The organism is Curtobacterium sp. PhB136 (genome assembly GCF_004346855.1).
GTDB lineage: Bacteria > Actinomycetota > Actinomycetes > Actinomycetales > Microbacteriaceae > Curtobacterium.
The window spans coordinates 55,746-111,275 of sequence record NZ_SMGH01000004.1 but is presented as its reverse complement, the minus strand read 5'-3'; the positions used below and the strand labels follow the sequence as shown (position 1 = coordinate 111,275).

At 72.2% G+C, this 55,530-nt stretch carries 53 protein-coding genes and 1 pseudogene (2 of these 54 running past the window's edge); 35 read left to right on the top strand and 19 right to left on the bottom strand.

Going from position 1 to position 55,530, the window contains the following annotated elements; genetic code table 11:
* The 4 genes in view from EDF27_RS00605 to EDF27_RS00590 are tightly spaced (each overlapping or abutting the next) and all read left to right on the top strand, a layout consistent with a single transcriptional unit that may run on beyond the window.
* On the top strand, positions 1–48 hold the final stretch of the coding sequence (locus tag EDF27_RS00605) for a hypothetical protein (protein WP_123654532.1). The gene continues 447 nt to the left of window position 1, outside the view; 48 of the gene's 495 nt are visible here — the last part of the coding sequence; the start codon falls outside the window, past its left edge; its stop codon occupies positions 46–48.
* Entirely contained in the window at positions 45–1,094 is a 1,050-nt protein-coding gene (locus tag EDF27_RS00600; RefSeq protein ID WP_123654530.1) for a peptidoglycan-binding protein, read from the top strand. Before EDF27_RS00605 ends, EDF27_RS00600 begins: the two co-directional genes overlap by 4 nt.
* Entirely contained in the window at positions 1,091–1,828 is a 738-nt protein-coding gene (locus EDF27_RS00595) for an ABC transporter ATP-binding protein (RefSeq protein ID WP_123654529.1), read from the top strand. The genes EDF27_RS00600 and EDF27_RS00595 overlap by 4 nt, the downstream gene beginning before the upstream one ends.
* On the top strand, positions 1,825–3,012 hold the full coding sequence (locus tag EDF27_RS00590) for an ABC transporter permease (protein WP_132046756.1): 1,188 nt from the start codon (positions 1,825–1,827) through the stop codon (positions 3,010–3,012). The genes EDF27_RS00595 and EDF27_RS00590 overlap by 4 nt, the downstream gene beginning before the upstream one ends.
* Positions 3,013–3,101: 89 nt before the next feature.
* Here the strand turns inward: EDF27_RS00590 and EDF27_RS00585 are convergent, their stop codons facing one another.
* The gene (locus EDF27_RS00585; protein WP_132046754.1) at positions 3,102–4,025 is read right to left on the bottom strand and encodes an SGNH/GDSL hydrolase family protein; all 924 of its coding nucleotides are present in this window, start codon (positions 4,023–4,025) and stop codon (positions 3,102–3,104) included.
* A gap of 315 nt (positions 4,026–4,340) precedes the next feature.
* Between EDF27_RS00585 and EDF27_RS00580 the strand changes: the two genes are divergently transcribed.
* The 6 genes from EDF27_RS00580 (at position 4,341) to EDF27_RS00555 (ending at position 11,680) form a co-directional block, all read left to right on the top strand.
* On the top strand, positions 4,341–5,657 hold the full coding sequence (locus EDF27_RS00580) for a sugar ABC transporter substrate-binding protein (protein WP_132047745.1): 1,317 nt from the start codon (positions 4,341–4,343) through the stop codon (positions 5,655–5,657).
* Positions 5,658–5,660: 3 nt separating this feature from the next.
* Positions 5,661–6,698, top strand: a complete 1,038-nt coding sequence (locus EDF27_RS00575; protein ID WP_123701336.1) for a sugar ABC transporter permease — start codon at positions 5,661–5,663, stop codon at positions 6,696–6,698.
* Positions 6,695–7,573: a carbohydrate ABC transporter permease gene (locus EDF27_RS00570; RefSeq protein ID WP_207909541.1), complete on the top strand. Its 879-nt coding sequence runs from the start codon at positions 6,695–6,697 to the stop codon at positions 7,571–7,573. Before EDF27_RS00575 ends, EDF27_RS00570 begins: the two co-directional genes overlap by 4 nt.
* 176 nt (positions 7,574–7,749) lie before the next feature.
* Positions 7,750–8,538: a DeoR/GlpR family DNA-binding transcription regulator gene (locus EDF27_RS00565; RefSeq protein ID WP_123654519.1), complete on the top strand. Its 789-nt coding sequence runs from the start codon at positions 7,750–7,752 to the stop codon at positions 8,536–8,538.
* The gene (locus EDF27_RS00560; protein WP_123654517.1) at positions 8,535–9,575 is read left to right on the top strand and encodes a hexose kinase; all 1,041 of its coding nucleotides are present in this window, start codon (positions 8,535–8,537) and stop codon (positions 9,573–9,575) included. The genes EDF27_RS00565 and EDF27_RS00560 overlap by 4 nt, the downstream gene beginning before the upstream one ends.
* Entirely contained in the window at positions 9,572–11,680 is a 2,109-nt protein-coding gene (locus tag EDF27_RS00555) for a fructose-specific PTS transporter subunit EIIC (protein ID WP_123701338.1), read from the top strand. Before EDF27_RS00560 ends, EDF27_RS00555 begins: the two co-directional genes overlap by 4 nt.
* Positions 11,681–12,053: 373 nt before the next feature.
* Here EDF27_RS00555 and EDF27_RS00550 read toward each other — a convergent pair.
* Positions 12,054–12,986, bottom strand: a pseudogene (locus tag EDF27_RS00550) (UDP-N-acetylglucosamine 4,6-dehydratase family protein); the annotation flags it as partial.
* 138 nt (positions 12,987–13,124) lie between these two features.
* On the bottom strand, positions 13,125–14,819 hold the full coding sequence (locus tag EDF27_RS00545; RefSeq protein ID WP_132046752.1) for a beta-N-acetylhexosaminidase: 1,695 nt from the start codon (positions 14,817–14,819) through the stop codon (positions 13,125–13,127).
* 36 nt (positions 14,820–14,855) lie between these two features.
* Here EDF27_RS00545 and EDF27_RS00540 point away from each other — a divergent pair, with 36 nt between their 5' ends.
* On the top strand, positions 14,856–16,016 hold the full coding sequence (locus EDF27_RS00540) for an ROK family protein (RefSeq protein ID WP_165931288.1): 1,161 nt from the start codon (positions 14,856–14,858) through the stop codon (positions 16,014–16,016).
* 51 nt (positions 16,017–16,067) lie between these two features.
* Complete coding sequence (locus EDF27_RS00535; RefSeq protein ID WP_132046750.1) at positions 16,068–16,772, top strand: DedA family protein; 705 nt, start codon at positions 16,068–16,070, stop codon at positions 16,770–16,772.
* Here EDF27_RS00535 and EDF27_RS00530 read toward each other — a convergent pair.
* Entirely contained in the window at positions 16,759–16,962 is a 204-nt protein-coding gene (locus EDF27_RS00530) for a DUF2945 domain-containing protein (protein WP_123654508.1), read from the bottom strand. The genes EDF27_RS00535 and EDF27_RS00530 overlap by 14 nt on opposite strands.
* 189 nt (positions 16,963–17,151) lie before the next feature.
* Between EDF27_RS00530 and EDF27_RS00525 the strand changes: the two genes are divergently transcribed.
* Both EDF27_RS00525 and EDF27_RS00520 read left to right on the top strand, forming a co-directional pair.
* The gene (locus EDF27_RS00525) at positions 17,152–18,204 is read left to right on the top strand and encodes a serine/threonine-protein kinase (protein WP_165931287.1); all 1,053 of its coding nucleotides are present in this window, start codon (positions 17,152–17,154) and stop codon (positions 18,202–18,204) included.
* Positions 18,205–18,253: 49 nt separating this feature from the next.
* Positions 18,254–18,880 carry a phosphoribosylanthranilate isomerase gene (locus EDF27_RS00520; RefSeq protein WP_123654505.1) on the top strand — a complete coding sequence of 209 codons (627 nt, stop codon included), beginning with the start codon at positions 18,254–18,256 and terminating at the stop codon, positions 18,878–18,880.
* A 41-nt stretch (positions 18,881–18,921) separates the two neighbouring features.
* Here the strand turns inward: EDF27_RS00520 and EDF27_RS00515 are convergent, their stop codons facing one another.
* Genes EDF27_RS00515 through EDF27_RS00505 form a run of 3 tightly spaced genes read right to left on the bottom strand, consistent with a single transcriptional unit; the run spans position 18,922 to position 20,778 of the window.
* Entirely contained in the window at positions 18,922–19,692 is a 771-nt protein-coding gene (locus tag EDF27_RS00515; RefSeq protein ID WP_123654503.1) for an HAD-IIB family hydrolase, read from the bottom strand.
* 52 nt (positions 19,693–19,744) lie between these two features.
* Positions 19,745–20,167 carry a hotdog domain-containing protein gene (locus tag EDF27_RS00510; protein WP_123654501.1) on the bottom strand — a complete coding sequence of 141 codons (423 nt, stop codon included), beginning with the start codon at positions 20,165–20,167 and terminating at the stop codon, positions 19,745–19,747.
* 20 nt (positions 20,168–20,187) lie between these two features.
* Positions 20,188–20,778 carry a nitroreductase family protein gene (locus tag EDF27_RS00505; RefSeq protein ID WP_123654498.1) on the bottom strand — a complete coding sequence of 197 codons (591 nt, stop codon included), beginning with the start codon at positions 20,776–20,778 and terminating at the stop codon, positions 20,188–20,190.
* 114 nt (positions 20,779–20,892) lie between these two features.
* Between EDF27_RS00505 and EDF27_RS00500 the strand changes: the two genes are divergently transcribed.
* Positions 20,893–21,816, top strand: a complete 924-nt coding sequence (locus EDF27_RS00500) for an AEC family transporter (RefSeq protein ID WP_132046746.1) — start codon at positions 20,893–20,895, stop codon at positions 21,814–21,816.
* A gap of 103 nt (positions 21,817–21,919) precedes the next feature.
* Here the strand turns inward: EDF27_RS00500 and EDF27_RS00495 are convergent, their stop codons facing one another.
* Positions 21,920–22,756, bottom strand: a complete 837-nt coding sequence (locus EDF27_RS00495) for an exodeoxyribonuclease III (protein WP_123654494.1) — start codon at positions 22,754–22,756, stop codon at positions 21,920–21,922.
* 106 nt (positions 22,757–22,862) lie between these two features.
* Here EDF27_RS00495 and EDF27_RS00490 point away from each other — a divergent pair, with 106 nt between their 5' ends.
* The 6 genes from EDF27_RS00490 to EDF27_RS00465 all read left to right on the top strand — a co-directional run bounded on the left by EDF27_RS00490 (position 22,863) and on the right by EDF27_RS00465 (position 25,868).
* The gene (locus EDF27_RS00490) at positions 22,863–23,309 is read left to right on the top strand and encodes an Asp23/Gls24 family envelope stress response protein (RefSeq protein ID WP_123654492.1); all 447 of its coding nucleotides are present in this window, start codon (positions 22,863–22,865) and stop codon (positions 23,307–23,309) included.
* The gene (locus EDF27_RS00485; protein WP_123654490.1) at positions 23,306–23,497 is read left to right on the top strand and encodes a hypothetical protein; all 192 of its coding nucleotides are present in this window, start codon (positions 23,306–23,308) and stop codon (positions 23,495–23,497) included. The genes EDF27_RS00490 and EDF27_RS00485 overlap by 4 nt, the downstream gene beginning before the upstream one ends.
* 89 nt (positions 23,498–23,586) lie before the next feature.
* The gene (locus EDF27_RS00480; RefSeq protein ID WP_123654489.1) at positions 23,587–23,913 is read left to right on the top strand and encodes a hypothetical protein; all 327 of its coding nucleotides are present in this window, start codon (positions 23,587–23,589) and stop codon (positions 23,911–23,913) included.
* Positions 23,910–24,497: a hypothetical protein gene (locus EDF27_RS00475; protein ID WP_123654487.1), complete on the top strand. Its 588-nt coding sequence runs from the start codon at positions 23,910–23,912 to the stop codon at positions 24,495–24,497. The genes EDF27_RS00480 and EDF27_RS00475 overlap by 4 nt, the downstream gene beginning before the upstream one ends.
* Entirely contained in the window at positions 24,494–25,090 is a 597-nt protein-coding gene (locus tag EDF27_RS00470) for a hypothetical protein (protein WP_132046742.1), read from the top strand. The genes EDF27_RS00475 and EDF27_RS00470 overlap by 4 nt, the downstream gene beginning before the upstream one ends.
* Before the next feature lie 4 nt (positions 25,091–25,094).
* Positions 25,095–25,868: an aminoglycoside 3'-phosphotransferase gene (locus tag EDF27_RS00465; protein ID WP_347812790.1), complete on the top strand. Its 774-nt coding sequence runs from the start codon at positions 25,095–25,097 to the stop codon at positions 25,866–25,868.
* 16 nt (positions 25,869–25,884) lie between these two features.
* On the opposite strand, the gene EDF27_RS00460 is transcribed toward EDF27_RS00465, so the two are convergent.
* Positions 25,885–27,228 (bottom strand): M23 family metallopeptidase, encoded by a 1,344-nt coding sequence (locus EDF27_RS00460; protein ID WP_132046740.1) that lies wholly within the window; start codon positions 27,226–27,228, stop codon positions 25,885–25,887.
* A 65-nt stretch (positions 27,229–27,293) separates the two neighbouring features.
* On the bottom strand, positions 27,294–28,919 hold the full coding sequence (locus EDF27_RS00455) for a hypothetical protein (RefSeq protein ID WP_132046738.1): 1,626 nt from the start codon (positions 28,917–28,919) through the stop codon (positions 27,294–27,296).
* A 77-nt stretch (positions 28,920–28,996) separates the two neighbouring features.
* On the opposite strand from EDF27_RS00455, the gene pyrE reads away from it, so the two are divergent.
* Entirely contained in the window at positions 28,997–29,548 is a 552-nt protein-coding gene (gene pyrE, locus EDF27_RS00450; protein ID WP_123654483.1) for an orotate phosphoribosyltransferase, read from the top strand.
* On the top strand, positions 29,545–31,683 hold the full coding sequence (locus EDF27_RS00445; protein WP_132046736.1) for a septum formation family protein: 2,139 nt from the start codon (positions 29,545–29,547) through the stop codon (positions 31,681–31,683). Before pyrE ends, EDF27_RS00445 begins: the two co-directional genes overlap by 4 nt.
* A gap of 71 nt (positions 31,684–31,754) precedes the next feature.
* On the opposite strand, the gene EDF27_RS00440 is transcribed toward EDF27_RS00445, so the two are convergent.
* Positions 31,755–32,708 carry an aldo/keto reductase gene (locus tag EDF27_RS00440; protein ID WP_132046734.1) on the bottom strand — a complete coding sequence of 318 codons (954 nt, stop codon included), beginning with the start codon at positions 32,706–32,708 and terminating at the stop codon, positions 31,755–31,757.
* 68 nt (positions 32,709–32,776) lie between these two features.
* On the opposite strand from EDF27_RS00440, the gene EDF27_RS00435 reads away from it, so the two are divergent.
* Together EDF27_RS00435 and EDF27_RS00430 are read left to right on the top strand one after the other, a co-directional pair.
* Positions 32,777–33,421, top strand: a complete 645-nt coding sequence (locus EDF27_RS00435; protein ID WP_123701353.1) for a HEAT repeat domain-containing protein — start codon at positions 32,777–32,779, stop codon at positions 33,419–33,421.
* A gap of 285 nt (positions 33,422–33,706) precedes the next feature.
* Positions 33,707–34,999: a sodium:proton exchanger gene (locus EDF27_RS00430; RefSeq protein WP_243698159.1), complete on the top strand. Its 1,293-nt coding sequence runs from the start codon at positions 33,707–33,709 to the stop codon at positions 34,997–34,999.
* 408 nt (positions 35,000–35,407) lie between these two features.
* Here the strand turns inward: EDF27_RS00430 and EDF27_RS00425 are convergent, their stop codons facing one another.
* Positions 35,408–36,097: a metal-dependent transcriptional regulator gene (locus tag EDF27_RS00425; RefSeq protein ID WP_123654476.1), complete on the bottom strand. Its 690-nt coding sequence runs from the start codon at positions 36,095–36,097 to the stop codon at positions 35,408–35,410.
* Positions 36,098–36,177: 80 nt separating this feature from the next.
* Between EDF27_RS00425 and EDF27_RS00420 the strand changes: the two genes are divergently transcribed.
* The 3 genes from EDF27_RS00420 (at position 36,178) to EDF27_RS00410 (ending at position 40,052) form a co-directional block, all read left to right on the top strand.
* Positions 36,178–37,137 (top strand): CPBP family intramembrane glutamic endopeptidase, encoded by a 960-nt coding sequence (locus EDF27_RS00420; RefSeq protein WP_165931286.1) that lies wholly within the window; start codon positions 36,178–36,180, stop codon positions 37,135–37,137.
* 117 nt (positions 37,138–37,254) lie between these two features.
* Positions 37,255–39,051 carry a phosphatase PAP2 family protein gene (locus EDF27_RS00415; RefSeq protein ID WP_132046730.1) on the top strand — a complete coding sequence of 599 codons (1,797 nt, stop codon included), beginning with the start codon at positions 37,255–37,257 and terminating at the stop codon, positions 39,049–39,051.
* Between the two features lie 128 nt (positions 39,052–39,179).
* Complete coding sequence (locus EDF27_RS00410) at positions 39,180–40,052, top strand: L,D-transpeptidase (RefSeq protein ID WP_132046728.1); 873 nt, start codon at positions 39,180–39,182, stop codon at positions 40,050–40,052.
* 187 nt (positions 40,053–40,239) lie between these two features.
* On the opposite strand, the gene EDF27_RS00405 is transcribed toward EDF27_RS00410, so the two are convergent.
* The gene (locus EDF27_RS00405) at positions 40,240–41,028 is read right to left on the bottom strand and encodes a methyltransferase domain-containing protein (protein ID WP_132046726.1); all 789 of its coding nucleotides are present in this window, start codon (positions 41,026–41,028) and stop codon (positions 40,240–40,242) included.
* A 2-nt stretch (positions 41,029–41,030) separates the two neighbouring features.
* Positions 41,031–41,828 (bottom strand): HAD-IIA family hydrolase, encoded by a 798-nt coding sequence (locus EDF27_RS00400; protein ID WP_123654467.1) that lies wholly within the window; start codon positions 41,826–41,828, stop codon positions 41,031–41,033.
* Positions 41,829–42,004: 176 nt separating this feature from the next.
* Between EDF27_RS00400 and EDF27_RS00395 the strand changes: the two genes are divergently transcribed.
* The 3 genes from EDF27_RS00395 (at position 42,005) to EDF27_RS00385 (ending at position 43,792) form a co-directional block, all read left to right on the top strand.
* Positions 42,005–42,703, top strand: a complete 699-nt coding sequence (locus tag EDF27_RS00395; RefSeq protein ID WP_132046724.1) for a TetR/AcrR family transcriptional regulator C-terminal domain-containing protein — start codon at positions 42,005–42,007, stop codon at positions 42,701–42,703.
* Between the two features lie 50 nt (positions 42,704–42,753).
* Positions 42,754–43,050 carry a DUF4190 domain-containing protein gene (locus tag EDF27_RS00390; RefSeq protein WP_123701360.1) on the top strand — a complete coding sequence of 99 codons (297 nt, stop codon included), beginning with the start codon at positions 42,754–42,756 and terminating at the stop codon, positions 43,048–43,050.
* 67 nt (positions 43,051–43,117) lie between these two features.
* Positions 43,118–43,792, top strand: coding sequence for a TrmH family RNA methyltransferase (locus tag EDF27_RS00385; protein ID WP_207909540.1), 675 nt, complete (start codon positions 43,118–43,120; stop codon positions 43,790–43,792).
* Positions 43,793–43,848: 56 nt separating this feature from the next.
* Here the strand turns inward: EDF27_RS00385 and EDF27_RS00380 are convergent, their stop codons facing one another.
* The 5 genes from EDF27_RS00380 to EDF27_RS00360 all read right to left on the bottom strand — a co-directional run bounded on the left by EDF27_RS00380 (position 43,849) and on the right by EDF27_RS00360 (position 49,566).
* Entirely contained in the window at positions 43,849–44,838 is a 990-nt protein-coding gene (locus EDF27_RS00380) for a LacI family DNA-binding transcriptional regulator (protein ID WP_123701361.1), read from the bottom strand.
* 66 nt (positions 44,839–44,904) lie between these two features.
* On the bottom strand, positions 44,905–45,708 hold the full coding sequence (locus EDF27_RS00375; RefSeq protein ID WP_132046722.1) for an NAD(P)-dependent oxidoreductase: 804 nt from the start codon (positions 45,706–45,708) through the stop codon (positions 44,905–44,907).
* 257 nt (positions 45,709–45,965) lie between these two features.
* Positions 45,966–48,200 carry a YhgE/Pip domain-containing protein gene (locus EDF27_RS00370; protein ID WP_123701363.1) on the bottom strand — a complete coding sequence of 745 codons (2,235 nt, stop codon included), beginning with the start codon at positions 48,198–48,200 and terminating at the stop codon, positions 45,966–45,968.
* Complete coding sequence (locus tag EDF27_RS00365; RefSeq protein ID WP_132046720.1) at positions 48,197–48,925, bottom strand: hypothetical protein; 729 nt, start codon at positions 48,923–48,925, stop codon at positions 48,197–48,199. The genes EDF27_RS00370 and EDF27_RS00365 overlap by 4 nt, the downstream gene beginning before the upstream one ends.
* A complete protein-coding gene (locus EDF27_RS00360; protein WP_132046718.1) occupies positions 48,922–49,566 on the bottom strand; it encodes a TetR/AcrR family transcriptional regulator in 645 nt (214 codons plus the stop codon). Before EDF27_RS00360 ends, EDF27_RS00365 begins: the two co-directional genes overlap by 4 nt.
* A gap of 162 nt (positions 49,567–49,728) precedes the next feature.
* Here EDF27_RS00360 and EDF27_RS00355 point away from each other — a divergent pair, with 162 nt between their 5' ends.
* The 4 genes from EDF27_RS00355 to EDF27_RS00345 all read left to right on the top strand — a co-directional run.
* Entirely contained in the window at positions 49,729–53,322 is a 3,594-nt protein-coding gene (locus EDF27_RS00355; RefSeq protein ID WP_132046716.1) for a S8 family serine peptidase, read from the top strand.
* Between the two features lie 66 nt (positions 53,323–53,388).
* A complete protein-coding gene (locus EDF27_RS19475; RefSeq protein ID WP_165931285.1) occupies positions 53,389–53,553 on the top strand; it encodes a hypothetical protein in 165 nt (54 codons plus the stop codon).
* Positions 53,554–53,763: 210 nt separating this feature from the next.
* The gene (locus EDF27_RS00350; protein ID WP_123654455.1) at positions 53,764–55,062 is read left to right on the top strand and encodes an adenylosuccinate synthase; all 1,299 of its coding nucleotides are present in this window, start codon (positions 53,764–53,766) and stop codon (positions 55,060–55,062) included.
* 2 nt (positions 55,063–55,064) lie between these two features.
* Positions 55,065–55,530, top strand: the 5' portion of a protein-coding gene (locus tag EDF27_RS00345; RefSeq protein ID WP_123701367.1) for a low molecular weight phosphatase family protein. The gene runs 92 nt beyond the window's last position; only the first 466 of its 558 coding nucleotides appear in the window; the start codon lies at positions 55,065–55,067; its stop codon lies off the right edge, out of view.

Below are 55,530 nucleotides of genomic sequence, written 5' to 3'. Positions count from 1 at the left end.
TGCGGCACCGAGGCGTTCGGCGACGGTGGAGTGGCGGAACAGCGGTGAACACCAGGACGCGGAAGCGCGCCACCGTCGCCGGCGTCTGCCTCGTCGCGGTGATCGCGGCCGGGACGGGGACGTGGGCGATCGTCGATCTGCCGTCGAGTCCTCCTGCCGCCGCTGACGACGGGACGAAGGAGCGCCGCCCCACCACCCCGGTCGTCAAGGGCGACCTGACGGACTCGAAGGTCTTCGCCGGAACGCTCGGCTACGGTGCCCCGGTCGGTGTTCCGGGAGCGGCGGCCGGGACGCTCACCTGGCTGCCGAAGCCGGGCACCGTCATCCACCGCGACGAGACCCTCTACGCGGTCGACGAGCGCGCAGTGCGCAGCATGCACGGCACGGTCCCGCTCTGGCGGGAACTGCAGCGTGGGAGGAAGGGCACCGACGTGCGGCAGCTCAACGACAACCTGGCAGCACTCGGCTACGACGTCGCTCAGGACGACACGTTCGGTCCCCGGACGCAGCGCGCCGTGCGGCAGTGGCAGAAGGACCGTGGCCAGAAGGTGACCGGGGTGCTCACCGCGAACGACGTCGTGTTCGTCGACGGCGACGTCCGCGTCGCGTCCGTCACCGGGAAACTCGGTCAGCCGGCGGGCGGCGACGTGGTCACGGTCACGAGCACGAAGCGCATCGTGACCGCGACGGTCTCCCAGCGTGACGCCGAACGGCTCGCGGTCGGGACGAAGGTCGACGTGCGGATCAACGGGACCGGCGACCCGATGACCGGGGAGGTCACGGACGTCCAGCCGAGTGCCGGGGAGGACTCCGGCTCGAAGGTGGACGTCCAGGTGTCGTTCGAGCCGGGCGACCGGCAGCTCCCGGCGGCAGCGTCGGCGCAGATCGACGCGAAGGGAACCACCGAACGCGACGTGCTCTCGGTGCCGGTCTCGGCCCTGGTCGCCCGGGGCGACGGGCGGTACGCCGTCGACGTGGTCCGGAAGGACGGCACGAGCGATCGGGTCGCCGTCGACCCGGGGTTCATCGCCGACGGTCGGGTCGCGATCACCGGCGAGATCGCCGAAGGCGACCGCGTCGTGGTGCCGGGATGACCGGCGCAGCGGTCCTCGCGCTCCGGGAAGTCACCAAGACCTACGGGGACGTCGGCGCCCTCCGCGGCGTCTCACTCGACGTCGCCGCCGGCGAGCTCGTGGCGGTCGTCGGGCCCTCGGGATCCGGGAAGTCGACGATGCTCAACATCGTCGGCACCCTGGACCGCCCGACCTCGGGCACGGTGACGATCGCCGGCAACGACGTCGCGACGATGTCCGACGACGCGCTCTCGCTCCTCCGCGCGGACCACATCGGGTTCGTGTTCCAGCACTTCCACCTGCAGGCCGGCGCGACCGCGGCGGAGAACGTCGCCGACGGGCTCCTGTACACCGCGACCGGGCGGCAGGAGCGCCATCGACGTGCGGTCGATGCGCTCGGCACGGTCGGACTCGCACACCGTGTGGACCACCGCCCGAACCAGCTCTCCGGCGGTGAGAAGCAGCGGGTGGCGATCGCGAGGGCGCTCGTCGGGGATCCGACGATCCTCCTCGCGGACGAACCCACCGGAGCGCTCGACACGGCGTCCGGGACCGCGATCCTCGAGTTGCTCCGCGCGCTGAACGCTGCCGGCACGACGGTGCTGGTGATCACCCACGACCTCGAGCTCGCCGCCTCCCTCCCGCGCCAGGTCCGGATGCGCGACGGCCGGGTGGAACAGGACTCCGGACCGGACGCCGACGGCGCTCCGGCCGACGCGGCGGCCCTCGCGACCGCGATCCGGGGCGGACGATGAGCCGCCGGTCCGGAGTCAGCGGCGCGGACCTCCTCCGGCTCGGGGTCTTCGGCCTCCGGACCCGCCCTGGACGCGTCGTGCTCTCCGCCCTCGGCATCGCGATCGGCATCGCGGCGATGATCGCGGTGGTCGGCATCTCGTCCTCGAGCAAGGCCAAGCTCGACCAGGTCCTCGACGCGCTCGGCACCAACGTGCTCACCGCGACCCAGGCCCAGGGGTTCGGCGAGGTCCCGCCCCTTCCTCCGTCGGCACTCGAGTCCGCCCTGCGGCAGGACGAGGTGCAGTCGGCAGCGGCCGTCGGCACGGTCGAGGACACCGCCGTCTACCGGAACCCCTTCATCCCCGCTTCCGAGACGAAGGGCATCGGAGTCTCGGCCGCGTGGGGCGACGTCCCGGAGGTGCTCGGTGGAGCCGTGGCGTCCGGCAGGTGGATCGACTCGTCCGCGGACGCGCCGGCGCAGGTCGTCCTCGGTGCCGATGCCGCGGCGGCGCTCGGGATCGACCGGGTGCGCGACGACACCCGCGTGTGGATCGGCGGCCGGTGGGTGCAGGTCGTCGGCATCCTCGAGCGGCTCGAACTCGCGGACGACCTCGACAACCAGGTGTTCGTCCCGCGTTCCCTCGCGTCGGACCTCGGGTTCGACGGGTCGCCGACCGCGGTCTACACGCGGGTCGACCCTGAACGGGTCGCGCAGGCCCGCGACGTCCTCGCCGGAGCCATCCGGTCCGACGCGCCGCAGGACGTCGGAGTCACACGGCCGTCCGACGCGCTCGCCGCGAAGAACGCGACGGACGACTCGTTCACGGGGCTGCTGGTGGGCATCGGCGGTGTCGCGCTGCTGGTCGGCGGGATCGGGGTCGCGAACACGATGGTGATCACGGTGCTCGAGCGGCGCGCCGAGGTCGGTGTCCGGCGAGCGCTGGGTGCCCGACGACGCAACATCCGGGACCAGTTCCTCGTCGAGTCGCTGCTGCTCTCGTTCCTCGGCGGTGTCGCCGGGGTGGTGATCGGTGTCGGGGTGACGATGGTCTTCGCGATCGGCCAGGGGTGGCCGGTGACGATCCCCGCCTGGGCGGTCGCGGGCGGACTCGGCGCGACGGTCGTCATCGGTGGGGTGTCCGGGTTGTACCCGGCGGCGCGCGCAGCGCGCATCCCGCCGACCAGCGCGCTGGCTGCGGTCTAGGGACCACGGCTCTGGATCCGGACGGGAGGCCCGGTGCCGGTCTGCGGGACCGGCACCGGGCCTCCCGTCGGTGCGTCCGGTGCCGCGGTTCAGCCGGCCAGTACCGCGTCCGCGACCAGGTCCGCCATGCCTGCGTGGCCACGCAGGGTCGGGTGGACGAGGGTGTCGGTGTCGTCGGCGGAGCGCAGGCCCTCGATCCAGCGCGATGCCGGGTCCGCGCAGACGTCGTTGCCGGTGCTCGCCGCCGTGGGGTCGACGTGGGTGATGCCGTGCGCGATGCTCTGCGCGGCGATGCCGAGGTTCAGGCGGTCTTCGGCGAGCTTGAAGAACGGCAGGTCGGACCGGGTCACGAAGGAGAACTGCGTCGGTTCCTTCCACGTGCACGTCGACGGGTCCGCAGGCGCCAGCTGCGGGTACCCGACGGTGACGATGCGGGCGTTCGGTGCGGCGTCGTGGACGGCTTCGAGCATGGTGCCGTACTCGGTGAGGACCTGCTGCATCCGCTGTTCCAGCTCGTCCCCGAGTCGACCGCCGGCGACGTCCGCGCCGTACGAGGTCGTGCACGGGGTGCCGGGCTTCTCGGAGACGGCGATGCCGAGCGCGAGGCACTTCGTGAGGACCGGGCCGAAGCCGAACGAGTTCCCGCCGAGACCGATCGTCACGACCTCGGTCCGGTCCGACAGCGCTTCGATCTGCGGTGCAACGGGATCGGTGCCCGCGGGTGGGACCTGGCTCTCCCAGACGTTCTTCGTCTCGGCGCCGACGCACGAGACGTTGCGGAGGACGAGGTCCGGCCGGGCCGCGGCGTGCGCGACCACCGGGTACGCGCCGTTCGTGCGGAGGCACCCGTCGCGCGGCTCGAGCTGGTCGCCGGCGAAGTAGCCAGCGGTGTAGGAGTCACCGAGGACGGCCCATTCGCCGTCCGGTGCGTCCGCGGCGGCGGCCCCGGGCACGGCGCCCACGGCGATGAGCGCTGCGGTCGTGGTGGTGAGGGCGAGCAGGATCTTGCGCATCACGTCTCCTTCTCCCCGTCGCGTCGGTGCGACGAGTGGTTGTGAGCATGCAATACCCAGAACATCAGTATGTCAACGCGCTATGGACGAAGCGGGATGGCGGTCGTCAGGGGTCGGTGATGATGCCTGGTCATGACCAGTTCGTCAAGAGATGTTCCCGATCCGTTCGGCATCCGTGATCCCCCGGAAACACGCGGATCGAATGTCTCCACAGGGACCGATCCAACGGTTGACAAGGGGCGCTCGAAGGTCTTCTATTGCGAATACGCAACGTCCTTTCATAAAGGTCGGACCAAGGGAGTCAACGTGACACGCATGCGATTCGCCGCACTCGGTGCGCTCGGCCTGGCAGCCGCGCTCGCCCTCACCGGGTGCTCCGCCGGAAGCAACGCCGCTTCCGACAGCGGGACGAAGTCCATCGGCACACCCGATGGCAAGGGCAAGACCATCACCGTCTGGATGATGAACGGCGACCTCAGCGACAAGGTGCTCAGCGCCGCCGAGCAGCAGTTCACGAAGGCCACCGGCGCGAAGGTGAAGGTGCAGCTCCAGCAGTGGGACGGCATCACCACGAAGCTGACCACGGCACTCGCGCAGAAGGACGCCCCGGACGTGGTGGACCTCGGCAACACGCAGGTCCCCGTGTACGCGGCGACCGGCGGGCTGATGGACCTCACGCCGTACGAGAAGGAACTCAAGGGCGGTCAGACCTGGCTCTCCGGGCTCGAGGGACCGGCCACCGTCGACAGCAAGCTCTACGGTGCGCCGCTGTTCGCCGGCAACCGCGCCGTCGTCTACAACAAGAAGGTGTGGGCGGACGCCGGTGTCACCACGGCGCCGACCACCTACGAAGAACTCACCGCGGACCTCGACAAGGTCAAGGCGAAGAACACGGCGAGCGACTTCTCCGCGTTCTACATGCCCGGCCAGTACTGGTACGGCGGACTGCAGTGGGTGTGGGACGCCGGCGGCCAGATCGCGACGGAGAAGGGCGGCAAGTGGACCGGCACGCTCGACTCCGCGGACGCCGTGAAGGGCCTCACCGCCTGGAAGGACTTCCAGAACGCGTACTCGGCGAAGTCGACGCAGGACATCAACACCGACAAGCCGTCGCAGAGCGACGTCTTCGCCCAGGGGAACACCTCGGCGTTCCTCGGATCCGCGTGGGAGATCGGCTCGGTCACCACGGCCAAGCCGGAGCTCAAGGACCAGATCGGCACCTTCCCGATGCCGTCCGCATCGGGCAGCGGCACGCAGCCGGTGTTCCTCGGCGGCTCGGACCTCGGCATCCCGGCGAAGGCGGCGAACCAGGGCCTCGCGCTGTACTACCTGAAGATCCTGACCTCGAAGAAGTTCCAGCAGGACCAGGTGTTCGGCGTGGACGGCTGGGAGCCGAACTCGACCCAGCTGCTGAAGTCCGTCGCCGGTGACGTCGACGAGCTGCACAAGCCGTACTTCGAGGCCGCATCGACCAGCCGTCCGACCCCGGCGACCCCGGGCTGGGCGACCATCGAGGGCGACGCGAGCTTCCAGTCGATGTTCGCGGACGTCGCGACGGGCCGGAAGTCGCCGAAGGAGTCCGCCACGGACTTCTCGAAGCACCTCACCTCGGCGCTCAACGCGAGTCTGTAGTCGATGACGTCCACCGCTGACACGGCGACCGGTTCGGCTGCGGCCGGGCCGGTCGCCGGCGCGGGGCAGCCACCCGTGGCCGGCCGGGTCCCCGGACCCGGCCGCCCCGGGCGGTCCGGACGACCGCCCCGCCCGCGTCGACGTCCCGTCGGAGCATCGCGTGCACCGCTCGTGCTGCTCGCCCCGGCCGCCGTCATCCTGCTCGCGCTCGTCGTCTACCCGCTCGTCCGGCTCGTCGTCATCTCGTTCCAGGAGTACGGCCTCCGGGCGATCTTCACCGGGCAGGCCGGGTTCGCGGGGTTCACGAACTACACGAACGTCCTGACCGACGCCAGCTTCTGGCCGGTCATCCTGCGCACGATCGTCGTCACCGCGTCGATGGTGCTCGGCACCCTGGTGATCGGCATGGCCGTGTCGCAGCTGCTCACGCGGCTCGGCGTCGTGATGCGCACCGTCGTCAGTGTCGTGCTCGTGCTCGCCTGGGCGATGCCGAACGTCGCGTCCAGCCTGGTCTGGCAGTGGCTGTTCCAGCCGTTCTACGGCGTGCTGAACTGGCTGATCACCTCGGTGCGGGTGTTCGGCGACCACACGCAGGACAACTGGGCGTCGCACCCGGGGCAGGCGTACACGATCGTGCTGACGCTGGTGATCTGGCAGGCGGTGCCCTTCGTCGCACTGACGCTCTACGCGGCGCAGTCGCAGATCGCGCCCGAGTACTACGAGGCCGGGGCGCTCGACGGGGCCTCCACGTGGGCGATGTACCGGTCGATCACGCTGCCGGCCCTCGCCCCGACGCTCCTCCTCGTGACGATCCTCTCGGTGATCTGGGACTTCAACGTCTTCAACCAGATCTGGCTCCTCACCAGGGGCGGCCCCGAGGACGCCACCCTGACGCTCGGCATCTGGACCTTCGTCAAGTCGTTCGTCTCGAACGCCTACGGGCAGGGTGCGGCGATCGCGGTCATCTCGACGGCGATCCTCGGCGTGCTCACCAGCTACTACATCCGCCGGCTCATCCGGAGCGGGGAGGAAGACCTGTGACGACTCCGACTGTGCGGACCCCGGCACCGGCACCGGCTCCGGTGCGTGCTCGCAAGCGCAAGCCGCGCGTGCTCGCCAACACCCTGGCGGTGCTGTTCTGCCTGGTGTGGGTGTTCCCGATCTACTGGATGGTGAACACCGCGTTCAAGCCCGCGGACGAGGTCACCACGATGACCCCGATCTGGTTCCCGCTGCACCCGACGATCGAGAACTTCACCCGGGCGCTCACGCAGAACGACTTCCTGGTCTACCTGCGGAACTCCGCGATCGTCGTCGTGGCCGCCGTGGTGCTGTCGATCGTCGTCGGGTTCCTTGCGTCGGCCGCACTCTCGCGGTTCCGGTTCAGGGGCCGACGGGCGATCCTCGTCGCGATCCTGTTCGTGCAGATGATCCCGTCGGGTGCGCTGCTCATCCCGCTGTTCCTGTCGTTCCAGTCGCTCGGGCTGCTGAACAGCTACATCGGGTTGATCCTGGCGTACGTCGCGAGTGTCCTGCCGTTCTCCATCTGGGTGATGCGCGGGTTCTTCGTCGCGGTGCCGATCGAGATCGAGGACGCGGCGAAGACCGACGGGGCGGGGACCTTCCGCATCCTGTGGAGCGTGCTGTTCCCGCTCGTGATGCCGGGGGTGATCGCCACGAGCGTCTTCGCGTTCATCGCCGCGTGGAACGACTACCTCACCGCGTACGTGATGCTCAAGGACCAGGGGATGTACACGCTGCCGGTGTGGCTCGCCGGGTTCTCGACGAACAAGGGGACCGACTTCGGCGGGCTGATGGCGGCGAGTGTGCTGTTCAGTCTGCCGGTGGTCGTCTTCTTCCTGATCGTCCAGCGCCGCCTGGTGTCCGGCATGACCGCCGGCGCCGTCAAGGGCTAGCCCCCCCCGCCCACTCCCGCCGAGATCGCACTTGGTGTCGCCTGCCTTCGGGGAGGACCGACACGAAGTGCGATCTCGGCGTCTTCGGTTGTGTTGGTTCCGGGGCGAAACGGTTGCGATTGTGTGGGATCGCGGCGTATCGTTCTCGAAACCAACGGGAACGAAGGAGTTCGGGCATGTACGCAACGGAGCGCCACGACGCCATCGCCGCACAGCTGCACAGCGCCGGTCGGGTCTCCGTCGCCGACCTCGCCGAGCACTTCGACGTCACCACCGAGACCGTCCGCCGTGACCTCGACCAGCTCGAGTCCGCCGGGGTCCTCCGCCGGGTGCACGGGGGAGCGGTCCCCGTCGGTCGCTCCAGCGTCGTCGAGCTCAGCGTCGCCGAGCGCGAGGGACAGCACGGCACCGCCAAGTCCGCGATCGCCCGAGCCGCGATGCGCCTGGTGCCGCCGACCTTCACCGGGTCGATCGCCCTCGACGCCGGCACCACCTGCGCCGCCGTGGCCACCGAGCTCGCCGCGTGGGAGCCCGCGGAGCCGGGCGCGACGATCACCGTCGTCACGAACTCCGTCCCGATCGCCGCGACGCTGCAGCACAGCGCGCACGTCGAACTGCACCTGCTCGGCGGACGCGTCCGCGGGGTCACGAGCGCCGCGGTCGGCACCGCCACCGTCGAGCAGATCGGCGCGCTCCGCCCGGACATCGCCTTCATCGGGACGAACGGTCTCTCCGCCGGCTTCGGCCTGAGCACCCCGGACGAGTACGAGGCCGCGGTCAAGGGCGCGTACGTCCTCGCCGCTCGCCGCAGCGTGGTGCTCGCGGACGCCGCCAAGCACGGCGTCGAGGCCCTGATGCGCTTCGCCCGGCTCGACGAGGTCGACACGATCGTCACCGACCAGGAGCCACCGGCCGACCTCGCCGAGGCGCTCGCCGAAGCCGACGTCGAGGTGGTCGTCGCATGAGCGGGCGCATCGTCACCGTCACCCCGAACCCGTCCCTCGACCGCACCATCGAGCTCGCCGGCGAACTGCAGCGCGGCTCGGTCCAGCGCGCCACCCGGTCCACGGCGGAGCCCGGTGGCAAGGGCGTCAACGTCTCACGCGTCGTCGTCGCCAGCGGCGGGGACACCGTCGCGGTCCTGCCCGGGGACGAACTCGACCCGGTGCTGCTCGGCCTCGCGGCTCGTGGCATCCCGACCGCCGCGCTGCCGATCGGCGCCCCGCTCCGCTCGAACGTCACCGTGACCGAGCCGACCGGCACCACCACGAAGCTCAACGAACCGGGCCCGTCGCTCGCCGGACGCCTGGAGGACCTCGCCGCCCTCGTCGCCGACACCGCCGACGTCACGCCCACCGGGCCGCGCGCCCGATGGGTCGTCCTCGCCGGCTCCTTGCCGCCGGGCCTGCCGGACGATGCGCTCGCCGTCCTGGTCCGGGCCGTCCGTGCCCGTCACGGCGCGGACGTGCGGATCGCGGTCGACTCCTCTGGCGTGCCCTTCACGGCGCTGCTGCAGTCCGGAGCGCACCTCGATCTGGTGAAGCCGAACGCCGAGGAGCTCGCCGAGATCGTCGGCGGGGACCCGGACGAGTACGAGCGCGACCACGAACTCGCGGCGGCGGCGGCCGAACGGCTCCGTGACCGCGGCGTCGAGACCGTCCTGCTCACCCTCGGCAGCGCCGGCGCGATCCTGATCGGCCCCGAGGGGTCGTTCTTCGCCGCCGCACCGCGCATCACGGCCCGGTCGACGGTCGGCGCGGGGGACTCCTCCCTCGCCGGCTACCTGCTCGCCGAGGTCGCCGGACGCTCACCCGAGGAACGGCTCGCACAGGCCGTCGCCACCGGAGCCGCCGCGGCCGCACTGCCGGGCAGCGACGTCCCGGCCCTCGACCACACCGACCCGGACGCGGTCACCGTCGTCCGCCTCACCACCGACGAACCCGTCACCGCCACGACCCCCACACCTGAACCCACTGCGTCACTGCAAAGGAGCACACCATGACCGCTGAGCGCACCACGAGTCCGGGACTCATCAGCGTCCCCCTCGTCGGCCTCGACGAGGACCTCGGCGCCACGTCCGCCGACGTGATCCGCGTCCTCGCCGACCGCGTCGCCGCCAGCGGCCGCGCCGCATCGGGCGAGACCCTCGCCGCCGACGCCATCAAGCGCGAGGCGTCGGTCGGCACCGGCGTCCCCGGTGGCATCGCCATCCCGCACGCCCGCTCGGCATCCGTCACGGAGCCCACGCTGGCGATGTCGCGGCTGGCCCGGAAGGTGCCGTTCGGCGCCCCGGACGGCGACGCCGACCTCGTCTTCATGATCGCCGTGCCCGAAGGCGCGGACAAGGACCACCTCACGGTCCTCTCCACCCTCGCCCGTGCGCTCATCCGCGACGACTTCACCGCCGCGCTCCGTGCCGCGACCACCCAGCAGGAGATCGTCGACCTGGTCGACCGCGAGGTGACCGGCGAGGTCGCCGACGCCGGTGTGACGGGCGCACCCCGAGCCTCCACCGCGGTGCCCGGACCGGCGGACCCCGCCGCGGACGGCGGACGCAAGGTCATCGTCGGCGTGACCGCCTGCCCGACCGGCATCGCCCACACCTACATGGCGGCCGACGCGCTCGTCGCCGCCGCCCAGCGGGCCGGCGCCGAGATGCACGTCGAGACGCAGGGGTCCTCGCAGGTCGAACCCCTCGACCCCGCGCTCATCGCCCGCGCCGACGCCGTGGTCTTCGCGGTGGACGTCGACGTCCGCGACCGCTCCCGCTTCGCCGGCAAGCCGCTCGTGTCCGGCCCGGTCAAGCGCGGCGTCGACGAACCCGACGCGATGATCGCCGAGGCGCTCCGAGCCGCCGACGACCCGCACGCCGCCCGCGTCTCCGGCACCGTCGGCGACGCGTCCAGCAGCACCGCCAAGGACGAGCACTTCGGCCAGTCGCTCAAGCGCTGGCTGCTCACCGGCGTCAGCTACATGATCCCCTTCGTCGCCGGCGGTGGCCTGCTCATCGCGCTCGGCTTCCTGCTCGCCGGGTACGGCATCGCGCTCCCGCACGGTGACTCCGGCCAGAACAACGCCGTCTACACGCTGACCAACTACACGCTGCTGCACCTGCCGCCCCAGGGTCTGGCGTACTACCTCGGTGCCGCCGCGTTCCAGATCGGCGGCGTCTCCCTCGGCTTCCTGGTCGCGGCGCTCGCCGGGTACATCGCCTATGCGATGGCCGACCGTCCAGGTATCGCACCGGGCTTCGTCGCCGGGTCGATCGCCGTCTTCATGAACGCCGGGTTCCTCGGCGGTCTGGTCGGTGGCCTCATCGCCGGTGCCGCCGCGTACTGGATCGGTCGCATCCCGGTCTGGCGCTGGCTGCGGGGCCTGATGCCCGTCGTGATCATCCCGCTGTTCGCGTCGATCATCGCGTCCGGGCTGCTGCTGCTCGTCCTCGGCGGACCCATCGCCTGGGTGATGACCGAGCTCACCGCGTGGCTGAACTCGCTGTCCGGCGCGTCGGCAGTCCTCCTCGGCATCATCCTCGGCCTGATGATGGCGTTCGACCTCGGCGGACCCGTGAACAAGGTGGCGTACGCGTTCGCCGTCGCCGGGCTCGGAGCCGGGACCGCGACGAACGTGGTGCCGTTCGAGATCATGGCGGCCGTGATGGCTGCGGGCATGGTCCCGCCGCTGGCCCTGGCGCTCGCATCGACCCTGCTCTACCGCAAGGGGTTCACCAAGCCCGAGCGCGAGAACGGCAAGGCCGCGTGGCTGCTCGGCGCGTCCTTCATCTCCGAGGGGGCGATCCCCTTCGCCGCCGCCGACCCGCTCCGCGTGATCCCGGCATCGATGGTCGGGGCCGCGGTCACGGGTGCGATCTCGATGGCGGCCGGCGTGACCTCGCGGGCGCCGCACGGAGGGATCTTCGTGTTCTTCGCGATCGGGGACGTCGGGATGTTCATCGTCGCGATCCTGTCCGGCACCGTGGTCTCCGCGCTGGTGCTCGTCGGGCTGAAGAAGTGGGTGCGCCGCGCGCCGGCCGCCGATGCGGCTCGGGCGGAGGAGGCGGCACTCGCCGGCGACGCCGTCGACCAGCGCACGCCGGTGGCCGCATAGCGCGATCGCGGCTGGGGGCGCGTCGGGGCGCCGCTGCTTCGTCGAGACGCCGCCGTGTGCGCGAGACGCCGCCGGAATCGGCGGCGTCTCGCACCGCGTGCGGCGTCTCGCACCGCGTGCGGCGCCGCGAGTCGGACGCGACCATGCCACGGACGGGAGGCCCGGTGCCAGCTGGCACCGGGCCTCCCGTCCGTGGTCTGGCTTGGCCGGGCACCGCCGGGTCACCGAGACGCCGCCTTGTGCTCGAGACGCCGCCGGAGTCGGCGGCGTCTCGTGCACAGAGCGGCGTCTCGCGGACCGGGCCGCGTCTCGCTGACCGAGCGGCGTCTCGCGGACAGAGCGGTGTCTCGCGCGGCAGGCGGCCGGCGCCGTGTCAGGCAGCCAGCAGGACCGGCGCGACGTTCGCGCGCGGCGCGGCGTCGAGGGCCGAGGGTGCGAGCGGGGGCACGGAGGCGTGCGAGATCTTCGGGTGCACCGGCCGCCGCTCCGTCTCGCCGCGGCCGATGAGGTCCTCGTGCAGCTTCTCGCCCGGCCGGAGCCCCGAGAACACGATGTCGGAGGACCCGCCCAGCGCGGACACCATCCGGCGCGCGATGTCGAGGATCCGCACCGGCTGCCCCATGTCGAGCACCAGGACTTCGCCCGGTTGCGCGACCGCCGCCGCCTGGATCACGAGGTGGCACGCTTCGGGGATGGACATGAAGTACCGGGTGGCGTCGGGGTGCGTGACGGTCACCGGCCGGCCCGCGCGGATCAGGTCCGCGAAGAGCGGCACCATCGACCCGCGACTGCCGAGGACGTTGCCGAACCGGACGGACACGTACGCGCGGCCCGTCTCCGCCGCGGTCCAGGCGGTGAGACGTTCCGCCATCCGCTTGGTGGATCCGAGGACGCTCGTCGGGTTCGCCGCCTTGTCCGTGGAGATGTTCACGAGCGTCCCGACGCCCGCTCCGGCCGCGGCGGCGAGGACGTTGCGGGTGCCGAGGACGTTCGTCTTCCAGCCTTCGTCCGGGTACTGCTCGAGCATCGGGAGGTGCTTCAGCGCCGCGGCGTGGAACACCACGTCGGGGCGCCGATCGAGCATGATGTCCCGGATCGTCGTCGCGTCCCGGATGTCGGCGAGGACGACGTCCCTGGTGTCGAGGAGGCCGTGCCCCGCGACCGACACCTGCACGTGCTGCAGGGCGGTCTCGTCGCGGTCCAGCATGATGATCTCCGCCGGCTCGAAGCGCATGAGCTGCCGGCACAGCTCGCTGCCGATCGAGCCCCCGGCCCCGGTGACGAGCACCGACTGCCCGCGGACGAAGTCGACCGCGAGTTCGAGTTCGTCGTGCCGCGGCCGGTCCCCGAGGAGCGCTTCGATGTCGACGCCGTCGAGGCCGGGGCTGCTGGGGATGGGCATGCCTGCGACCCTACGACATTGATACATCAGATGTCGAGGGCGTCACTCCGCGATGTTGGCCGTCACCGCGTCGATGTAGGCCGCACGTTCCTCCCGCGAGTGCGGACGGCCCGGCACGCCCGGACGCTCCTGCCACGGGAACGGCCCGGTCTCGTGGCGGTACTCGATGCCCATGGCCTCGAGCCGCGCGAGGTGCTCGGCCAGTCGCCCGGAGAAGTCCGCCAGGTCGCGCGGGCCGGTGACGTCCGCGGACCAGAGGGCCTCGGACAGTGCCGCGACGCGCGGGAACAGCTGGTAGTCGAGCTTCCGGACGGAGTCGACGTGCTCGCACCACATGTTGCCCTGGCCGCCGATGACGTGCGCCCGCTCGGCGTCCGTCAGGCCGGCCGGGACCGGGTCGAACCGGAACACGTCGTCCACGGTGAGGACGATCGACACCGGGATCGGCTCGTTCGGCAGGTCGCTCTGCCGGTAGTCGAGGTACACCTGGTCGTCCGGGGAGGAGATCACGTCGTGCCCGCGCTTGGCCGCGGTGGTGGCGCCACGGAGCCCGCGCCAGGAGACGACGGTGGCGGACTCGGAGAGGGTCCCGCCCTCGAGGATCTCGTCCCAGCCGAACGCACGGCGGCCCTGTGACTCGATGTGCGCCGCGAGCTGGCCGATGATCCAGGCCTGGAGCTGTTCCTCGTCGGCGAGGCCGAGCTCGCGCATGCGCTCCTGCGTGCGGGCGTCGCCCTCCCACTGCACCTTCGGGCACTCGTCGCCGCCGACGCCGATGTACGCGGACGGGAAGAGGGTGATGACCTCGTCGAGGACGTCCTTGAAGAAGTCGATCGTGGCGTCCTCGGCGTTCAGGACGTCGTCGGCGATGCCCCACTCCGTCCAGACCTCCACGGGCTGGTCCGGGGTGACGCCGAGTTCCGGGTACGCGGCCAGCGCGGCGCGGACGTGCCCCGGGCTCTCGATCTCCGGCACGACCGTGACGAACCGGTCCGCGGCGTAGGCCACGATCTCCCGGATGTCGTCCTGCGTGTAGTAGCCGCCGTGCGGACGGCCGTCGAAGGCCTGCGGGCGGAGCACCCCGTCGGCGTCGGCGACGTGGGCGCCGACCTGGGACTCGCGTCGCCACGACCCGATCTCGGTGAGGCGCGGGTGCTTCCGGATCTCGATCCGCCAGCCCTGGTCGTCGGTGAGGTGGAAGTGCATCGTGTTGATGCGGTGCGCGGCGAGCTGGTCGATCACGCGGAGGACCTCGGCCTTGGTCCGGAAGTGCCGGACCACGTCGAGCATCACCCCGCGCCACGCGAACGCCGGGGCGTCCGCGATCTCCTGGACGGGCACGGTCCACGGACCCGCGTCGACACGGCCCTTCCGGTACACGTCCGCCGGTAGGAGCTGGAGGAGCGCCTGGACGCCGTAGAAGACCCCGGCGGCGCCCCCGCCGACGATCTCGATGCCGTCGGTCGTGACGGTGAGCCGGAACGACTCCTCGACGGACCCGGCGGGGCCGGCCAGCAGGTCGTCGACACCGACGCGCAGCGCGATGGTGTCGGGCCCTGCGGTCTCGGCGTCGCGCACGGGCAGTCCGGTCGATCCGCGCAGTGTCTGCTGCAGGTACAGTCGGACCGAATCGCTCGCGTCGTCTGCGGCGATGCGGGTCGTCGGGGTGATCTCGAACGAGCCGACACCGGGTGTCGACAGGCGCGGGCGGGGGATGAGCATGTCGGCGTCCACCATTCCTCAATGATCTTTCGTAATGTGGAGGCTATGGCTGTGAGCGAGACCCTGTCAACGATCCCGAGCGGGGTCGTGGGAAGCTCGCCCGGCACGCTCAGGCTGATCAACTCCCGCGCGATCCTCGACGAGCTGTTCCGCGGCGACGGCTCGTCCGCCACCGAGACCTTCACCGTCACCGAGCTGAGCCGACTCGTCGGGCTGTCCCGGCCCACCGTCGAGGCGTCGCTGGCGGACCTCGTCGCGGAGGGCTGGGTGCGGGAGGCGGACGCGATCGCGACGCCGAACAAGGCCGGTCGCCGGGCGAAGCGGTTCCGTGCGGACGCGGCCGCTGGATCCGTCCTCGGGGTGGACCTCGGGCTGCACGGCATCGTCGGCGTGCTCGCCGACCTCCGTGGCGAGCAGATCGCCCGCGTCGACGAGGTCTACCCGAACCTGGCATCGGCAGATCAGGCATGGGCGAGCGTGCAGGACGTCGTGACACGCCTCACCTCGACGCCCGGGGCCGGCGGGCTCCTCGCCGCGACCTTCGGCGTCCCGGCCGTGGTCGACCGGGACGGCTCGATCGACTACACGATCGCGGTGCCGCAGTGGGTCGAGGGCCGCATGCCCGGCCGCATCCAGGACCTCTTCCCGACGGCGACGACCTTCTTCGACAACGACGCCAAGCTCGCCGCCACCGCGGAGACGATGTGGGGATCGTTCCGTGGGGTCCGGGACGCGCTCTACCTCGTGATGGGCCGCCAGATCGGCGCCGCGTACCTGATCGACGGCGCGCTCGCCCGCGGAGCCCGCGGCGCGGCCGGCGAGGTGGGCGGCCTGGCATCGACGGGCTGGCCCGGCGCACCCGCCCGACTGGAGGCACGGATCCCGTCCGGCGCGGACCTCGAGTCCGTCATGGTGTCGGCCGGGCAGGGCGACGCGGCCGCCGCGGACGTGGTCCGGGCGCTCGCTGCCGACGTCGCGACCGGCGTCGCGCAGCTCGTGGCGACGATCGACCCGGAGGTCGTGGTGGTCGGGGGAGAGGTGACCCCGGCGGCCGAGGTGTTCTGCGCGGCGCTCGCCGAGGCGGTCGGACCCCAGCTGCGCCACCCGGTCGCGATCGTGCCGTCCACGCTCGGACGGGATGCCGTCGCGCGGGGAGCGCTGGCGCGGTCGCTGACCCACGTGCGCGCGACGCACATGGGCCTCGGCGGCTGATCCCCAGGCCGCTCTGCGCGACCTGTCAGGACGTTCAGGGACCATGGCGGCATGACGACTGCCCTCGCCGCCGCCACGTCCGTCGCGTCGTCCTCCTCATCCGACGCGGAGATGGGCGGGCTGTCGGGGATGGTCCTCCGGCTCATCGACGCACTCGGCGAGTGGGGCGTCGCGCTGATGCTCTTCGTCGAGACGGTGTTCCCACCGATCCCGTCCGAGGTGATCCTGCCGCTCGCGGGCTTCCTCGCCGGTGCGGGACGCATGAACCTCGTCCTCGTGCTGGTCCTCGCGACCCTCGGCTCGTACGTCGGGGCGCTCGTGCTCTACTGGCTCGGCCGGGTCATCGGCTCCGAGCGGACCGTTCGGTGGCTCGGCAAGCTGCCGCTCGTCGACGAGGACGACTTCCGGAAGGCGGCCGGCTGGTTCCACCGGCACGGACGCAGCGCGGTGCTCTTCGGGCGCCTCGTGCCGATCGTCCGGAGCCTGATCTCCCTGCCCGCCGGCGCCGACCGGATGAACCTCGTGTCGTTCTCGGTGTTCACGATCATCGGGTCCGGGGTGTGGAACAGCCTGCTCGTCCTCGGCGGAGCGGCCCTCGGCACCCAGTACGAGAAGATCGAGGGCTACACCGAGTGGATCGACCGCGGGATGTACGCGGCGATCGCCGGCGTCGTGATCGTCTTCGTGGTGCGGCGCGTCCGTCGCTCGCGGGCGGAGAAGGCCGACCGCCGGCGGTCCGGCGTCACGCCTTCGTGAGCGCCGACTCCTTGTGCGCGGCCCGCTTACCGGACTTCTCCGACTCGACGATCCAGTACGGGTCGTCGTCGGTCGGCTTGAACGTCTGACCGTCGAACTCGAAGTCGCTCGTGCGCTTCTGCACGAGCTTGCCGGTCGTCTTCCCCTGCGAGGTGTTCCAGTGCACCTCGTCGCCCTTCGTCAGCGCCATGAGTCATCCTCTCCGGGTGATGTGGGCAGAGCCTAAACCCCGATACATCCGCATGAACACAGGGATGTACCCCTGGTCACGAAGGCATAACACCCGCGCTTTCAGCCTCGCGAACGCGTACCGTACTGGATGAGCCACCACGCGAGCAACCATCGCCTCCTCCTGGCTCCCGACGGAACGACACGCACGATGACCCTGGTCGACAACCAACGGACCGAGACGGTGCTCTCCGGTCGGTACCGGCTGTCCCGGCTCATCGGCACCGGGGGGATGGGCTCGGTCTACGAAGCCCGCGACGAGCACACCTACCGGCTCGTCGCCGTGAAGCTCTTCGCGACACCGCAGGCCATGACGACGGCCGACCGGGTGCGCCAGGAACGCGAGATCCGGCTGCTCAGCATGCTCTCGCACCCCGGCCTGATCCCGCTCTACGACGCCGGCACGCACGAGTTCTCCGACGGACCGCACCGGTACATCGTGATGGAGCTCATCGCCGACACGACACTGCTCCGCCGCCTGGCCGAGGGGGCTCTCCACAACTACGAGGCCGCTGACCTCGGCGCGCAGCTCGCCGACGCGCTCGCGTACGTGCACTCCCGCGGGATCGTGCACCGGGACGTGAAGCCGGCGAACATCCTGATCAGCGACCACGGGTCCTCCGGGTTCGCCCGCACCGTGAAGCTGACGGACTTCGGGGTCGCGCACTTCGTCGACGGCTCCCGGCTCACCAACGACGGCACGATCATCGGCACCGCCGCCTACCTCAGCCCCGAGCAGGTCGCCGGGGAGCCGATCAGCTACGCGACCGACGTCTACTCCCTCGGTCTGGTCCTGCTCGAGGCGCTGACGGGCAAGCAGGAGTACTCCGGCACGCTCGTCGAAGCAGCGCTCGCCCGACTCCGCCGGAGCCCGGAGATCCCGGACGCCGTCGGCCCGGACTGGCGGGACCTGCTCCTCCGGATGACCGACCGCGACCCGGCACGACGACCCACCGCGGTGACCGTCGCCCGTGCGCTCCGCGGGGGATCCACCCAGGTCACCGGCCCGGTCCCGCTCGGCCCGCAGCGGGTCGCGCACAAGCGCGACCACCGCATGCACCGGGCGGCGCATCGGCACGCCAAGCGCGGCACGTTCGTGGCCGTCCGGCGGTGGCGGCGACGGAACATCCTCACCGGGTCGTTCGCCGCGGCAGGCGTGCTGCTCGCCTGTACCCTCAGCTACGTCGCCGGCACCCTGCACTGATCGCGCCGAGCGAACCCGACCGCCGGTCCCGTCGGGCAGGATGGAACGCATGAGCACCGACCAGCGCTGGATCAAGATCTGCGGACTCTCGACGCCGGAGACCGTCGACGCCGCCATCGACGCGGGCGCCGACGCGGTCGGGTTCGTCTTCGCCGCGGGGAGCCCCCGGACCGTGACGGCCGACCTCGCGAAGGAACTCGTCGAGCGGGTCCCGGACGGCATCGACGCGGTCGGGGTGTTCCGCGACCAGGAGATCGACGAGATCGTCGGCATCGCCTCCGCGGTGGGGCTCACCACGCTCCAGCTGCACGGCGGCGAGTCGGCGACCGACTTCGCCCGCGCCCGTGACGCCGGGTTCTTCACGATCCGTGCCGTCGCCGCCGAGGACTACCTCCGCGAGACCCCGGAGCAGCGCGGGTCCTACGACCACGACCTGCTGCTCCTCGACGCCGCCGTCCCCGGCAGCGGCCGACTGATCGACCCGTCCGTCATCGCCGACGGCATCGACGAAGCCTGGATCCTCGCGGGCGGGCTCACCCCGGCCAACGTCGTCGCTGCAGTCGAGAGCCTCGACCCGGACGGGGTCGACGTGTCGAGCGGTGTCGAGTCCGAGCGCGGCGTCAAGGACGCCGCGAAGATCCGGGCGTTCGTGGAAGCGGTCCGCAGCATCGGCTGACGGAGCCGCACCGGGCCTCCCGGCGGGGTGCGAACCGGCCGTCAGGCGGACGTGCGCCCGAGCGTCGGGATGAGCTCCGTGAGGAACGCGTCGGTGTCCTCCCAGCCCTCGACCGCGTGGCAGGGGACGCCGAGGGCCTTCACCGGGTAGTCGTTGCCCTCGGGGTCGAGCCGGTCGCCGACGAAGAGCATGTCGTCGAGCGCGATGCCGGTCAGCTCCGCGAGACGCTGCATGCCGTACGCCTTGTCGATGCCCTTGCGGGTGATGTCGACGCTCGTCGAGCCGCCGGAGCGCACCTCGAGGTCGGGGAGCTCTGCCTGGGCGCGACGACGGAGGTCGTCCTTCTTCGCACCCGTCGGGTCCCACGCCTTCTTGACGTCGACCGGCGCCGCCTGGCCGAGCGCGGAGAACGTGATCTGCGAGCCGCGGTCCTCGAGGATCGCGCCCCAGGTCTCCGACTCCCAGTAGCCGGCGTCCTTCGCCTGCGCCTCGACGACGGCGAGGGCGCGGGCCTTCTGGTCGTCGGTGAGGTCCTCGGCGTACTGCAGTGCCCAGTCGTCGCCCGCCCAGCGGTAGTAGCGCGTGCCGCAGGTCGGCAGCAGGTGCAGGTCGTCGAGGGTGAGCCCCTCGCGGTGCCGGAGCGGCGTGACGAGCTGCGTCTCGAACTGCTCGAAGTTGCCGCCGGAGATGACCGCGACCGGGACGACCTCGAGCAGGGCGGCGAAGGTCTCGAGCATGCGGGGGTCGAGCGAGGACTTCGACGGGGCGAGCGTGTCGTCCAGATCGAAGGCGACGAGGCGAGGTGCGGTCATGTCCCCGATTCTGTCAGGCGGCTGCTCGGAGACTCCAACCAGCCGCATGGCTTCACGCGATGTGTGCGGGAACCCGGTCGCGTGCGTACGTGATGTCGGTGTAGCCGTGCGGCGCGGGGTTGCCGTCGGCGTCGAGGTTCACGAACACGACCTCGTCGATCGTCAGGATGCTCCGGTGCGTGAAGAGGTTGCGCGCCTCGGCACGCATCGTCAGGGACGTGCGGCCGAAGCGCGTCGCGACGAGGCCGATCTCGACGATGTCGCCCTGCTTCGCGGAGGAGACGAACTCGATCTCCGACATGTACTTCGTGACGACCTTGCCGTTGCCGAGCTGGATGATCGCGTAGACGGCGGCTTCCTCGTCGATCCAGCGGAGGAGGCTGCCACCGAACAGGGTGCCGTTGGCGTTGAGGTCCTCGGGGCGCACCCACTTGCGGGTGTAGAAGTTCATCTCGGGTTCGTCGTGCTGCTCCATGTCACGACATTCTACGCGAGCTACTCCTTGACGAGCACGACCTCGTCGAGGGGGATGCGGGTGCGCGGTGCGACCTCGCGCTCGGCGGCCTTCTCGTCGAGCTGCGACGGGTCGGCGACCGTGCCGATGGCGGTCACCGTGAAGGGGACGAAACGCTCCGGTAGACCGAACGCGGCGGCGAGGCCGGCGGCGTCGATGCCCGCCATCTGGTGCACGTGGAGGCCCTCGGCGTGCGCCTGGACGGTCAGCGCGGCGATCGCCTGGCCGAGGTCGTACTCGGCGAAGCGGCGGACGTCGCCCTCCTCGGACTGCGTCTCGAGGACACCGACGACGAGTGCGCTCGCGCGGAAGGCCCAGCCGGCGTTGAAGCCGATGAGGTTCTCGTTGATCTTGCGGAAGGTCTCGGTGCCACGGCGGCCGGCGATGAAGCGGCGCGGCTGGAAGTTGTTCGCGGACGCGGCCCAGCGAGCCGCTTCGAGGACGGCGTCGAGCTGGTCGTCGGAGACCGTCGCGGTCTCGTCGTAGGAGCGCGGGCTCCAGCGCTCCTCGAGCAGGGGGACGAGGGGCTGGCTCGAGTCGGTCGAACGGGTGAGCGTCGTGGCGTTGGTCATGATGCCGTCAACGCTATTCGATGCGTACGCATTTCCGTCCTGAACGACGTCACATGTCGCCGACGTTGCGGCACGCCCGCCGCGCCGGCTCGCGCGTCTGTCAGGATGGACCCGATGGGTGGCGTACTGATCGGCTTCGCGATCATCGGCGCGATCATCGCGACCGGGTACGTCGTCGGCCGCGTCGGGCTCCTCGGGCCGCACGCCCAGTTCGTGATGAGCCGGCTCGCGTTCTTCGTGCTGATGCCGTGCCTGCTGTTCCACACCATCGCCACGGCCGACATCGCCTCGCTGGTGTCGCCGATGCTGTGGGTCTCCCTGCTCAGCGCCGTCCTGGTCGCCGTCGGCACCGCGCTCGTGTTCGGGCTCAAGCTGCGGCGCTCGATCACGGTGACGACCGTCGGGGCACTGGCCGCCAGCTACGTCAACGCCAACAACATCGGCCTGCCGGTCGCCGTGTACGTGCTCGGCCAGGCCACCGCGGTCGTGCCGGTCATCCTGCTGCAGCTCGTCGTGATGGCACCGATCGCGTTGACGATCCTCGACGCCGCGACGGCATCAGGGGGCGGATGGCGGCGCCGGGTGCTCGGACCGGTGACGAACCCGCTCATCATCGCGTCGCTGCTGGGGCTGCTGTTCTCCGCGCTGCACGTGGAGCTGCCGGATCCGGTGCTGCAACCGTTCGCACTGGTGGGGGCCGCGGCCGTCCCGGTCGTGCTGCTGTCCTTCGGGATGAGCCTGCACGGGGCGGCGCCGCTGAAGGACCCGGCGATCCGGACCGACGTCATCGTGGCGTCCTCGATCAAGCTCGTGGTGATGCCGACGGTGGCGTTCGTGCTGGCGCGGTTCGTGTTCGGGCTCGACGGGCAGCAGGTGTTCGTGCTGACGACGCTCGGGGCGTTGCCGGCGGCGCAGAACGTGTTCAACTACGCCCAGCGGTACGACGCGGCGGTGCCCGTGGCCCGCGACGTCGTGCTCATCTCGACGCTCGGCGCGGTGCCGGTGCTCGTCGCGATCGCGGCGCTGCTGCACCCGTAGCGATGAGCGGGGTGTCGTGACCCCACACCGGACGGGAGGCTCGGTGCGGGGCCGCCACGAGCCTCCCGTCCGGTGTCGCGACGGGTCCGCGCGCGCCCGCGGCTCAGAAGATCATCGGGCGGTCGTCGTCGAGCGAGGTCTCGAGGTCGAGGTCCACCGCCACCGGGACGTGGTCGCTCGGGGCGTCGCCCTTCCGCTCGTCGCGGTGGATCGTCGCCCCGGTCACCACGTCCGCGAAGGCCTGCGACCCCATCACGAAGTCGATGCGCATGCCCTCGCCCCGCGGGAACCGGAGCTGCTTGTAGTCCCAGTACGTGTACCCGGTCGGTACCAGCGGCCGGACGACGTCCTGCAGCCCGCGTTCCTCGAACGCCCGGAACGCGGCGCGCTCCGGCTCGCTGACGTGGGTGGCACCCTCGAAGACGCGCATGTCCCAGACGTCCTCGTCGAGGGGCGCGACGTTCCAGTCGCCCATCAACGCGAGCTTCAACGACGGGTCCTCCGCGAGCCACTCGGTGGTGCGGTCCGCCAGCTGCGCGAGCCAGTCGAGCTTGTACGTGTAGTGCGGGTCCCCGACCTCACGGCCGTTGGGGACGTAGAGGCTCCAGAGCCGCACGTCGTCGACGGTGACGCCGATGGCGCGGGCCTCGACGGGGAGCTCCGGGCCCTCGTGCCCCTTGAGGAACCCGGGCTGGCCGGGGAAGTCGCGGGTGACGTCGTCCATCGGGAGCCGGCTGGCGAACGCGACGCCGTTCCACTGGTTCAGGCCGTGCGCCTCGACGTGGTAGCCGGCTGCCTCGAAGGCCTCCACCGGGAACTGCTCCGGCTTGCACTTGATCTCCTGCATGCCGAGGACGTCGACGTCTTCCCGGACGAGCCAGTCGACGACCCGACCGACTCGGGTGCGGACGGAGTTGACGTTCCATGTCGCGACGCGCATGGGATCGAACCTACCGGTCGGGGCTCCGGACGACGTGCGGGCAGATGGTGTTCCCTGGAGCGAGCAACAGCAGCGAGCAGACAGCGCAGATGTGAGGAGCACCACCATGGCATCGACGAGCAACCGCGTCGACGGGACCACGTCCACCGGCAGCGTCACCACGCAGGTCACCAGCGCCGGACGGACCATCATCGACGACCAGGTCGTCGCCAAGGTCGCGGGCATCGCCGCCCGGGACGTCCCCGGCGTCTTCGCCCTCGGCGGCAACGCGGCACGCGCGTTCGGCGCCATCCGTGACGCGATCGGGTCGAGCGCGCTCGGCCAGGGCGTCCGCGTCGAGGTCGGCGAGACCCAGGTCGCCGTCGACCTGACGATCGTCGTCGACTACCCGACGCCGATGATGGACGTCGCTTCCGCCGTCCGGGCGTCCGTGACGAAGGCCGTCACCGAGCTCGTCGGGCTCGAGGTGACCGAGGTCAACATCGCCATCAACGACGTCAACATCCCGGCGCTCAACCAGGCTCCCGACGAGGCCGAGGGTCGCGTCCGGTGACCGCCACCGTCGTCGGGATGGGGGTCGGCGCCCTCCTCGCGATCGTCGCGCTGACCCTCGGGTTCTGGGCGTTCGTCGTGGTCGCCGTCTTCATGCTCGTCGGCGGCGTGGTGGCACGCATCGCGACCGGTGACATCGACTTCCGCCGACTGCTCGACGTGCTCCGCGGTCGTCGGAGCTCGTCGTGAGCGGAGCGCCCACGCTGCCGTCCGCCGGTCCTGCCCCCGTTCCCGCCGGTCCTGCCCCCGTTCCCGCCGGTCCTGTCCCCGTTCCGCGCGTGGCCGGGTACGACCGGATCGGCACCACCGCTCTGGTCCGGACCGCGCAGGCGGTGGCCGCCGAGGCGCTCCGTGCACCCCTCCGGGAGGTCCGTGCCCGGGTCGCCGACGACGGCCGCGGTTCCCTCGCGGTCACCATCACCGCCCCGCTCGCCGTGCCCGTGCTGGGCTCGCACACGGTCCCCGACGAACCGGTGGTCCGGACGGCGCACCGAGCCCGTGCGACGATCGCCGAGCGCATGGTGGCCATCACCGGCCGCCAGGTCGAACGGGTCGACGTGACGTTCTCGTCGTCCGTGATCGACACCCCGAGGAGGGTCCGATGACCTCCGAACACGACGCCCTGTACCGCCGGGTGCTCCGGCGCGAGACGCACGTGTCCCGCTCGGGGACGGTCGTCGTCGCGATGGTGGTCGTGCTCGTCGTCGCCGCTGCCGCCGTGTTCGCCGCGACGCTCGTGTTCCTCGACCAGAACGTCGCGGGCATCGACCCCCGAGCGGTGGTCGACGCGGCCGCCGGTGCCCCTCGAGGGCTGATCGACGCCGTCGTCATCGGGGTCGGCGCCGTCGTCGGCTTCGTCGGGCTCGTGTTCCTGCTGCAGGGCGTCCTGCCCCAGCGCCGTCCGCGGCACCAGATGGCCTCGCGCCGCCTCGCCGTCGTGGTCGACGACGAGGTCCTCGCCTCCGCAGCAGCCCGCGCCGCGCGCGGAGCGACCCGGCTCGGCCCGGACGCGGCCGTCGGCACCGTCGGTCGCCGCACGGTCGACGTGGTGCTCCGTCCCGCTGCGGGCGTCGACGTGCCCGCCGTGGCCGCGACCGAAGCGGTCGAGCGCGAGTTCGCCGACATCGCCACCGTGCCCGCGGTCACCGCGCGGGTCCGGGTCCAGCCGACGGGACGGGTCGACGGATGAACGCCACGAACCGGGCGCTCGGCCGCATCGCGCTGATCGTCGTCGGCGTCGCGCTCCTCGTCGCCGGGGTCGGGGCGGTCCTCGTGCAGACGGTCCCGCAGGCGGCGGACCTCTGGCACGGCGCAGCCCGTGCCACCCTCGGCGACCTCGGGGTCGACGCGGGACGCGGTGCCTCGATCGCCGCGTGGACGTGGGTCCTCGGCGGCGCCGTGGTGCTCGGGGTCCTCGCGCTCGTCGTCCTGACCACGCTCGGTGGCGGACGGGTCGGCACCGTGGTCGAGGACGACGGCGCGTCGGACAGCCTCCCCGGCACGGTCCGCATCGACGCCGCCGCGGTCCAGCACGCGCTCTCGTCGGCGATCGGTGACCTGCCACAGGTCGCCTCGCTCGCGGTCGACGTGTACCGCGTCCGCCGCCGTCGCGCCGTCCGGATCAAGGTCCGGCCGCGCAAGGGGGCCGCACCGCGGGAGATCACCGAGCGGGTGGAGGGCATCGTCGCCGACCTCGACGCCCTGCTCGGCGACGAGCTGCCGGTGCTGCTGGAGATCGCGCGCGGCGGAGCCGGCTCGTCCCGCCCGGACCGCGTGCACTGACGTGGTGTCGATCGGCAGCAGCATCCCCGCACCGGACGCCGCGGTGCCGGTGCCGGCGATCGTCGCCACGCTCGCTGCCGGTCGGCCGCTCGTCCCGGTGTGGCTGAACGAGATCGGTGGGAAGACGTTCCGTGTCGGCGGCTCCGGCGGCGCCGACACGGCGGAGGAGTACCTGAAGTGGGTGCCCAGCCGGTACGCGGGGTGGATCACGTCGGAGGCGGAACGGCTCGAGTGGGCCGGTCGCTGGCTGCGCGTGCCCGAGGTGCTCGACCACGGGGTCGACGACGACGGCGCCTGGCTCCGTACGAGGGCCGTGCCGGGGTGGAGCGCCGTCGACCCGCGCTGGCGGGACGAACCGCGCACCGCGGTCGTGGGCATCGCCGAGGGGCTGCGGGCGATGCACGACACACTGCCGGTCGCGGAGTGCCCCTTCGACTGGTCGGACGACGCGCGCCTGGACCGGGCACGAGCGGCCGGTGTCGACGTCGACGTGATCGGACCCGCCCCGGCGCCGGACCTGGCGGTCGTCTGCCACGGGGACGCCTGCTCGCCGAACACGCTGCTCGGGGCGGACGGCCGGTGGAACGGGCACGTCGACCTCGGCGCGCTCGGGGTCGCGGACCGGTGGGCGGACATCGCCGTGGCGACGATGGCGCTCGGGTGGAACTACGGGCCGGGGTGGGACGCGGTGTTCCACGACGCGTACGGGATCGCACCCGACGAACAGCGCACCGCCTGGTACCGGGCGCTCTGGAACCTGGACGTCGACGAGGTCTGACGCGGCGGGTGCCGCGCTAGAACGCGACGCCGCGGGCCGCCATGAAGGAGACCGGGTTGGTCGTGCCGCCGCCGACGTGGGTCTCGTAGTGCAGGTGGCACCCGGTGGAGTTGCCCGTTGACCCGACGAGCGCCACGAGCGTGCCCGCAGCGACCCGCTGCCCCGGCGCGACCCGGAAGCCGCCGCTCACGATGTGCCCGTAGGCGCTCTTCACCCCGCCACCGTGGTCGATCCGCACGTAGTTGCCGTAGCCGCCGTACCAGCCGACGTACTCGACGGTCCCCGCTGCCGCCGCGACGATGGCCGTCGAGCAGCCGCTGCCGAGGTCGATGCCGTCGTGGAAGGTCACTGCGCCGGTGATCGGGTGCACGCGGGAGCCGTACCCGCTGGTGATCCAGCCGCCGGCGGGACGGACCCAGCCGGAGCCGGAGCCCGAGCCGACCGCGCCGGACCCGCCGCCGCCACCGCTGCTGCCCCCGCCACCGCTGTTCGCTGCTGCCGCGGCGGCCGCCGCAGCCGCGGCACGGGCACGTGCTTCGTCGGCCTTCCGCTTCGCCTCGCCCTTGGCGAACTCCGCTTCGGTCCGGACGCGGCCGGACATCAGGGTCGCGAGCTGGGCGTCGAGTCGGGCCTTGTTGTCCTGCTGCTCGTCGTAGGCGGTCTGTGCCCGGTCGGACGCGGCCTGCGCCTCGGCCATCCGGGCTTCTGCCTCGGCGGCGAGTTCGGCGAGGGCGGTGGCAGCCCGGTCCGCCTGCCCGGAGAGGGCCCGAGCAACGGCGGCGTCGGCACTCGCCACGGCTTCGACCCGTTCGGCCTGCTCGGAGAGCTTGCTGAGCGCACCGAGGTCGTACAGGAGGTCCCTGGCGTCCTCACCACCCGTGAGCACGCTCGTCGTGACGTCGGCGCCACCGGAGCGGGCCATCTGCGCGGCGAACTGGCCGGCCTGCGCGGCGCTCTGCTCGGCGATCTCGGCGTGCTCCTCGGCGTCGGCGCGGAGGGTCTGTTCCTTCTCGGCGGCGCGCTGGGCCTTCCGCTGGGCGGCGGAGTACTCGTTGCCGCGTGCTTCCGCTTCGGCCACGGCGGCATCGGCCTTCGAGGCGAGGTCGCCGATGAGGGTCTCGATGTCGGCGATCTGGTCGTTCTTCTTCGACTCCTGCCCGCGGGCGGCCATCACGTCGTCCCACGACGGGTAGGTCGCCGCCTGCGCCGGGGGAGCGTCGAGGACGAGTACCCCGGCGAGTCCGACGAGCGAGAACGCGGCCACGGCGACGCGCAGCCGCACGGCCAGCGGCGACCGCACGGCGAGCGGCAACCGCGCGGACGGTCGGGGATGCGGGGAGCGGGCGGCGGAGCGAGTCATCCCGGCGAGCCTATACATCCGCACAGGAACCGCGCGATGCCGACGCACCACTGTGGAGAACTCTCTTACGAACCGGCCGCGAACCCGCGCTCCTGCAGGACCGCGGTCGCGCTGCCGACGACGTCCCGCCGGAGCACGTCCGCCCCGTCGGTGCCCGCGTAGTCCCAGATGTCGAAGCCGCTGCAGTGGGTCACCGACACCGGGGCGCCGAGGGAGTCCTCGACCGGGGTGGACCAGACGTCGCCGGAGCCCACCACGACGAAGGTCGGGGCCACATCTCGGTAGGCACCGAGGTCGACGAGCCACGGGTACACCTGGAACGTGTCCCGGACCTGCAGCATGTCCACGTTCGTCGCCGAGTAGGTGGCGAGCGGTCGGACCGTCCAGAACTGACCGACGCCGACCACGTCGCGCCCGTCGGCCCACTGGTCGAGGCAGTCGGCGGGCTCGTACGCGGCCGTGCGGACGGTGCGGACGGTGCTCGGGGTCACGGCGACCCCGGCGGCGAGCACCACTGCCGCGCCGATCGCCAGCGTGACGCGGACCCCGCGGAGCGGCCGGTGCACGCGGGTCTTCCGGACGGCGGACCGGGTGAGTTCGCACACCGCGACCAGGGCGAGGAGCGGTGCGACGACGACGGGCTCCAGGTACCGCGGCGTCTCGGACCCGGCCGCGATCACCCCGACCGAGACGGCGGCGACCGTGACGAGCGGCAGGAGCGTCGCCACGAGGACGGTGCGCGAGGTCCGCACCCGCCACGCCCACACCGTCCCGCCGACCGAGAGCAGCACACCGATCAGCATGAGCACGAGGCCCGCGTCGCCCGCGGCCGTGCCCGCTCGCACGTCGGTCAGGGACGCGAAGAAGCCGAGCGTGGTCACCGCGTGCTCGGGGTGGACGTAGGTCGACGGGTCGAGCGAGACGAACGGCCGGAGCGGGATCCGCACCAGGTACCCGACGACGGCGCCCGCGACGACCACGCCCGAGAGCCACGACGCCAGCCGCCACGGCACCCGCCGGGCGAGCACGAGCAGGGCGAGCGTGACGACGACGGGAGCGCCGGACCAGGGGACGTACAGCGGGTTCGACGCCGTCGTGCACGCGGCGACGAGCCCGAGGACGACGAGCACGGTGGTCGAGGCGCTGCCCGTCCGGACCGCGCGGAGCACCAGCACGGCCGTCGCGAGCAGCGCCAGGGCCACCCCGTAGTAGTACGTGGTCGTGAGCAGCAGGGACGCGAGCTCGAGCGAGGTCGCGGTGGCGCTCGACTCGGTGAGGACGACGAGGGTCAGGAACCCGACCGCCGTCGCGGACACCGCGATGCGGGCCGGGCGTCCGGCAGCCGGCATCAGCTCGTTCGCGGCCGCCCGCAGGAGTGCGTACACCGCGACGAGGACGAGCACGCCGTTCAGCGCCAGGGCCTGCTGCGGGGTCCCGGTGACGAGCGAGCACAGCAGGTAGACCGGCAGCTCGGGGAAGAAGAACAGCGCCGGGGACATCGCCCACTCGAAGGGCTCACCCGCCTGCATCGACCGGACGACCATCGGCAGCAGCACCGAGTCGCCGTCGTACCAGAGCAGCGAGACCCGGGCCGTGGCGATGACGTGGCGGAGGGCGATCACGGCCAGGGCGAGCGCCACGAGCCCACCCAGCGCCTCGTGCCCGAGCGAGCGGAGACGGGCGGAGGGCATGGACGGAGCGTACCGATCGTGGCTCCGGACGGACCCGATGAGCGCCGTCATGGCGGGACCGGCTACCCTTGTGCGCTGTGACGGACGCGCGCGAGCAGTTGATCGACCACATCAAGGCCGAGGCGGTGTTCCACGGCGACTTCACCCTGACCAGCGGGAAGAAGGCGACGTACTACATCGACCTCCGCAAGGTGAGCCTCGACCACCGTGTCGCGCCGCTCATCGGGCAGGTCATGACCGAGCTCGTGGACCAGGTCCCCGACGTGTTCGCGGTGGGCGGGCTCACGATGGGCGCCGACCCGATCGCCAGCGCCGTGCTCCACCAGGCCGCCGCGCAGGGCAAGGCCTACGACGCCTTCGTCGTCCGCAAGGAGCCGAAGGACCACGGCCGCGGCAAGCAGGTCGAGGGTCCGGACCTCGCGGGCAAGCGCGTGGTCGTGCTCGAGGACACCTCCACCACCGGCGGTTCCCCGCTGAAGGCCGCGGAGGCGCTCGAGCGCGAGGGCGCGATCATCGCGGCCGTCGCCGTCGTGGTCGACCGCGACACCGGCGCCAAGGAGACCATCGAGGCCGCCGGCTACCCGTACTTCGCAGCCATCGGGCTGGCTGATTTGGGGCTGACCGCGTGACCGGGGAGCGTCCGGACGACGCGCGCGAGCCTGACGACGCCGCCCGCCCCGCAACGGGGGCAGACGGTCAGGAGGCCCCGCCCGCGTCCGCCTCGGACGCTCGGTTCCCCGGACTCCGCAGTGCCGCCGACATCTTCGGTGCGCCGCGGACGGCCGACGAGTGGCCGTCCCGCCGTGAACGGCGCGAGGCCGAACGTGCCGCCGCCGAGACCGGCGCGCCGCTCCCGGAGCCGTTCGAGCCGCCGACGGTGCCGTCGGCCCCGGAAGCGCCGGAAGCGCCGGCGGTACCCGAAGCACCGGCAGCGCCCGAGCAGCCGATCCCCGATGCGCCGATGGACGAGTCCACCCAGGCGATCTCGATGCCCGAGGAACTCGCCCGTCCCTCGCAGCCGGCGCAGCCCGCCTCCGACCCGGACCGCTCGCTCCTCGGCAGCCGCATCCCCGCGGCAGCGCCGGTCCCCCCGAACACCACCGCCCCGCACCCGAGCTCGATCGTGCTGCCCACCGCGCAGGCGCACCGGGACGAGCGGGCCGCGCAGACCCGCGCGATCGAGGACGAGCGGCGCCGCACCGACCCCCGCGGCGAGGGCCGTGACGACGTCGACTGGCTCGGCCGCGCCACGGGCGCACCGCTGCCGCCGGCCGGCATCGCGGGCATCCCCGCGCCGACCGGCCCGATCGCGCAGCCCGTCGGCGTGCCGAACGCGCTGCCCCCGACCGAGGAACCGCCGAGCTTCACCGACCTGCTGCGCATCGCGCCGACGGCCGAGCCGCCGCAGGTCGACCGTCCGTTCGACTGGGCGGTGCAGGACGACGTGACCGGCGAGGTCCCGACCACCCTGACGTCGAACCCGTTCGACACGACGACGACCGCGACGCCGATCCCGTCGGCGGAGCGCACCGACCCGGCCCCCGCACCCACGCCGGCCCCTGCACCCACGCCGGCCCCGGCACCCGAGACCGAGTCGGCGCCGGCCACCGAGTCGGCTCCGGACACCGACAGCGGCAGCTGGTCCCTCGTCGACGATGCCGTCCGCACCGGCGAGACCCCGTGGTGGGCCGAGCCCGACGCCGCGCAGCCGACCCCGACGACACAGGTGCCGCCCCTCGTCGAGCCGACGCCCGCACAGCCGGCGTCCGCGAACGACGTGTACCCGGCGCACCTCCCGCCCGCCGTCGGCGAGGACCTCGACGCGATCCTCGGCATCCGCGGCGCCACGGACACCGGCCAGCAGGACACGACGCTGCCGCGCACCGCGCCGGACGACCTCGACCAGTCCGAGTGGGACGGTCGCGAGACCAGCGACACGAGCGCCATCAAGGACCTCTTCGGCACGCAGGCGGTCAACCAGCTCGGCACCACCGGGTACGACCCGCACGACACGGGGACCCGGATGATGCCGGCGGCGATCACGCCGGCACACGCGCCGGCGCCCGGCCGTTCCGCGTACGCCGCCGGTCCGCCGGTCCCGCCGCCCGCGGACAGCGGCAACTTCATCAACGAGGGCTTCGCGAAGCTCCGGGGCGAGGGCAAGCGCGGCAAGCAGCTGCTCATCGGCGGCGCAGTCGTGATCATCCTCATCGCGCTCGTCGCCGTCTTCGCACTGACGCGGTGGATCATGGGCAACAACATCGAGGAGCACACGACGCCGACGAAGTCGCCGGCCGCCGCGTCCGCCTCGATCACGACGAAGTCCTCCGCAGCCCCCGCGGCAGCGCCCACGCCCGCCTCGGCCCCGACGATCTCGTTCGCGACCACCACCGCATCGGCCGGGCAGCACGCCTGGTACGAGCTCGCCGGTGGCGAGTGCCTGACGCCGTTCACGAACGCCTGGGCCGAGGACTTCACCGTCGTCGACTGCTCCGCCGCACACCTCGCACAGCTGACCAGCCGCGGCGCGATCGAGGCGGACGCCTACCCCGGCACCGCCGAGGCGCAGCGGATCGCCACCGACCAGTGCCAGTCGACCGGGGCGTTGAACGTCACCGCCGCGTCGTCATACGGCGACGTCCAGGTCCAGAGCGTGTACCCGCCGGACGCCGCCTCCTGGCAGGCCGGTGACCGGTTCTGGTCCTGCTTCGTGACCCGCTCCGGCGGCGGCACGATGACGGGGTCGCTCGCGTCGTCCGCGTAGTCACCACGGGACGGACGGGAGGCTCCCCACCGGTCCGGTGGGGAGCCTCCCGTCCGCTCTTCGGTCCTGTCTCAGGCCGCAGCCGGGACCTTCGCCGACGCGTCCGAGAGCGTCCGCACCTCGTCCGCCGTCAGCTCGAGCTCGGCGGAGGCGAGGAGCGCCGGCAGCTGCTCCGTGTTCCGGGCGGAGGCGATCGGCGCGACGACGTCGGGCTGCGCCTGCAGCCAGGCGAGCGCCAAGGTGGCGATCCCGGTGTCGTGCGCGCCCGCGATGGTGGACAGCGCGTCCACGACCGCGAGGCCCTCGTCGGTGAAGTACCCCGACACCTGCCCCTCGCGGTCCTTGCCGGCGAAGTCGTCCTTCGTGCGGTACTTGCCCGTGAGGAACCCGGCGGCGAGGGAGAAGTACGGCACCACGCCGAGCCCGGCCTCGTGCGCGAGCGGCGCGATCTCGGACTCGTAGGGCTCGCGGGTGACGAGGTTGTAGTGCGGCTGGATCGCCACCGGCTTCGCCAGGCCGTGTTCGTCCGCGATGCGGATCCACTCCGCCGCGCGGTCCTTCGAGTAGTTCGAGATCGCCGTGTACCGGACCAGGCCCTCGCGGACGAGCTGGTCGAACGCGCGGACCGTCTCCTCGAGCGGCGTGTCCTGGTCGTCGAAGTGCGCGTAGTACAGGTCGATCCGGTCGGTGCCGAGGCGCTGCAGGCTCGCGCGGGCGGCCTTCGCGACGTTGTCCGCGGAGAGCCCCGGGAACTCCGGGTGCTGCGAGACCTTCGTGGCGATGACGACGTCGTCCCGTTTGCCGGACTTCGCGAACCACGACCCGATGACGGTCTCGGACTCGCCACCGGAGTTGCCGTCGCCCCACGCCGAGTAGACGTCGGCCGTGTCGACGAAGTCGCCACCGGCGGCCGTGTAGGCGTCGAGGACCTGGTGCGAGGTGGCCTCGTCCGCCGTCCACCCGAACACGTTGCCGCCGAGGGCGAGGGGGAAGACGGTGAGGTCGCTGGTTCCGATGCGGGGCATGCGGATTCCTTTCAGATCGGTACGGTTCCGGGCCCACGCTAGGCCGCGACCCTTGGCATGATCGGAACATGACGTCACTGGTCACGTACCTCACCGACCCCCGCGCCACCGTGCGGCTGCGCGCCGTGATGGCGGCGGGGACGACGCCGACGGCGGACGACCTCGAGACGCTCGTCGACCAGTGCGCGATCGAGCCGGACCTGCAGGTCCGCGAGATGCTCACGTGGGCGCTCATCCGGCTGCCGGCGGAGCTCGTCGTGCCGCGCGTCCTGCGGGAGCTCGACCGGCCGGAGGCGCAGGCGCGGAGCCAGGCGCTGCACACGCTCTCGAAGATCCACGACCGGTCGGTGTACCCGCAGGTCGCAGCGCGGCTCGAGGACCTCGACCCGGGCGTCGTCCGGACGGCCTGGCGGGCCGCGGCGGTGCTCGTGCCCGACGACTCCCGTTCCGCGCTCGCCCGCGCACTCGCCGTGCAGCTCGGGCAGGCCGACCCCGAGATGCGGCTGTCGCTGAGCCGGGCGCTCGTCGGACTCGGCGCTGACGTGGTCGAGCCGGTGCTGGGCGACGCGGCGTCGCACCGGAACGAGGACGTCCGCGCGCACGCCGCCGAGACCGAGCGGCTGCTGCACGACCCGTCCGCCGGGTCGGAGCTCGCGCGGGAGCGGGCGCGGCGCGAGGTCGCACTCGGCCGGACGCGGTCCGCGAAGGGCTGAACCGCTCCGCGCATCGGCGGCGCGGGTTGTCGACACTCAGGATTCGGGATGCCGAACAGGCCCGATCGGCTTGCGCATGCCGATCGGAGCGCGCCAAGGTGGGTGTCGAAGGGGAGTAGCTCCCAGCGCGTGCATCGACACACTGGCCATCACGACGATCGGCCCGGTGCACCACCTCGGCCCGTGCCCACCGCACGGCAGAGGCGAGCGAGACCTTCGGCCGTTCCGCCATGGCCGAAGCCGCTCAGGTGTGTGCAGCGTCATGGCTCGACCACGAGGACCACCATGACGAACACCCTCTCTCCCGCACCGGCGACCGCCGTCGCGGTGTCGCGGATGGGCGCCAGCGCCTGGGGACGCATCGCGATCTGCATCGCCGTCGCCCTGCCCGCCGTCGTCTTCCGGATCGGCGGGTTCGCGCCGAACCCCGTCGTCGACCTGCTCGTGTTCGGTGCGGCCGTCGTCGCCGCGTCGTTCCTGCTCGCCTGGGCAGCCGAGGCCGCGCAGAAGGACATCGCCGGCGCGCTCGCCATCGCGATCCTCGCGCTCATCGCCGTGCTGCCCGAGTACGCGGTCGACCTGTACTACGCGTTCCGCTCCGGATCCGACCCCGCGTACGAGCAGTTCGCGGCCGCCAACATGACCGGGTCGAACCGGCTGCTGCTCGGGTTCGGCTGGCCCCTCGTCGTGATCATCTCGCTGCTCGTCGCCCGGCGGTTCGTCCGCAGCGGCGCGATGCCCCCGATCGCCACGAAGGTGCTCGAGCTCGAGCGCTCCGCACGGCTCGACGTCGGGTTCCTGGCGCTGCTGGCGCTCGTCGCGTTCCTCATCCCGCTGATGGGGTCGATCCCGATGTGGTTCGGGTTCGTGCTGCTCGCGGCGTTCGTGCTGTACCTGTGGCGGGCGTCGAAGGTGTCGGACGACGGGGACGACGACGACGAGGAGCTCGTCGGCATGGCGGGCAACATCGCGTCGATGTCGCAGACCTCCCGGCGGTGGACGATCGTGGCGCTCTTCGTCGTCGCCGCGGCGGTCATCCTGTCCTCCGCGGAGCCCTTCGCCGATGCCCTCGTGCAGTCGGGCAGCGCGCTCGGGATCGACAGCTACTTCCTCGTGCAGTGGCTCGCGCCGCTCGCGACCGAGGCGCCGGAGTTCATCGTCGCGGCGCTGTTCGCCCTGCGGGGGATGGGCGGCGCGGCCATCGGGACGCTCATCGCGTCGAAGGTGAACCAGTGGTCGCTGCTCGTCGGCTCGCTGCCGATCGCGCACGTGCTCGGCGGTGGCACCACCGGGGGGCTGCCGCTCGACGGCCGGCAGGTCGAGGAGTTCATGCTGACCGCGTCGCAGACCCTGCTCGGGGTCGCGATCATCATCGCGCTGCGGTTCCACCGGTGGTCGGCGATCGCCCTCGCGGCGCTGTTCGCGGTGCAGTTCGCCGTGACGGACACGAACGGGCGCTGGGTGCTCAGCATCGTGCACGTCGTCGCGGCGCTCGTGGTGTTCTGGATCAACCGCCGCGACATCCTCCCCACGCTCGCGGCCCCCTTCCGCCGCCCGTCGTCCCCGTCCCAGCGCTGACGCGCGCCGCGCCGCGCCGCGCCGCGCCGCGCCGCGCCGCGCGCCGCGCCGCGCCGCGCGCCGCGCCGCGCCGCGCCGCGCGCCGCGCCGCGCCGCGCCGCGCGCCCCTTGCGGGCCGGTGAGATCGCACTTCGTGTCGCCGCGACGACCGCGAGCCGACAGGAAGTGCGATCTCGGCCCCGGGTCCAGGCCCCGTTCTGGACTGGGGGCTCGGCGCGGGTCCGCACCGAGCCTCCAGTCCGACGGTGTCGGCCCCACCTCCCCCCCACGTTCCGTCGCCGTCGAGATCGCACTTCGGGTCGCCTGCGGCGACCGCGAGCCGACACGAAGTGCGATCTCAGCGGGGTGCGCGGGGTGCGCGGGGTGCGCGGGGTGCGCGCCGCGGGCGCGGCGCGCCGCGCGCGGGGCTCAGTCGGCGTCGGGAGCGAGCCAGATCGCGTCGGCCGCCGCAGCCGGCAGGTCGACGAGGGACTCCGTCCCGTCGGCGGCCCGCCGAGCCACCGCGATGACGCCCGCGTAGTCGCGGACCTGCTCCACCCGGAGGTGCGTGCCGAGCCCCACGCCGAGCTCGTCGAAGTACCGCAGCAGCGACGGGTCGTCGTCGGACACCCGGTCGACGGTGCCGCACGACCCGGGCGCGATCGTGCCGAGGAGCGCCCCGGGGGAGTCAGGCAGGGTGCCGTCGGTGCGCGGGATCGGGTCGCCGTGGGGGTCGTGCGTCGGGTGCCCGAGGTCGGCGTCCACCCGGTCGAGGAACGTCTCGGACACCGCGTGCTCGAGCGCCTCGGCCTCGGTGTGGACCTCGTCCCAGGTGTAGCCGAGCCGGGACACCAGGAACGACTCGATGAGCCGGTGCCGGCGGACCATCGCCACGGCGACCTGCTGTCCGAGCGGGGTGAGCACGACGCCGTAGTACGGGGTGTGCTCGATGAGGCCGTCGCGGTCGAGCTTCCGGAGGTTGCCGGACACGGTCGAGGCGGAGACCTTCAGCGACGCGGCGATGTCCCTGGTCGCGATGCCGGTGTCACCGCGCTCCCGGGCCTTCCAGATGAGCTTGACGTAGTCCTCCGCCATGGTCGACAGAGAAGGGAGTCGCATCACGCCGCCGTAGTGCTGTGGCTACTACGGGCCATGGTCGAGAGCGAAGGAAGGCGCATGTCCCAATGGTACAAACAGGCATGACCGAACAGAGACGGCGCTGGCCCGTCCCGCCGTCGCTCCTGGTCGGCCTCGCACCGATGCTCGTGTTCGCCGCGATCAGCGCCTGGCGTGCGCGACCGAGCGACGACTACCCGTCCCTCGGGCTCACGGTCGACAGCGTCGTGCAGGCGCTCGTCATCCCGGAGGGGATCGCGGCACTCGGGCTGGCGGTCGTCGTCACGGCCCTCGGCTGGTGGCGGATCGCGACGGTCGACCCGACCCGGGGACGCCCACGGTGGACCTGGACCGCGCCCGCGCTGATCCTCGCCGTCTGCCTGGCCCGCCTGCCGCTGGTCGACTGGACCGCGCTGCCGTGGCACTACTTCGCGCTGCTCGGGGTCGGGGTGCTCTTCGTCGGGTTCTTCGAGGAGCTGATGACCCGCGGCGTGCTCCTCGTGGGGCTGCGCCGACGGCTGCCCGAGTTCGGCGTGTGGATCGTCTCCTGCGTGCTGTTCGGGCTGCTGCACCTGCTCAACGCCCTCGCCGGCGCCGGGATCGGCCCGACGCTGATCCAGGTCGTGTTCGCGGCGTCGTTCGGCTCCGTCCTGTACGTCGCCCGTCGGCTCAGCGGGAACCTGCTCCTGCCGGTGCTCCTGCACGCGGTGTGGGACTTCGGGTCGATCGCGGTGTCCGCGACCGCGAACCGGGGCTTCGGCGACATCGCGCTCGCGGGGCTGCTCGGGCTCGTGGCGTTCGCGGTGCTCGTGCTCGGCATCGTCGCCGGCGGGGTGATCGCGTGGCGGGACGACCGGCCGCGCCGACTGCGGCGACGCTGGCGGGACGTGCCGCCCAACGACGTGCCGCCGAACGACGTGCCCCCGAACGACGTGCCGCAGCGTGACGTCGTGCCGCCGCCCGGCGTGTACGCACGCCGGGCCGTTCCCGGCGGGCGCGACCTGCGAGACTCCACAGACACCCCGTCCGGTTCACCTTCCTGACGCTGGCCGTTCGCCGGACCGACACCGGGCCTCCTTACCGTCTGACCGTTCTCGTCAGCAACTGACGGTCGGTACACAGAGAGGAGCGCCGCCCGGGTCCCCGGGCGGCAACCACGCATGCGCACATCCGCACGCGCCGTGGCCACGGGGGTGACCGTCGCGGCGATCGCGACGTCCCTGGTCATCGGCACCCCGCTCGCGGCCTCCGCCGCCGGCTACCCGAGCGACACCACCAAGCCGGACCTGACCTCGCTCCTGGGCGGCTACGACTCGTTCTGGAAGTCCAGCGGCACGAACGACCTGCACGGCACGGTCGTGGGCGCGGCGACGCTCGCGAAGAACGACGAGCTGGCGTCCTGGATCAACCAGAACGCCACGACGGCGCAGCAGTTCCGGGCGCTGCAGGACTCCGAGTACAACAACGCGACGAACACCGCCTACGACCAGTCGTTCACGGTGTCCCAGGGTCTCGGTGCCGCACTCGAGAAGATCTACGTCGACGGCCGTACCGACGGGGACCTCCCGCTCACCAGCGCGCTCATCAACAGCTCGAACGGCACGACCGGCGCGTACGTCAGCACCGGCGACGCGAAGGCGCACTTCAGCTACCCGCGCCCGTACCTGCCGGCCACCACCACGGCGACGCTGCCCGCGAGCGACGACCAGACCGGTTGCGCACCGACGACGGTGAACGCCTCGTCCGTCACGCCGAACCGCGTCGGGAAGTCCTACGCCAGCGCCGACGGCACGCTGAAGATCACGCGGGTCCCGGTCGCCACCGACACGACGAAGGAGTTCTCGCCGAACGACGTCGTCCTCGACGCCGGGTACGGCACGGTCGGCATCTGCACCGGCGGCTCCTACCCGAGCGGGCACACCACGACGGCGTACCAGGCGGGCATCACGCTGGCCACGCTCGTCCCGGAGCTCGCGCCGGAGATCCTCGCGCGCACCTCGGAGAACGGCAACGACCGCATCGTCCTCGGCGTGCACTACCCGCTCGACATCATCGGCGGGCGCATCGACGGCGAGGCGGCCCTGGCGGCCCGCTGGTCGGACACCGCGTACCGGACGGACGTCCTCGAGCCGGCCCGCAAGGAGCTCGTCAGCTACCTCGAGGCGAAGTGCGGCGACACCCTCGCGAACTGCATCGCCGCCGAGCAGCCCTACGAGAACGACCCCTACGGCGGCAAGGCGATCCCGGGTGGCACGTCGCAGGTCATCACCGACCGCGCCTCGGCCGTGAAGGTCTACGAGGAGCGCATGACGTACGGCTTCGCGGCGACCGGCACGGCGGGGCTCGCACCGTCGGTCCCCACCGGTGCGGAGAACCTCCTGCTCACCACGTTCCCGACCCTCACCGACGCGCAGCGCACCGCGGTGCTCGCGCAGACCGAGATCGCATCGGGCTCGCCGCTCGACCAGTCGGGCACGGCGAACGGTTCGTGGCAGCGCCTCGACCTCGCCGCCGCGACGAGCGCGACCGTGGCGGTCGCCGCTGACGGGTCCGTGCAGGTCGTCTCGACGGGTGGCACGGCGAAGGTCGTCACGGGTGTCATCACCGCCCCGAACGGCACGAGCGTCCAGGCCGGCACCGAGCTGGCCCTCGCCGGCACCGGCTTCACCGCCGGCGCGCGCTACCAGGTCGTGCTGCACAGCGACCCGGTCGTGGTCGGCACGCTCATCGCGGACGCCTCGGGCGACCTGTCCGGCAACGTCGCGATCCCGGCCGCCACGACCGCTGGCTCGCACACGATCGACGTGGTCGACGCAACGGGCGCCTCGGCGCTCGTCGACCCGCTCGCGATCACCGTGACGGCAGCGGCCGCCCCGGCAGGCAGCGGGAACGGCACCGGCACCGGCACCACCGTCGTCCCGACGACCGGCATCCACCTGCCCGTCGTCAGCGGCTGACGCACCACCACCGGTCGGCCGGCGTGCACGGCACGTCGGCCGACCGGTCCCGTTCCACCCGGCCGGGAGGCTCGGCTCACCGCCGCCCCGCCGCCCCGCCGGCTCCCACCCCGAGAGAGACCGTTCCCTTGCACAAGCGCACGCTCTGGACCTCCGTCAGCATCGCGGCAGCGGCCGTCGTCGCCGCCGGCGCGCTCACCGTCCCGCTGCTCGGCAGCACCCCGGCTGCTCCGGGGGCCACGCCCACGTCCCCGTCCGCGTCGGCCGCCGCGATCCCGGCGGTGCCGTCGGTCTCCGCCGCCGCCCTCGCCGCGTTGCCCGAGGCGCAGTACTCCGCGGTCATCGCGGGACTCGTCCCGGTCGAGCACACCGTGACGGAGGACACCGTCTTCCACCTGCGCGCCGATGCGCCCCTGTTCGGCGCGGACCGCCACACGGCCGTCGCCCGGTTCGCGAGCAAGGACTTCCTGCAGCAGCCGACGACCGTCGTCGGGCTCCGCCGCGAGGGCGCGTGGGAACTCGTGCTCACCCCCGCCCGTCGGCAGCTGCCGTCCGCGGCCGGGGCGTCCGGGGCCGCGGCGCAGACCTCGGCCTGGGTGCCCGCCGCGTCGCTGACGCGGATGTCGACGCCGTCGTCGCGCGTGGTGATCTCCACGAAGGACCAGACCGTCTCGATCGTGTCCGCCTCCGGTGCCGTCCAGCAGCGCTTCTCGGCTGGGGTCGGCACGGCGGACACCCCGACCCCGACCGGCGTGACGGGATACCTGGAGCAGCGCTACGTCGACCCGAGCCAGGGCACCGGCGACCACCCGATCCAGCTCACCTCACTGCACTCCGCGGCGGCCGACGAGCCGTACGGCGGGCACGACGGCGGGCTGATCGGGATGCACTGGAACGCCGCGACCTCGGGTGCCGTCTCGCACGGGTGCGTCCGGCTCGACGCCGACGCGGTGGCAGCGGTGAACGCCCTGCCGCTCGGCACCCTGGTGACGGTCGAGTAGGCGCGCCACGCGCGCGCCGCGCGCCGCGCGCCGCGCGCCGCCGGCCGCCGGCCCCGGTGAGATCGCACTTCGTGTCGGTCGGCGTCCGGGGGACGCGACACGAAGTGCGATCTCACCGGACGGGGACGACGCGCCTGGCCCGCCCCGCGCGGGCGCGGGCGGCTCGCGCGGGCGCGCCGCGCGCGCGTCAGCGCTTGCGGGCGACCGTGAAGACGCGGCGGAAGGGGTAGACGGTGCCGTGCGGACCCGCCGGGTACGCGTGCCGCAGGCGTGCGGCGTAGGTGGCCTCGAACTCGGCGGTCAGGGAGCCGGACGGGTCGGCGACGTCGAGCGCAGCCAGGGCCGGTCGGAGCCCGGTGCCCCGGACCCAGTCGAGCACCGGGTCCTCGCCCTGCAGGAGCTGCATGTACGTGGTCTCCCACGCCGACGCCCGGAAGTCGTTCGACTCGAACAGGTCGAGGTACCCGGCCGCATCGAGCACCGGGTCCGCCCGGAGCACGCCGGACAGCGCCGCCGCCCATGGGCCCTCGTCCGCGACGGCGCGCATCAGCGCGTGCGACGGGGAGTCGAAGTTGCCGGGGACCTGCATCGCGAACCACGAACCCGTCGGCATCGCGGCGAGCCACCCGGGCAGCAGCGACGTGTGTGACGGGACCCACTGCAGCGCGGCGTTGGTGACCACGACGTCGTCCGACGCGGTGGGAGCCCAGTCCTCGATGGGGCCGAGCGCGAACGACAGGTTCGGGTAACGCTGGGCCAGGGGAGCCGCGTCCTCGAGCATCTCCGCGGAGGAGTCGATCCCGACGACGCGAGCCGACGGCCAGCGTTCCGCGAGGGTGGCCGTGAGGGCCCCGGAACCGCAGCCGAGGTCGACGACGCGACGGGGAGCCTCCTGGCCGATCTGCGCGACCAGGTCGTGGAACGGGCGCGACCGCTCGTCGCTGAACGCGGCGTACCGCGCCGGGTCCCAGCGCATGCCTACATCTCGACTTCGACGGGCTCCGTGCGCACGAGCTCGTGGACGCCGGAGATGACCTCGCTCGGCCGGAACGGGTAGCGGTCGATCTCGGCCTGGTCGCTGATGCCCGTCATCACGAGGACGGTGTGCAGCCCCGCTTCGATGCCGGCCTGGACGTCGGTGTCCATCCGGTCGCCGATCATCCCGGTGTTCTCCGAGTGCGCACCGATCCGGTTCATCGCGGAGCGGAACATCATCGGGTTCGGCTTGCCGACCACGTAGGGCTGCTTGCCGGTGGCCTTCTCGATCATCGCGGCGATCGCGCCGGTGGCGGGCAGGACGCCCTCGGCGCTCGGGCCGGTCGCGTCGGGGTTCGTGACGATGAACCGGGCGCCGTCACGGATCAGCCGGACGGCCTTCGTGATCGCCTCGAACGAGTAGTTCCGGGTCTCGCCGACGACGACGTAGTCGGGGGCGGTCTCGGTCATGATGAAGCCGGCTTCGTGGAGCGCCGTGGTCATGCCGGCTTCCCCGATGACGAACGCGGAGCCGCCGGGCATCTGGGACTTGCAGAAGTCCGCCGTGGCGAGTGCGGAGGTCCAGATGCGGTCCTCCGGCACCTCGAGACCGGACCAGCGGAGCCGGGCGCTGAGATCGCGCGGGGTGAAGATCGAGTTGTTCGTCAGGACGAGGAACTCGGTGCCCTCGTCGAGCCACTGCTGGATCAGTTCGGGTGCACCGGGGAGCGCCTGGTTCTCGTGGACCAGCACGCCGTCCATGTCCGTCAGCCAGCACTCGACGTCGTCGCGGGATGCCATGGCCTCACCCTAGTGCGCGCACGTGGCGGCCCGGCACGGGGTGGGCTTCGAAAGGGCCGGGAGGCTCCGATCGGCTCTTGCGCGCCGCTTCCGGACCCGAGAAGGTCGAGACACCGAATGCCACTCGGCTTTGCCCTAGGCTTTTCGGGACACGTACCGCAACAAGGAGGCCACCCGTGCTCGTCGAACCCGGAAACCCGACCGTGACACCCCGACCGGCTGCGGCCGCGGTGTCGGCTGCGGCCTCCGCCGCGGGTGAGGTCGTGGCGCCGCGACGACGCCGGGGACGCCCCAACGTGCTGAGCCGCGAGCAGGTGATCGACGCCGCCACGGTGATCGCGAACGAGGACGGGCTCGAGCGGCTCTCCTTCCGGGCGCTCGGGCAGCGGCTCGGCGTCGCCCCGATGACGGTGCACCGGACCATCGGCGGCCTCGACGACCTGCACGCGGAGATCGTCCGCCGCACCGTGGACGAGTTCGCGTCGACGTTCGTCTGGCCGTCGGAGTGGCAGGCGGTGGTGCGGACCTTCGCGACCACCTTCCGTGACCTGATGCGCACCCACCCGCTCGTGCTCGAGTCGCACAGCCGCCGCGGGCCGCTCGTGTCCGACGAGTCCGACGGCGTGGTCCGGACGGTCGTCGGCGCCCTGCGCACCGGCGGACTGCCCGACGCCGAGGCGATGTACGCGTTCTTCGTCGTCTACGACTTCGTCGTGGGGCACGCCGGCGTGCAGGTCGGGCGCGGCGACGCGGATGCCGGACGACCGGAACGGCACGCCCTCGTCAGTGAGCTCGTCGGGACGCACTCGTACGAGGACCGCTTCCAGCTCGGGCTCGACGTCCTGCTCGCGGGCATCGAGTCGCGCGTGCGCTGAATTTCGATACGGTTCCCAACAAAAAAAGATCTGAGATACCGTCTTTCACGATGTCCACTCAGTACCAGTTTCCCCAGCCCGCCACGCAGCAGCCCTCCGCATCCGTCCCCCAGCGAACGAACACACTCGCGATCATCGCGCTCGTCGCCGCGTTCGTCGCACCGCTGATCGGGTTCGTCCTCGGTTTCGTCGCGATGTCGCAGGCCCGCAAGCGGTCCGAGGGTGGCCGCGGTCTCGCGCTCGCCGCGGTCATCGTCGGCGGGGCGATCACACTGCTGTACATCCTGCTGTTCGTGCTGATCGCGGTCCTCGCGGCGAACGCTCCCGCCCCGTCGTACTCGTACTGACCGTCGTCCGGGGGCGTGCTCGTCCGGGCCGGCCCGCGCCTGACCGCCGCGGCTCTACCCTGGAGTCGTGACCGACGAGCCCGCCCCGACCGAGTCGCCCGCTCCGACCGACCTGCCCGCGCCGACGCACGAGCGCACGACGCACGGCGTCGGCCCGCACCCGCGGCCCTGGCCGGACGACCCCCGGCTCGACCCCGAGCTGCTGGAGCACGGGGACACCCGCAACGTCGTCGACCACTACCGCTACTGGTCGATGGAGGCCATCGTCGCGGACCTCGACACCCGCCGGCACGGCTTCGACGTGGCGATCGAGAACTGGCAGCACGACCTCAACATCGGATCGATCGTGCGGAGTGCCAACGCGTTCCTGGCGGGCACCGTGCACATCATCGGGCGTCGCCGGTGGAACCGCCGCGGGGCGATGGTCACCGACCGGTACCAGCACGTGCGGAACCACCCGGACGTGGCGTCGTTCCTGGCGGCCATGCGCGACGAGGGGCGGCCGGTCATCGCGATCGACAACACCCCCGGAGCCGCGATGCTCGAGACCGCCGAGGTGCCGGAGCGGTGCGTGTTCCTGTTCGGGCAGGAGGGGCCGGGGCTCACCGACGAGGCCGTCGCCGGTGCGGACGGGCACCTGGAGATCGCGCAGTACGGGTCGACGCGGAGCATCAACGCCTCGGCGGCGGCCGCCATCGTCATGCACGCCTGGATCGTCCGGCACGCGGCGCCCGCCCGCTGAGTGCCGGGCCGGTGCCGGTCTGACGGGGTGCGCCGGGCCTCCCGGCCGGGGTGGCGTCAGCGCCTGGCGGTCGTGCGCCGGGCGACCAGGCGGGGTTCCACCAGCGTCTCCGTCGCCGCGATGTCCGGGTCCGCGATGCGGGCGAGCAGGCGCTCCCCGGACCCGCGGCCGATCTCGACGCTGCGGTCGTCGATGCTCGTCAGCCCGACGTACCGGGTGGCCGCGATCGGGGTGTCGTCGTAGCCGATCACCGAGACGTCCTCGGGGACGCGGAGTCCGCGCTCGGCGAGGGCGGACATCGCGCCGAGCGCCATCACGTCGTTGCCGGCGAACACGGCCGTGACGTCGGGGTGCTCGTCGAGGAGCGCCCGGGTGGCGCGTGCTCCGGCGTCCTCGGTCAGCTCGCCCGCGAGGCTGGAGACCGCGACGGCAGCGGACTCGCCGACGCCCTCCCGGAAGCCGGCGAGCCGCTCGACGGCCGCCGCGGACTGCGCGCCGACGAAGCCGAGCCGGGTGTGTCCGAGCCCGAGGAGGTGCTGCGCCGCCATCCGGCCGCCGGCACGGTCGTCGTTCGCGACCGTGTCCGCGCGGGGGATCGACAGCCGGCCCCCGGCGATGACGAGCGGGGTGGACGCGGGGATGGCGAGGTCGGTGTCGGGCTCACCCGCGATGACGATGCCCTCGACGCGCATCGAGAGGAAGCCCTCCACCGGGGAGGCGTCGAGTCCGGTGTTGAGGAACCGGTCCGCGACGACGAGCCGGTGGCCCTGGTCCTGCAGGGCTTCCCGGAGGCCGGTCAGCAGGTCCACGAACCACTGGTTGCGGAAGTCGTCGAGCACGACGCCGATCGTGCGGCTCCGGGTGCCGGCGAGCGAGACCGCTGCGGTGGAGGGCCGGTAGTCGAGTTCCTGGATCGCCGTGAGGACGGCTGCTCGGCGTTGCTCGCTCACGCGCGGGGACCGTTGCAGCACGAGCGAGACGAGCGACTTCGACACCCCCGCCCGGGCAGCGACGTCGTAGATCGTCGCGGGTTTCGCGTCTCCCATTGTCAGCATCGACCTCCGGCTTGCGTCCCCCGATCGTAGCGGGGCGTGCCTGGGGTACGGGGTGGGTCAGTCGCGCGGGTGTCCGAGGGGCATGTCCGCCATGCCGCCGCCGAGGAACGCCATGTCCTCCGGCGGGAGCGCCACCCGTTCGTCGGCGTCGAGCACCGTGGACGCGTCGTCGACGGGGTGGAAGCCGATCCGCTCGCCAGCGGTGAAGTCCGCGGGCGCGCCGCTGTTCCGCGACACCGCCCACACCACGTGGTGCCCGGGTTCGGTCAGCTCGACCGTCGCCGACACCAGCCGGGCGAGGTCGTCCGGCGAGCTCCACATCAGCAGCGCCCGGCGCGAGTCCGGACGCTCCCCGAACGCGCCGATCCGGGCGGACACGACGGACATCTCGTACCGGTCGGCGAAGAGGCTCCCGAGGAGCTCCATCGTCGCCTTCGTCACGCCGTAGTACGAGTCGGGCCGGGGGAGCCGGTCGCCGGGGACGCTCGCGGGTGCGTCGGTCTCCTCGGGCACCCGGCCGACGGCGTGGATCGAGCTCGCCTGGACGACACGGAGCACCCCGGCGGCGGCAGCGGCCTCCAGGACGTTCTTCGTCCCGGTGACGTTGGCGTCGATGAGCGCGTCCCAGGTGTCCTCGGTCGGGATGCCGGCCAGGTGCACGACCGTGTCGACCCCGGGCAGCGCGGTCTCGAGCGCCGCGCGGTCGTTCACCGACCCGGGGACGAACCGCTCGCGATCCCCGACCGGTGGGTCCGGGGGCCGCTCGTCGAGCAGCACGAGGTCGTGTCCAGCGTCCAGCAGCCGGGGACGCAACGCCGTCGCGATGCGTCCGGCCGCCCCGGTGATGAGCAGCGTCGCCATGCCCGCGACGCTACGCGCGCCGAGGTCGCGGCGCTCGCGGGCGCCGGGCGCGCGCGCGGTGCGGCGCGGCTTCGCACAACCGAAAGCACTCCGCACCACGGGATCACGTGGTGCGGAGTGCTTTCGGTTGTGCGAAGGCAGGCGGCGCCGGCCCCGGCCGCGGCCCCGGCCCGGCCGCGGCCCCGGCCCGGCCGCGGCCCCGGCCCGGCCGCGGCCCCGGCCCGGCCGCGGCCCCGGCCCGGCCGCGGCCGCGGGCGCTACCCGATCAGGCTCGGGCGCAGGTCGCGCAGCGTCCGGGAGCGCCCCTGCCGGGCAGCCACCACGAAGGTGACCAGCAGCGCGCCGAGCATCCAGCACGCGAGCACGCCCGCGTCCGACCACGCCGCACCCGCTGACCCGCCGTACATCGTCTGCCGCAGGGCGTCGACGGAGTACGTCATCGGCAGGGCGAAGTGCAGCGCCGCCAACGGCCCGGGGAGGGTCTGCCAGGGGAACGTGCCACCGGCGGTGACGAGCTGCACCAGCATGAGCACCAGGCCGAGGAACTGTCCGACGGACCCGAGGAGCACGTTGAGCGCCATCAGGACCGCCGCGAACGTCGCCGATGCCAGCACCATCACCCCGATCGTCGCTCCGGCGTGCACCACGTTCAGGTCGAGCGCGAACCGCACGATGAAGAACAGCGCCACCATCTGCACGATGCCGAGCACCACGGGGGTGAGCCACCCGCCGAGGACGATCTGCAGCGGCTTCCGCACGGCGGTGATCGCCCGCTTCGAGATCGGCTTGAGGATGAGGAACAGCGCGTACATGCCGATCCAGGCCGCCAGTGAGATGAAGAACGGCGCGAGGCCGGCTCCGTAGTTGTCGGCCGCGGCGACGTTGTCGTCACCGACCTTCACCGGGTTCGAGATCACCGAAGCCTGCGCCGATCGCTGGGACGCGGTCGACGCCGGGATCTTCGTCCGGCCCTCGTCGAGCTTCGACGCGAGCGTGGACGCACCGGAGGACAGCGTGTGCAGCCCGCTCGCCAGCGACTTCGCGCCGTCGTCGGCGGAAGCGGTCCCCGTGGCCAGCGTCGCGGCGCCGTTCGACAGCGTCGGTGCGGCAGACGCCAGCTTCGACGTGCCTGCTGCGACCTGCGAGGCGCCGTTCGACAGCGTGGACGCACCCGTGGCTGCGGAGGAGATGCCGTTGGTCAGCGCCGGTGCCGCGGCCGCGAGCTTCCCGGTGCCGGCGGCGAGCGAGTCCGACCCGTCGGAGAGCTGCTGGACGCCGGACGTCAGCTGCGGCGCGGCGGTCGCGAGCTTCGACGCGCCGTCGGACACCTGTGCACTGCCGGTCTGCAGCTTGCCGAGCGCCTCGGACACCGCGGCGCCGCCGGCGCCGAGCTGCGAACTCTGCGTCTGGAGCGTGTCCAGGGTGGCGAGGAGCTCGGTCTTCTGCGCTGCGGTCAGCACCGTCGACGCCTGCACGACGGGCTTCAGCGTCGCGACGAGCTGCGGTGAGTCGGCGGCGAGCTGTTCGACCCCGTCGATGAGCGGCTGCGCGTCCGTCGCGAGCGTCGCGTTCCCGGAGGCCACTGCAGCGGCACCGGTGGCGAGCGTCTTCGTGTCGGCCGGCAGCGTCGCGGTCTGGTCGCGGAGCTGGTGGAGCCCGCTCTGCAGCTTCGTGGCGCCGTCGTCCAGCTGCGTGGTCTGGGACGGCAGCGACGCCGTGGACTGCTGCAGCGTGGACAGCCCGGACGACAGCGTCCCGGCACCGGTCGCCACCTGCTGCGCGCCGTCGTTGAGCTTCGTCGTCTGCGCGGGGAGGTCCGCGGTGCCCGCGGCGAGCTGCGCCGCGCCGCTCTCGAGCTTGCCGGTGCCGTCGGCGAGCTGGTCGGCACCGTTCGATGCGGTGGTGGCTCCGGAAGCGAGGTCGCCGGCCCCGTCGACCGCGTCGCCGAGGCTGTCGCGCACGTCGGCCAGCCCGACGAGCAGGGTCTTCGCCGCCTTCTTGCCGACCTGTTCGGCCACGGCGGTGCGCATGGTCTTGCCGGCCTGCTCCGCGATGGTCGACGCGAGGTAGGAGTTCGTGTCCGCCGTCGTCATGACGAGTTCGGCACGCTTCGGGTCGTTCGTCTGCGCCGACACCAGCGACTCCGAGAAGTCGTGCGGGATCGTCACGACGAAGTCGTACGTGCCGTTCCGGACACCCGAGCGGGCGTCGGCCGCGGTGGTCTTCACCCACCCGAAGTCGCCGCCGTCGATCGCGCGCTTCGTGACGTCCTTGCCGTAGTTCACGGTGTCGCCGTCGAGCGTGGCGCCGGCGTCCTGGTTCACGATCGCCGCGGGGACCTGGTCGAGCTTGGCGTACGGGTCGCGGTTCGCCCAGAGGTACGCGCCGCCGTAGAGCAGCGGGACGACCATGAGCGCGATGAACGCCAGGCGGGCGAGCGGGGTCGCGGTGAGGCGCGCGAGTTCGGCGCGGACGAGCGAGGTGGTGGTCACGAGCGGGTCTCCAGGGTGTCCGACGGGAGGCGCTGCTCGCCTCCGGTGGGGGAGGTCGCGTCATCGGGACCCTCAGTTGCGGATGCGCCCTCGTCGGGCAGGTCGTCGTTCGGTACGGGGATGGTCGCCAGCAGGCGCTCGGCGGTCTCCGCCGCGGCCTTCGAGGTGACGAGGAGCACGGTGATGCCGCGCTGGGCGACGTCGCGGACGACGGCGAACCAGCTCGCGACCGAGCCGCCGTGGCGTTCGGGGGAGGTGATCACCAGGCCGGTGACGCCGTCCCGCAGCAGTGCGAGCTCGACGAGCAGCCGGACCCGGACGTCGGTGGGGACGCGCTGCACGGCGGTGTCGGCGTACGCGCTCACGCCGAGTTCGTCGAGCACGGTGTCGACGTGCTCGCGGGAGGGGCGCTGCCCGGCGAACGCGAGCTCTTCACGCACGATGCGTCGGAGCGTCATCACGGGGAAGGGCTCGGCGACCCCCGGGGTGTCCACGAGCGCGAACGCCCGGCGGAGCGCCGCGGGGTCGTCGTGCCCGTCGAGGAGCACCCGCCCGCGGTCCGGCTTCATCCGGCCGCCGGCGACGAGGGAGGCGAGCACGGGGGCCTGCTCGGTCTCGACGGCGACGATGCCCGGGCGGTGCGGCCCGGCGACGGCGGAGACGACGGGCAGCGGTGCTCCCGGTTCGTCGCCGATGCCGGCGGTGTCGATCTCGAGCGTGCTCATGCTGGTGCTCCCTGGGCGGGGTCGAGTGGGTCGGTCAGTGCGGCGGTGCGCCAGTCGATGCCGGCCATCCCCAGTGCGGAGAGGACGACCATGCGTCGGCCGGCCTGGTCCGGGGTGCCGGAGCGGGTGGCTTCGTCGAGGACGGCGATGCACGCGCCCTCGACCAGACGTCCGAGTGTGGCCGCGTCGACGTCGGTGCGCATCGATCCGTCCGCGATCCCGAGCGCGCACGCGTCACGGACCTGGGCACGGAGCGGCGCGAAGACCTCGGCGACGGACTCCCCGTAGGGGCTCCGGACGGCGATCCGGGCCATCGAGCGGACGTGGGAGACCTCGGACCAGAGGGTGACGGCGATGGCCGCGATGCGCGCTGCCGGCGGGAGGTCGCCGAGATCGGTGGAGGTCGGCATGGCTGCGGCGACGCGTGCGGCACCGGCGGTGACGACGGCGCGGACGAGGTCGTCGCGGGAGGGGAAGTGTCCGTAGACCGCGCGGCGGGAGAGCCCGGCCGCGGTCGCGATCGTCTCGAGCGAGGCGTCCGGATCCCGCTGCAGCACGGTCTTCGCGGCGTCGATCAAGGCAGCCCGGTTCTCGGTCGCGTCGCGCCGGGGAGCGCGGATCGGTGTGGTGGCGGTGCTCACACGACCATCGTAATAACGTGCACACGCCTGTGCAAGTTAACCGGATCGGGGTACCCCCGTTCGGGGGACGTCCCCCAAAGTGCCGACTCCCGCGTCTGTGAACCACCACATAGCTTCTGAGCAATTCCCAAAGCAACACGGATGGAGCTCCAGGTGCGCCCAGTGAACCGTGCAACACCGAACACCCCGAACGACCACAGTCCACATCGCTTCACGCGCATCGCGACGGCGCTCGTCGCTGCCGGAGCCCTCGCCTGCGGCGGTCTCGCCGTCGGCGGCGCGGCATCGGCGGCGCCGGCCGGCGTCGGCTCCGCGGACCTGAAGCTCGCGGCCCCCCTGCGGGACGCGAAGTCGCAGACCACCGTCGCCGCCTTCGTCCGCACCACGGGTGAGGGCGCGCTCGCCGTGGACGCGAAGGCGAAGGGCGGCGACCTCACGAAGTCGAAGACCCCGTCGACCGCCGCGAAGCAGCGCGTCTCGGCGATCGAGTCGACGACGTCGGACGTCAGCGATGCCGTGCAGTCCGTCGACAGCGACGCGACCGAGCTGTACACGACCGAGTACACCGTGCCGGGGGTCGCCGTCGTCGCCGACGTCGCGGCGCTCCGGAAGATCGCGGACCGCGCGGACGTCGAGAGCATCATCCCGCTCACCCCGAAGAAGATCGTCGACCCGAGCGTCAGCGACAGCGCCGACGCGGCCCCGAGCGGTGTCGACCCCGACGCCGTCAAGCCGGGCGTCGACGGTGTCAGCCCGAAGAACGCGGCGAGCGACGTCTACACGCGTTCCCTCGACGCGTGGCAGCAGACCGGGCACACCGGCAAGGGCGTCAACGTCGCCGTGCTGGACACCGGCCTCGACTACACCCAGGCGGACTTCGGCGGCCCCGGCACCACGGCCGCGTACGACGCAGCCCTGGCGAGCGCGACCGCCCCGGCAGCGGGTTCCTACGACCCCGAGAAGTTCCTCGGTGGCTACGACTTCGCCGGTGCGACCTACAACGCGGACCCGAGCGACCCCGCCTACGACCCGACGCCGGCCCCGGACGCGAACCCGATCGACGGCAAGGGCGGCGACCACGGGACGCACGTGTCCGGCACGATCGCCGGGTACGGCCTCGACGCCGACAAGCAGACCTTCGACGGCGACTACACGAAGCTGACGACCGAGCAGGTCCAGGACATGTGGGTCGGTCCGGGCACCGCACCAGAGGCGGGTCTCTACGCCCTGAAGGTCTTCGGTGACGGCGGCGGTTCGACCGACCTCACCGGTGCCGCGCTCGACTGGGTCGGCCAGGCGCTCACCGAGGGCAAGGACATCAACGTCCTGAACCTCTCGCTCGGCTCCGACTACGGCGCACCGGACGACCCCGACAACGCGAAGATCGACGCGCTCACCGCCCGCGGTGTCCTGCCCGTCATCGCCTCGGGCAACGCCGACGACTTCACCGACATCGGCGGTTCGCCGGGGAACGCGGAGGGCGCCCTCACGGTCGCCGCGAGCGCCACCGGCCAGAGCCTCTACGACGGTGTCCAGGCGACCGCCCCGGCGGACGTCGCGCAGACCTGGCGTGCGCAGTACTCGCAGAACTACCAGGGTGAGCTGCCCGTCGAGGGCGACGTCGTCGTCCCGACGACGAACGTCGACGGCTGCGCCGCGTTCAGCGCCGACGAGGCCGCGAAGATCGCCGGCAAGGTGGTCTGGCTGAAGTGGACCGACGCCGCGCTCGAGTGCGGCTCCGGCGTCCGCTTCACCAACGTCGAGGCCGCCGGCGGCGTCGGCGTCCTCCTCGCCGGGACGATCAACACCTTCGCGTCCGGCATCGCGGGGAACGCGACCATCCCGGGTGCCGAGCTGACCGCGGACAGTGTGTCGAGCCTCCAGTCCGCTGCCCAGGCCGGGACGCTGCACGTGCGCTTCGCCGACGAGCTCAAGGGCTTCGAGCTCGCCACCGACGCCGAGGCGGTGAACACGCTCGCGCAGTTCACCAGCCGGGGTGTCCACGGTTCGTACGACGACATCGTCAAGCCGGACATCGCCGGTCCCGGGGTCAACGTGATCTCCGCGGCCAACGGCACCGGTGACGGCCGTCTCTCGATGAGCGGCACGTCGATGGCGACGCCGGACGTGGCGGGCATCGCCGCGCTGACGTTCCAGTCGCACCCGACCTGGTCGGCGCCGGACGTCAAGGCGACCCTGATGAACACCGCGACGCACGACGTGCTCGACGGTGACGGCAACGCGACCCTGCTGCGACAGGGCACCGGCCGCGTCGATGCGCTCCAGGCGGTCACCGCCGGCACCACGGTGCGGAGCGTGGAGAACGACCAGCTCGTCACGGCCTCCTTCGGCGTCGTCGAGGTCACCTCGCCGACCACCGAGAAGCGCACCCTGCAGATCAAGAACACCGACGGTCGACCGCACACCTACGACGTGGCGTACGAGTCGCGCGTGGCACAGGCCGGCGTCGCGTTCTCGGTCGACAAGAAGCGCGTCACGGTCGTCCCGCACGGCACCGCCACCGTCACCCTGACGATGCGGATCGCCGACCCGACGAAGATCGGTCGCACGATCGACCCGACCCAGGAGTCGACCGAGCTGGGCTACCAGCGCGAGTTCGTCTCGGCGGCCACCGGCCTGGTGACCTTCACCCCGACCGACAAGAAGCTCAACCCGCTGCGGCTCGGCACCTACGCCGCGCCGAAGGCGGTGAGCGCCGTGCACGGTTCCGACGTGACGTTCCCGGCCTCCGCGACCACCGCGAGCATCACGCTCGCCGGACGCGGTGTGACCGGTGCGCTCGTGGCGCCGTTCGTGCTCGGTGGGACGGACCCGCAGGAGTCGTTCCCGGACGGCTCGGCGAAGCAGTCCCTGCAGGCCGCTGACGTCCGTGCCTACGGGGCGAACGTCGCCGACGGCACGCTCGCGTTCGGTGTGCAGACGGCCGGTCCCGACGCCAACCCCGGCGCCGTGACCAACGTCGAGGTGCTCATCGACGCCGACCGTGACGGCACGCCGGACTACCTGGTGTACGACGCGAAGTCGGCGACGGTGGACGCGACGTTCGCGACGACGATCGACCTCGCCACCGGCGACACGCTCGACTCGCAGCCGCTGAACGGCGGGGCGCCCGGCCAGGACGTCAACACGTTCGACAGCGCGGTGAAGGTCCTGACCGTCTCGCAGGAGGCGATCGGCGTCACCGGCGCGTTCGACTACTCGGTGCTCACCGAGTCGTCCTACGCACCGGCGCTCGCGACGAGCGGTTCCTACGTGGTGGACGACACGAAGACCGCGACGTTCGACCCGTCCGCCCCGGCACTGTCCTTCGGGTCGTCGGTGCTGCACCCGGACAGCGGCTCGCTCGCGCTCACGCGTGCGGCGTCCACGTCGAGTGCACAGGTGCTGCTCCTGCACCTGCACAACGCCGCGGGCGACCAGGCGGACACGGTCAGCGCGACCGTGGCTGCACCGGTCGTGACGCTCCGCAAGGGCAGCGCCGTCACGGTCTCCGGGGTGACGAAGGTCGGCAAGAAGCTGACCGGACACCACGGCTCGTGGGACGCCAGCGGGGTCCGCTACTCGTACCAGTGGCTCCGGGACGGCGAGGCCGTCAAGGGGGCAACGGCGGCGACGTACAAGCTCGGCTCCTCGGACGCGGGTCACCGCTTCCAGGTCCGGGTGACCGCGTCGGCGAAGGGCTACGAGGACGGCACCGCGACGTCGAAGGCCACGGCCAAGGTGACCAAGCGGTAGCCGCTCGTGGTGCGTCTGACGGATAGGTAGTTAGGGGAACTAGTGAAAATGTGGCACGGTGTCCTCATGCAGAACACGTTGACGCAGCTCCGGCAGAACCCCGCCGAATGGCGCCGTCGCGGTCTGACGCCGCCCGACGTCATCCAGGCGATGGTCGAGCGCCGGTTGGCCGAACCCGGCCACCACGCCCCGGTGGGCGACCCCAGCTACGCGGACTTCTTCCGCGGCTGATCCGCGAGACGTCACCAGACAGACCGACGGGAGGCACGGTGCCAGCTGGCACCGTGCCTCCCGTTCGTCGTGTCCCGGCGCGGGGCCCGTCATCCGGTGGCGCGGGGCGGGGCCCGTCATCCGGTGGCGCCCCGACGGGCGTCCGATAGACTCGGGTGGACCACCGGCCCGAGGCCGTGTGAGGTCCTCCGCGAACGTGAGGAGAACCAGATGCCCGCAGCAGTCATCATCGGCGCCCAGTGGGGCGACGAAGGCAAGGGGAAGGCGACCGACCTCCTCGGCAGCCGCATCGACTACGTCGTCAAGTTCAACGGCGGCAACAACGCCGGGCACACCGTGGTCGTCGGCGGCGAGAAGTACGCGCTGCACCTGCTGCCCTCCGGCATCCTGACCCCCGGGGTCACGCCCGTCATCGGCAACGGCGTCGTCGTCGACATCGAGGTCCTGTTCCAGGAACTCGACGCGCTGAAGGCCCGCGGCGTCGACGTCTCGAAGCTCCGCGTCTCCGCGAACGCCCACGTCATCACGCACTACCACCGCACCATCGACAAGGTGACCGAGCGCTTCCTCGGCAAGCGTCAGATCGGCACCACCGGTCGCGGGATCGGCCCGACCTACGCGGACAAGATCAACCGCGTCGGCATCCGGATCCAGGACATCTTCGACGAGAACATCCTGCGCCAGAAGGTCGAAGCCGCACTCGACCAGAAGAACCACCTGCTGGTGAAGGTCTTCAACCGCCGCGCGATCGATCCCGAAGAGGTCGTCCAGTCGCTGCTGTCCTTCGCCGAGCGTCTGCGCCCGATGGTCGCCGACACCGCGCTGGAGATCCACCGTGCCCTCGAGCGGGGCGAGACCGTCCTGTTCGAGGCCGGACAGGCCACCATGCTCGACGTCGACCACGGCACCTACCCGTTCGTGACGTCCTCGTCCGCCACCGCCGGCGGCGCCGCGACCGGTTCGGGCATCGGCCCGGGCAAGCTCGAGCGCATCATCGGCATCGTCAAGGCGTACACGACGCGTGTCGGCGCCGGGCCCTTCCCGACCGAGCTGTTCGACGACTCGGGGGAGTTCCTCCGCGCGAACGGCTTCGAGTTCGGCACCACCACCGGGCGTCCGCGCCGCTGCGGCTGGTACGACGCCCCGATCGCGCGCTACACGGCGCGCATCAACGGCGTGACGGACTTCGTGCTGACGAAGCTCGACGTCCTCACCGGACTCGACACCATCCCGGTGTGCGTGGCGTACGAGGTCGACGGCGAGCGGGTCGAGGAAGTGCCGGTATCGCAGTCGGACTTCCACCACGCGAAGCCGATCTACGAGGAGTTCCCCGGCTGGACCGAGGACATCACCGGAGCACGGTCGTTCGACGACCTGCCGAAGAACGCGCAGGACTACGTGCTCGCCGTCGAAGCGATGTCCGGTGCCCGCATCTCGGCGATCGGCGTCGGCCCCGGCCGTGACGCGATCGTGGTCCGGCACGACCTGCTCGGGACCGACGAGTCCTGACCATGCGGATCCTGTTCGTCTGCAGCGGCAACCTCTGTCGGTCGCCGCTCGGCGAACAGGTCCTGCGTGCCCGGCTCGGACCCGCCGCCTCGGCCCACCTGGTCGAGTCGGCGGGCACCATCGCCGAGGACGGCGCCGTGATGGACCCTGCCGCCGCCGCACAGTCCGTCCGGCTCGGCGGAGACCCCTCGTCGCACCGGTCCCGGTACCTCACCGAGGCCGTCGCGGGCTCCGCCGACCTCGTGCTGACCGCCGAGCGGTCGCACCGTGCGGAGGTCGTGCGCCGGGCCCCGCGCGCCGCGAAGCGGGCGTTCACCATCACGCAGTTCGCCCGGGTGCTCGACGGGCTCGAGCCGGGCGACCTCGCCGACGTGTCCTCGCCGGAGGCGCTGGTCGAGCGCGTCGCACGGTTGCGCGGGACCGTGCCGCCGCCCGCGGACCCTGCCGACGACGACGTCGACGACCCCT

What these genes read in the sequence shown, in the direction of transcription:
- EDF27_RS00470 (WP_132046742.1), top strand. Translation starts at nt 24,494, where the DNA reads ATGAACGCCACGAACCGGGCGCTCGGCCGCATCGCGCTGATCGTCGTC.
- EDF27_RS00375 (WP_132046722.1), bottom strand. Translation starts at nt 45,708, where the DNA reads ATGGCGACGCTGCTCATCACCGGGGCGGCCGGACGCATCGCGACGGCG.
- EDF27_RS00425 (WP_123654476.1), bottom strand. Translation starts at nt 36,097, where the DNA reads ATGCGACTCCCTTCTCTGTCGACCATGGCGGAGGACTACGTCAAGCTC.
- EDF27_RS00420 (WP_165931286.1), top strand. Translation starts at nt 36,178, where the DNA reads ATGACCGAACAGAGACGGCGCTGGCCCGTCCCGCCGTCGCTCCTGGTC.
- EDF27_RS00435 (WP_123701353.1), top strand. Translation starts at nt 32,777, where the DNA reads ATGACGTCACTGGTCACGTACCTCACCGACCCCCGCGCCACCGTGCGG.
- EDF27_RS00575 (WP_123701336.1), top strand. Translation starts at nt 5,661, where the DNA reads ATGACGTCCACCGCTGACACGGCGACCGGTTCGGCTGCGGCCGGGCCG.
- EDF27_RS00400 (WP_123654467.1), bottom strand. Translation starts at nt 41,828, where the DNA reads ATGGCATCCCGCGACGACGTCGAGTGCTGGCTGACGGACATGGACGGC.
- EDF27_RS00490 (WP_123654492.1), top strand. Translation starts at nt 22,863, where the DNA reads ATGGCATCGACGAGCAACCGCGTCGACGGGACCACGTCCACCGGCAGC.
- EDF27_RS00455 (WP_132046738.1), bottom strand. Translation starts at nt 28,919, where the DNA reads ATGCCCTCCGCCCGTCTCCGCTCGCTCGGGCACGAGGCGCTGGGTGGG.
- EDF27_RS00350 (WP_123654455.1), top strand. Translation starts at nt 53,764, where the DNA reads ATGCCCGCAGCAGTCATCATCGGCGCCCAGTGGGGCGACGAAGGCAAG.
- EDF27_RS00545 (WP_132046752.1), bottom strand. Translation starts at nt 14,819, where the DNA reads ATGGTGGACGCCGACATGCTCATCCCCCGCCCGCGCCTGTCGACACCC.
- EDF27_RS00585 (WP_132046754.1), bottom strand. Translation starts at nt 4,025, where the DNA reads ATGCGCAAGATCCTGCTCGCCCTCACCACCACGACCGCAGCGCTCATC.
- EDF27_RS00535 (WP_132046750.1), top strand. Translation starts at nt 16,068, where the DNA reads ATGACGACTGCCCTCGCCGCCGCCACGTCCGTCGCGTCGTCCTCCTCA.
- EDF27_RS00555 (WP_123701338.1), top strand. Translation starts at nt 9,572, where the DNA reads ATGACCGCTGAGCGCACCACGAGTCCGGGACTCATCAGCGTCCCCCTC.
- EDF27_RS00590 (WP_132046756.1), top strand. Translation starts at nt 1,825, where the DNA reads ATGAGCCGCCGGTCCGGAGTCAGCGGCGCGGACCTCCTCCGGCTCGGG.
- EDF27_RS00500 (WP_132046746.1), top strand. Translation starts at nt 20,893, where the DNA reads ATGGGTGGCGTACTGATCGGCTTCGCGATCATCGGCGCGATCATCGCG.
- EDF27_RS00565 (WP_123654519.1), top strand. Translation starts at nt 7,750, where the DNA reads ATGTACGCAACGGAGCGCCACGACGCCATCGCCGCACAGCTGCACAGC.
- EDF27_RS00560 (WP_123654517.1), top strand. Translation starts at nt 8,535, where the DNA reads ATGAGCGGGCGCATCGTCACCGTCACCCCGAACCCGTCCCTCGACCGC.
- EDF27_RS00530 (WP_123654508.1), bottom strand. Translation starts at nt 16,962, where the DNA reads ATGGCGCTGACGAAGGGCGACGAGGTGCACTGGAACACCTCGCAGGGG.
- EDF27_RS00515 (WP_123654503.1), bottom strand. Translation starts at nt 19,692, where the DNA reads ATGACCGCACCTCGCCTCGTCGCCTTCGATCTGGACGACACGCTCGCC.
- EDF27_RS00440 (WP_132046734.1), bottom strand. Translation starts at nt 32,708, where the DNA reads ATGCCCCGCATCGGAACCAGCGACCTCACCGTCTTCCCCCTCGCCCTC.
- EDF27_RS00380 (WP_123701361.1), bottom strand. Translation starts at nt 44,838, where the DNA reads ATGGGAGACGCGAAACCCGCGACGATCTACGACGTCGCTGCCCGGGCG.
- EDF27_RS19475 (WP_165931285.1), top strand. Translation starts at nt 53,389, where the DNA reads ATGCAGAACACGTTGACGCAGCTCCGGCAGAACCCCGCCGAATGGCGC.
- EDF27_RS00460 (WP_132046740.1), bottom strand. Translation starts at nt 27,228, where the DNA reads ATGACTCGCTCCGCCGCCCGCTCCCCGCATCCCCGACCGTCCGCGCGG.
- EDF27_RS00390 (WP_123701360.1), top strand. Translation starts at nt 42,754, where the DNA reads ATGTCCACTCAGTACCAGTTTCCCCAGCCCGCCACGCAGCAGCCCTCC.
- EDF27_RS00405 (WP_132046726.1), bottom strand. Translation starts at nt 41,028, where the DNA reads ATGCGCTGGGACCCGGCGCGGTACGCCGCGTTCAGCGACGAGCGGTCG.
- EDF27_RS00525 (WP_165931287.1), top strand. Translation starts at nt 17,152, where the DNA reads ATGACCCTGGTCGACAACCAACGGACCGAGACGGTGCTCTCCGGTCGG.
- EDF27_RS00365 (WP_132046720.1), bottom strand. Translation starts at nt 48,925, where the DNA reads ATGAGCACGCTCGAGATCGACACCGCCGGCATCGGCGACGAACCGGGA.
- EDF27_RS00495 (WP_123654494.1), bottom strand. Translation starts at nt 22,756, where the DNA reads ATGCGCGTCGCGACATGGAACGTCAACTCCGTCCGCACCCGAGTCGGT.
- EDF27_RS00415 (WP_132046730.1), top strand. Translation starts at nt 37,255, where the DNA reads ATGCGCACATCCGCACGCGCCGTGGCCACGGGGGTGACCGTCGCGGCG.
- EDF27_RS00430 (WP_243698159.1), top strand. Translation starts at nt 33,707, where the DNA reads ATGACGAACACCCTCTCTCCCGCACCGGCGACCGCCGTCGCGGTGTCG.
- EDF27_RS00510 (WP_123654501.1), bottom strand. Translation starts at nt 20,167, where the DNA reads ATGGAGCAGCACGACGAACCCGAGATGAACTTCTACACCCGCAAGTGG.
- EDF27_RS00505 (WP_123654498.1), bottom strand. Translation starts at nt 20,778, where the DNA reads ATGACCAACGCCACGACGCTCACCCGTTCGACCGACTCGAGCCAGCCC.
- EDF27_RS00475 (WP_123654487.1), top strand. Translation starts at nt 23,910, where the DNA reads ATGACCTCCGAACACGACGCCCTGTACCGCCGGGTGCTCCGGCGCGAG.
- EDF27_RS00520 (WP_123654505.1), top strand. Translation starts at nt 18,254, where the DNA reads ATGAGCACCGACCAGCGCTGGATCAAGATCTGCGGACTCTCGACGCCG.
- EDF27_RS00580 (WP_132047745.1), top strand. Translation starts at nt 4,341, where the DNA reads ATGCGATTCGCCGCACTCGGTGCGCTCGGCCTGGCAGCCGCGCTCGCC.
- EDF27_RS00595 (WP_123654529.1), top strand. Translation starts at nt 1,091, where the DNA reads ATGACCGGCGCAGCGGTCCTCGCGCTCCGGGAAGTCACCAAGACCTAC.